Source organism: Halodesulfovibrio sp. (assembly GCF_015482765.1).
In the GTDB taxonomy this organism is placed as follows: domain Bacteria; phylum Desulfobacterota; class Desulfovibrionia; order Desulfovibrionales; family Desulfovibrionaceae; genus Halodesulfovibrio.
The window spans coordinates 1-55714 of record NZ_JADMLB010000011.1; the positions used below are offsets into that span (position 1 = coordinate 1).

A 55714-nucleotide genomic window follows, 5' to 3' on the forward strand; every position below is an offset into this window, starting at 1 on the left:
TGTTGCACTGGGTATACTCTCCTTTGCGAACCTTGCTCCCAGCGATGGTTTATTCACTGTAAATGACCTCTTTCAGGGTTCCAGCGCTCTTCTGGGATCACTTGTAGCAACAATACAGGCTCGTAAGAAATACCGATGGCGATAAAAAAGCACAAAAAAAGCCCCCGTAATGCTACGGGGGCTTTTTTTGTCTGCGATGTTTTACAACAATTTATCTGCCTGAGAAGGCGGAAGAGACTTTGGTTCAACCACGGTACCGCCTTCAATGGCGTTTTCCGGATTGATGTCGATTGGCCTTTTACCGTCACCACTTGAGTCGGCAATAAGCATACGACCATCTGCTGTAATTGCTGTCTTCTGGTCAATAATCGCGATGCCTGTACGTTCCAATACTTCGCGTCTGAAGGCATATTCTTCAGCTACTCGGCGGGTACGGTACATAAAGTACATTTTACAGACATAGCTCACGATCCATGCTGCTACCAGACCTACACTGATCCAGATGGCGAGTTCCGCCGCAGCTTGACCAAGCTTAAGAACAAAATCGATAATAATATCCATATTATACAAAATCATCCCTACAAACAGGAATCCTGCAAGCAGGATAGTTGTAGGCATACCATTGATAAGATGGATCCAGTTCCGCATTTTTTCAGGAATATGCTCATTATCAACTTCAGACATCACTGGGTCACCGTTTATGAAACGGTTAAAGCCCATACCGATAACCTGAATGATGAACATAACTGCAATTGGAGCGAGCAAGACAGCTACAAGGTACGCTTTCCATGGGAAAAGGTATTCCATGTTTCCATCAGCTGTCGGATGCAGGTTAGTAACACCGTGAAGAATAGCAACAACTGTCACTACACATTCAACAATAATGATACCGAGTGCAATGTATGTAAGAAGAGACTTTTTTTCTTTTTCGTTGAGCACGGCCCCCAAACTGCCGGCCGCAAACGAGTGAGTGCTCTTTTTCTGGGTATCGTTTTCGGTTTCGCTCATTATCCTATCTTCCTCCTGCAGCAACAGAGTGCTGATTTCTATACAGTCAAGGACTTGCTACAGGACTGAACTGTTTTTTTCAAGCATGTAAAAAAGAAAAAAACGCTTATTTACAGTTCAACATCCTGATTTTTATAGGTGAAACGCTGGTTTTGTCTGGTTATTGAAAGCTCTGTACAGGATGCATTGCCAAATATTCCTGCACTTCGTTCGGCAACTGATCTTTCTCTACCGGTGTAAACCGCTTCACACGTGTTCCGTCTGCCAACTCTTTTTCCCCATAAAATTCCGCCGCCGGCCGCGTGAACCATGCAAAATCACTTGCGTAGAGCGTTCGATAAATAACAACTACTTCCTCTGTTGTCGTATCAAGCGCTTCTGTGACAGTCTGATAGAACTTTCCTTTAAAATGCTTGTAGAACATGTAGCCTCACTCCATTCGATATCTTCAAAAGTTCTAACATCACAATTTTATTGTGCATTTAACTGCAATCTGTCACAATTTTGACAAGAAAAAAAGAACACGGTTGATGTTCAAGGCTTTTATTTTTTCCTTCTCACACCAAACCGTGCTCTTAGAATACCCTTGCAGTCTACTTCTTGTAAAGTCTGCAAGTGAAACTTAACTGACCTACCTTTTCCCGGCGCAACCCCAGAGTTCACGGGACTTCCTAAGGATTCATCAAGACAACAGCAGACCACTGCTACGAAAAAAGCCAAACCCGTTACACGCTAACTGCCTGTGCGGATTTGGCTTTTACAACCAGAGATAAATGTTTTTTATTCTGTGATAAATACGACCAGATCTGTTGGACCATGCACACCGAACTGGAGAATGAGTTCAATATCTGCTGTCTTGGATGGCCCCGAAATAAGGAGCGCATTTGTCGGCATAGAGGTGTTCCACTTCAACTTCTTAATAGCATCCTGAAATGATGTGTAAATTTTATCTGCTTCCACCACAACAACATGCAAAGGAGGAACAATAGACATGAGACGAGGCTCTTCTTCTGTCGGCCAGAGAATAACTGCTGCGGACTCTGCTATGCCTCCGATACATCCCGTTACTGCTCCGTCACAGGCAAAAAGATCGTCCTTGAACTCTTCAATGGAATCTTTCCATGTCACAAGTTTACACGGACTTTTCTTTTTCCATTTTTCTGCCAGCACCTTACCTGTCGGTGTCGAAGGGGCATGCAACAGAGTTTTCTGTCCTCGTTCCTCAACAAGCTTTTGCAGCTCTGCTACCCATTCGGTGCCTTTTGTACGATACACTTCGGTACGAACAGCACCCATGCGTTCCATAAACTCGGTAATATTTTTCTCTTTAGGGCGATTACGGATCGTCCAAACCTTTTTCTGCGGGACATATGCATCGCGCCCGTATTGCTGCGCATTGTACAGGCGGCTCAAAATACGTTCTCTGCTTTCTGCACTGCTACTCATGGCGCACTCCCTCTTTCTTTACCAAATCTTTAAGGCTGTTCTTTCCGAAGGTCGGTTTGCTGCGTACACTCATCCATGATTTCAATGGACCGACAACTGGAATCCATTTGCCAAACAGAGCCAGGCCCTTCAACATTACCTTATTCATAAACGGTGAAGTCTGTGACCATTTCCAGCCGCGCCACACCATGCTTTCTACACAATTCTTTTTGTATCCATATCCTGCCACACTGTTTGGATCACCGTGTCCATAACTTTCGTCACGCATACGGCGAATAATTTCCGGAATAGGAATGCGAACAGGACAGGCCTCTGAACAGGCATCACAAAGAGAAGACGCAGTTGCAATTGCTCCCTTCGGGTTCAACCCTTCAAGCTGCGGAACAAGAATTTCACCGATTGGCCCGGGATACGTAGAACCATAAGCATGACCGCCGATTCTCGTGAAGACTGGACAGTGATTCAAACACGTACCGCACCGGATACATTTCAAAACATCACCAAGCTGCGGGTCATTCATAATTCTTGAACGTCCGTTATCCAGAAGAACCAAATGCACTTCTTTCGGACCATCACGTTCGTCTTTTTTCCTTGGGCCGGAGATCATATTAAAGTACGTGGTGATGCGCTGCCCTGTGGCGGAGCCGCATAGCAACCGATAGATAGCAGGAATGTCTTCCACATTCTCAATCAACTTTTCAATGCCCATAAGCGCTATATGCAACGGCGGCACAGTGGTGCACATACGTCCGTTCCCTTCGTTCTCCACAAGGCAGAGAGAGCCCGTCTCCACTATGCCGAAGTTTACGCCGGAAATACCGGCATCTGCTGTTTTAAAGTGTTCACGAAGGGTATTACGAACGTTTTCAAGCATGATATCAACATCTTCTGTGTATTCCATGCCCTCAACATGTTCTGCCAGCACCTCAGCAATCTGCTTTCTATTTTTATGTACGGCCGGAACAATAATGTGCGAAGGCGGTTCATTACACAGTTGAATAATAAATTCGCCGAAATCAGTCTCTACAACTTCTTTGTCATGCTCTTCCAAATACGCATTCAGATGAATTTCTTCTGACGCCATGGACTTACCCTTAACCACTTTCTTTGCTGACTTTTCATTCAGGATAGAAAGGATGATCTCATTGGCGTCTTTAGCGGTTTCTGCCCAATGCACGACAATACCATTTTTAATGCACTTCGCTTCAAATCGTTCCAAAAGATCCGGTAGGTTTGCCAGTACGTCTTTCTTCATTGAGCTGCCAACATCTCGCAGAAAATTGGTTTCTTCCGGTGATGCGAACACAGTACCACGCCGCTGGATAAGGGTATCTGTTGCGAAACGGAAGTTCGCCCGTAGCTGACTGTCCGCCAGTGCCTCTGCCACGCTTTGTGCAAAATTAAACTTCTCGTTGCTAGCCATTGATGCGCTCCCAGATAAATTCCGCGATGTGCTGCCCTTTTACATCGGTAATATTTTCTTTCTCCATGTGCCCTGTAATATTCATAAGGCATCCACAGTCACCACTCAGAACAACGGATGCTCCTGTGGAGACAACGTCTGCCACTTTATCGGAAACCATTGCTCCGGAGATCTCAGGCTGTTTAATGGAGAACGTACCGCCAAACCCGCAACATTCGCGTTCTCGTTCTAGTTCAATCAATTCGACATTGCTTAACTGAGACAGAAGTGCCTTGGAATCGGCTATACAGTTTGCTTCACGCATAGCATGGCAGGAGGAGTGCCATGTTGCTTTTATGGGCGCTCCCTTATCTTCATACACGGCATGCGCATGCTGGTGTAAAAATGTGGTCAACTCCACCACTCTTTCACTGAAACGTTTAACTGTGAAAAGATCGGGCGAATCTTTGAAGAGTTTCGGGTAGTGCACTTTCATCATTCCTGCGCAGGAACCGGACGGTACGACAATCGGGTAATCATGTTTTGCAAAAATCTGCACCTGCTTCCATGCAACCGCCTTGGCTTCATCTGGAAAACCGGAGTTATATGCAGGCTGTCCACAGCAACTTTGCTCCATGGGATACACTACCTCGTATCCCTCGCGTTCTATCAGCCGAATAGCCGCCATCGCAGAATCTGCATACATCATATCCGCAAGACAGGTTCCAAAGAAATATACCGGTGTTTTTGCCGCGCTGACTTTCTTCATGTTCCACCCTTTGTTTCAAGCGTAATCAACTGTAAACGCTATCATTTTTCTAGGTTAAAAAACGCTTGATTAGTTGCGCAAACAGGCATACAAGCGTCCTCACACTTTTTACGTTATTAGCATTTTTTAGACTATCACCCAGCAACGTTATTGTCTTTTATAGCAGGTACACCATGCCAACACCTACAATGCTTACGACCTTTACCGAAACCTACATCAACTTTTTCTTCATTCTGACCCCGTTTTTCGTGATCAGTATGTTCTTGGCACTCACCGTTGATATGCCTAAGGAAAAACAACGCATAACAGCTGTTCGCACAACATTCGCTGTTATCGTTGCAGCGTTTACGCTGTTCTACTTCGGCAATACGCTGTTTGCCATCTTCGGCATTACATTGGATGCATTCAGAATCGGTTCTGGAGCACTGCTTTTTCTCTCTGCCGTACACCTTATTCAGGGAACCAAAAAGCCGATTAAAAATCCGGACGACATCGATGAAGACAGCGACATCAGCGTAGTGCCTTTGGCTATTCCTGTTGTTATCGGCCCTGCCACTATCGGTACGCTTCTTATTACCGGTGCGCAGATTACTGATACATCCACCCGCATTGCCAGCAGCTTCGGGCTTCTTGCTGCTATTCTTTCCGTAGGCTTTCTGCTTTTTATTGCACCGCAGATTCAGCGCCTTATCGGAACAATCGGGCTTTCAATCATGAGTAAAATCAGTGGACTTATCCTGTCTGCTCTTTCTGCTCAGATCATGTTCACAGGCATCAAAAATTTTCTTTTCTAGCCAATCCCATACCACAATCTAACAAAAAAAAGCCAGAACTCAGGTTCTGGCTTTTTTCTTTGAAATTCTATCAAGCTGTCTTTCAATAAACTGTTCCAAGAATAACAAAATGCTTGACCGTTACAGGAGAAACTCAATATTGTAGTATGATATGAGCATCTTATTACTTTTTGCACTTCTCTTCTTTTTGTCATGTCTCTTTATCGCCATTACTACGTACCTGTTATACTGGTACGAGCATGAACCGCGTATTGAAACATTGTTTCCTTCACGCAGGGACGCACAAAAGGCAGTACGTCGGGGTATTTTTTCCGCGCTCTGCTCACAACTCTTCTGTTTCACCATTTACCTCAGCGGTACGATTCTGCAATATTGGCGAAAGAAAACGCCAAAGGCTCCCGCATGTGCAGATGCTCCTGTCATTCTGGTTCACGGGCTCTTTCATAACAGCACTGCGTGGGTCTTGTTCCGTCACTGGTTCAAGAAAACAGGCATCACAAACTGCGCCACCTTCTTTTATTCCAGCAGAAACGATTTTAATACCATCAGCCGCGAACTCGATACGTATCTGACGATGGTGCTGGATAAGTACCCTGACTCCAAACCTGTACTCATCGGACACAGCCTTGGCGGTCTGCTGCTGCGCAATTGGCTTGCCAGCTCTGAAAGAGCTACAGAAGTTTCCGGCCTGATAACTCTTGGTACTCCTATGCTCGGCAGTAAATTGGCAACTTTTTCCGCAACTGCTCTCGGACAGCAGCTTGCCTACAACGGAACATTGATCCAACAAATTGAGGCACGGGAGCACGAGAAAAAAATACCACCTGTGCCGTGCTTTGCTTTGTACTCTCCGGTAGACAACATGGTTCTTCCACAAGAAAGCGTTGCAACACCGCCCAAAGGTTGGACTCTTATCAAAACAACCCCTGTAAGCCACCTTGCCATGTTGAACAACAAAGCCATCGCCATACTGGTTTCAGGCATCATTACAAAACTTTTTTCAAAATAATTTTTCCCAACCCCCTCCTCTCTTCATAACCCCCTTTGCTTATTGTTTTATATTCCAGTTTGACCTTGTCTCTTTTTTTACTATAGTACAGATCAATTCTTCCCCGCTAATGGCGGGGACTTTTTGGGCTTGTGTTGTTGACTGCGCAACATTGTATTTGCGCACAGTTTCGCGAGTCATAATTTTGACCATTCACTTTCCCCTTCTCTTACTTTTTCTCACATCCCCTAGAGCACCAAGATTATGAACTTTTCGGCACGGTATTTGCTGAACTACTACATACGCCACTTTTATCATTTTGATCGGCAATTCTTGCCGCACTTTTTTGGAGGATACCGTGAACGGCCAAACTAAGAAGCTCATGTGGGGACTGGGCATCAATGACGACGATGCAGAGGTCATCCGCCGCGCGGCAGGTGATCGCTTTGCACTTAGTTGCTTTCCTGCCGGTGTCACTCCTTCGGTAGACCAGCTGGAAGCAGACGAGCCGTGTCTCCTTTGGATTTCAAAACAGGGGTGGGATTTCTTTCAGACTCTTCCATCACATGCCACTGCGCATATTGATGTATCATCACGCATTTTGATCATGGGGGGAGAATACGACCTTGCAGAGCTGGAATCTCTGCTTGAGTGCGGCTTCACCGAGATCATAAAACCTCCTATTACAGAACAACGCGCCCGTGAGGTGCTGCTTTCTGCGGTTGAAACGCAGAACCTGTATCAGGACATTATGCACATGACGCGTGAAATTTGTCTGGAACGAGAGATGCTTGAGCGCAAAAACGACATGCTCAGCTTTCTTGTCTCTTTCCTTGAAAAAGTCACACAGCACCTTAATCCTGCTGAAATTTTACATGCTGCGCAGACCGAGCTTCAAACGCTTCTGCCTGTTTCAGCCATTAATGCTATATGTTGGTCTCCGCAGGTTTCTAAAAACGTTCATGCCACTATTTATGTTGCGGGCAGTGAAAAAAATGATGTTGCCCGCGCATGGACAGAGATGCTTAAAGCCCATGCTCAACGTTTGTTAGGAGACGGTGTTGTCAGTACCGATATGGAGTACATGGGCAACGTCACGACAGATGTTTTGCCTTCACCTGATACGTTGCTGGCGATTGATCTTGAGCATGGCGGTGCAACGTTCGGTGTTGTACTTGTTCAGTGCCACAGACAGCCGCAGCTGGGTAAAGACCAGATTCAGGTTCTTCGCTCCGCAATCTCGCACCTTACGCTGGGACTGAACAATGCTATGCTGTACACAGCTGCACAGCACAATGCAGACATCGACGGCCTGACCCAACTGTACAACCGCAGACATTTTGATGCACGGCTGATTGAAGAAGACACAAGACATAGACGCTATGGTCACTCTTTGTGCCTGTTGATTGCAGATATCGACAACTTCAAACAGATTAACGACACCCACGGGCATCTTGCCGGTGATGCAGTATTGAAAGATTTAAGCAGAATTCTTGAAACGTCGTTAAGGACTTCTGACTACATAGCCAGATTCGGCGGTGAAGAATTTGCCGTGTTATTACCATGCACATCTGCCAGTCATGCTGTCATGCTCGCAGAACGCATTCGCAATAAAATAGAAGAACACAATTTTGCCACGGATAAGGGTATACTTAACGCGACAGCCAGCATTGGCGTAGCATGTATAGATCTGACCCGTGAGGAACCGCCGGTGGAAATCATCCGCCGAGCAGACGCAGCGCTCTATCGTGCTAAAGATGAAGGAAAAAATCAGGTTCATATGTTGTATCCTGAAAACGGACTTCTGGTTTCCGGAGGCTACACAGCTTGACCTCATAACGAATAGAGCCTATTTACGAGGCCGACAAATCGGGCTGTTTTCCCGGTTTTAATCGCTTCAAGGAGTATTCGTCGTGAACGAAGTATTATGGATTAGCTTTGCAATTACAGACCTCTGTATTGCGCTGATGCTCTACAGGTTCTTTGGCAGGATCGGCCTGTTTGCCGTTATTGTCTTCAACCTCCTCATTTGTAACCTTCAGGTTCTTAAAACTGTAGAACTCTTCGGGCTTACAACCACACTTGGTAACATTCTCTACGCCGGTGTCTTTTTAGCCACGGACATGCTGAGCGAATTCTACGGAAAACGCGAAGCACAAAAAGGTGTTCTGCTCGGCTTTGTGACACTTGTTCTTATGACAGGCTACATGCAGATTGCTCTGCACTTTACGCCTGCAGTGGACGACTTTGCCCAGCCGCATCTGGAAGCCATTTTTGGATTCCTTCCACGTGTTGCGGTTGCTTCTATGATGGCATACCTCGCATCTCAAATGCATGACGTATGGGCATTCCATTTCTGGAAAAAGAAAACTGACGGCAAAATGCTGTGGCTTAGAAACAACGCATCGACTCTTGTTTCCCAGCTTATCGATTCATCAATATTCTGCCTTATCGCCTTCTATGGCGTATTTCCAACAGCAGTTCTTATTGAGATTCTGGCTACCACAGTACTGTTTAAAGCCATCGTTTCTGTGCTGGACACACCGTTTATCTACTTAGCCAAACGTGTGCACGCCACACTTCCGGAACACGCTCACTAAGTGCTATTTATTCGGTTAACAAAAAACGCCTCAACATATGTTGAGGCGTTTTTTTATTGCTTCTCTGCATCACATTTATTGTCACTTACGCACGATGCACCCGCAAAAGAATAGACACCGGCAGAGTGTCATCTTATTGTATTCCTTTATATGTTGTATAATAAAGGTGGATCACCATGGCAGACTTTTTTGACCGTGAAGAGTACGAAGATGAAGAATTTACCGGCATGGATTTTTCTGATGAATCTATCCGTGACGTTTCTTTTTTTAACTGCATATTCGAACGCTGTACTTTTCAATACGCAGACCTGAGCCACAGTTCTTTTGACAACTGCACCTTTACACATTGCAATGTGTCCCTCACCAAGCTTGAGGGGACTCACGTCTTTGATGTCCGTTTTAAAGGGTGCAAGCTTATGGGCACCAACTGGAGCAGTGTCCGTGGACTTTTCAAGGCTGACTTCAACGATTGCATTCTAGATAATGCTGTCTTCTCAGACATCAATCTGCAATATTTTTCTTTCGCAGGCTGCTCATTCAACGGGGCTTCTTTTGTTGATTCCAACCTCGCTCATGCTGTTTTTGATGACTGTGACTTAAACGGTGCACTCTTTGACGGCTCCAACCTCACACTGGCTGATTTTTCTACAGCATACGGATACCGCATTGATGTATCCAAAAACACATCAAACAAGCCAAGTTCTCACTCCCTGAAGCTGTATCTCTTCTTCACAACTTTGATATTGAACTTGTGTAACGTTTCCCCCTTCTGTATTTCCCGCCCTAAAAAAGTTTGAATCTATAATAATGTCAAACTTCTAGGAATACTTTTTTGCCATTTTTGTAAGATACCCCACCTACAAGCAAAGCTAACTTCTTGAAAAACAAAGATTTTAATAAGCAGTGAATATTCATTAACTTTTCCCCTAAGTAAAACGAAATATTTGCCGAAACCCCACTAAGACATGCACCCCGATTTTTTGCGAAATTGGGTGCTTTAGTGTTTTTATTTATTAAAAACATAGAGGGCGGGGCAGCTTTTGTGCATGTAATTTTTTCATTGCCGTACACTGACTCGGAACGGTGTTCTGCATATCTACTATAATTATCACGCTCTCAATACATCGCTAACTTTGTAACTACTGAGAGAGAGAACATGCAGTTTTTAAAAAACTTACGTGTTACAGTAAAAATTTGGGGTGGGTTCTCACTTGTACTTGTCGCAATGGCTTTTTTATCAGCCGAATCCATTATCAACCTGCAAAGCAATAAAGAAGGGTTCTCCTCCTACAGAGAACTCGCCAGAGATACAAACCTTGCAGGAAGGATTCAAGCAAACGTTCTGCTTATGAACATTACTGCGAATGAGTACATCCGTAAAAATTCTCAGGAAGCGCTGACTCGATACAAAAATCGTGAAGAAAAATTGTTGCAATTTCTTGAAGAAGCGCAGCATGAAATTCAAGATCCAGATCGGGCGGCTCTGGTAGACGAAATTTCTCGCGACGCACAAGCACTTATTACAAGCTTTGCTGCGTATCAGACAAAAAACGCAGAAATTCGCCAAACAATCACTGAAGGACAGGATATTACGATTCAACTGGATCGTGCTCTTAACGACACCATCACTTTTTCTGGAAGAACAAACCCGCAATTTGTTCAAGCACTGTCGAACTGCGCGATTGTTTTTACACAAGCACGGCTTAAGATTTTAAGTGCGTTGAACAATACTCAGGAAGCACTCAATAAAAAAGATATCGACAACCTTATGCTGCGCACCAAAGAAGAACTGGTAATTGCTGAGAACTTTGCCATGACTTCCAATGAAAAAAGCGCATATCGCGGCTGTGTAGCACTGCTCAACAAATACACAGCAGTCGTTCAAGAACTTTATCTGGAAACAGCTGAACTTCGTAAACTGAACAACAATATCTTTTTACGAGGCGAAGAAGCCGCGGCCGATGCAGAAAAAGTAAAACTCTCCGTCATGGCTGATCAAAGCGGTCTTGGAACAGAGATGCTTAAACAGAACGATGCATCCTTTAACATGGTGCTCACCATCTCCGGCATTACACTGCTCGTCACTCTGCTTCTGTCATTCTTCACTTCCCGCTCTATCACAACCCCGCTCTACCGTATTCAAAATTTTGCGAATGCTCTTAGTCGTGGTAACCTTTCTGCTCAGCTTACCATTACCGAGGATAACGAAATCGGAGACATTGCCACCGCCCTTACCAAAATGGGGGACGCTGTTTCCAGCATGGAACAAGAACTCGACAGACTGGTAGCTTCCATTGCATCCGGTGACATCACTACTCGCAGTACGAACTGCGAATTGTCCGGTGATTTCCAGCGCGTGCTTGATAACGCGAACAGCATGGCTGACATGTTCACGCACTTTACGGATTCCTTACCGATTCCTGTAATCATTATGGATAACTCTTTCACGATTCTCTACGCAAACAAACGCGTACTTGAACGGACAGGAACCACCCTACAAGGAACTATGGGCAAAAGCTCTTCTGCTATCCTGACTACAGATGACTTCAGAACTTCCTCCTGCGCATGCACCAAAGCTCTTAAAACTAACACGCTGCAACAGGCATCTAGCATGCTTACCACTGTGGATAATAAAGTATTCGACGTGGATTACATTGCTGTTCCAATTGAACAGGATGGCGAAGTAGTCGGCCTCATGCAGGTTATTCTCGACCAGACTGAAGTTCGCAGTGCCCAACGCCGTATTCAAACGGCTGCTAAAGAAATTGAGACTATCTCTGATCGCCTCAAAGCAAACAGTAACAGCCTTGCTGAGCACTTTACTGAAGTGAAAAACGGCGTTGAAATTCAAAACCAGCGCACCGCTGAAAGTTCCACTGCGATGGAGCAGATGAATGTGTCTGTTTCTGAAGTTGCCATGAACGCAGCCAAAGCACACACCAACGCTCAGGAAGCAAAGCAGGAATCTGAAAATTGCTCTGCTGTTGTTTTCAATGCTGTTCAGTCCATTACTGAAGTCAGCGCAACCACAAAAGAGTTGCAGCAAAACACAACAGAGCTTGGTGAACAGGTTGAAGCGATCGGCTCCATTATGAGTGTTATCTCCGATATTGCTGATCAGACAAACTTACTGGCTCTGAACGCAGCAATTGAAGCTGCCCGCGCAGGCGATGCCGGACGAGGTTTTGCAGTCGTAGCCGACGAAGTCCGCAACCTTGCAGAAAAAACCATGCAGGCCACTGAACAGGTGACCAGAAGCGTAAGCACTATTCAGTCTGCGGCGCAACGTAACTTTGAAACTGTCAGCAACTCTGCAAAAACAGTTGAAAAAGCCAATGCCCTTGCAACAGAATCTGAAGAATCCTTACGCACCATCATGGGACTGATTGATCAGAACTCTACTCAGGTTGGTGAAATCGCTACTGCTTCCGAAGAGCAGTCAGCAGTTTCTGAACAGATCGCACGCTCCGTTGAAGAAGTTGCTGCAACTGTTGAAAAATCTGCTGAGGGAATTAACGTTTCTGCGCAGTCCATTTCAGAAATTGCAACCATGTCTAATGAGCTCCACAACCTTGTGGGCGAAATGACTGCTTCTTAACCATTAACAAAACATAAAGCCCGCTCTTTTGTTTTTACAGCCGAAGAGCGGGCTTTTTTAATACAATTTTCTCGATTCTTCGGGACTGACAAGAACAAAAAAAATCCCCTGACAGAAACTCTATCAGGGGATTTTTATAGACTGTAATTACAATAAGAACATCGTTGCCAAACCGAGGAAGATAAGGAATCCAAACCCGTCGGTCAGCGTTGTTAAGAAGATACTTGAGGCTTGCGCGGGGTCACGTCCAAGCTCTTTAAGAATAAGCGGTATCGAAGCACCTGCCAGCGCACCGAGCAGCATGTCCAACGCCAGCGCATAGGCCATAACTTGCGCCAGAACCAGGTTTTGCGTGAAAAGGAAAACCCCGAGCATAACCAGCAGACTGACAATCAAACCGGTCATAGCACCGACTTTTGCTTCGCGCAGCACAGCTTTCCAGCTTTTACCTCTGTCAAACCGCTCCACGGCTAACTGACGAATCATAACCGCAAGCGCCTGTTGTCCGGTGTTTCCTGCCTGGTTAGCTACAATCGGCATGAGAACAGCAAGAATTGCCATTTGAGCAATGGAGCCTTCAAAAAGAAAGACAACATACGCTGAAATGCTTGAGTTCATCATATTAATAAACAACCACGGCAGGCGAACCTTTACAGATTCAAGCCACGGGGTGTCGACAGTTTCGTCCTGACCCGCACCAACCATACCGAGCATATCTTCTGTGGCTTCCTCGTGAATAATATCGATGACGTCATCATATGTTACGACGCCGAGCAGTCGACCTTCATAATCCACAACAGGCATTGCCATAAAGTTGTAGCGGGACAAAAGATGCGCTACGTTCTCTTTATCTTCATCAAAGACCACAGAAATAAGACTTTGATCAGAAAGTATTTCTTCCAAAACTGTACCGGGACGGCACAGCAGCAGGTTACGTAAGGAAAGCACACCCACAAGACGTTCAGCGTCGTCAACCATGTAGGCGTAGTATGGAATCTCTTTGTCTTCCATCTCGCGGCGGATGTGCATAATAGCCTGATCAGCTGTCAGGCTCTGATTAAGAATGATGATCTCGGTGTTCATGATACCGCCTGCGGTATCCGGATCAAAAGCGAGAAGACTACGGATCTCTTCCGCATCGTCATCTTCTAATCGCTCAAGCAGAACATCCCTGTGCTCTTCATCCAGCTCATCAAGAACGTCCGTCGCATCATCGGGAGACATTTCAGAAAGAATTCGAACAGCGACATCAACATCAAGGTTCTCAATAATATCTGTCTGAGCGCGCTCTTCCATTTCTGCAAGTGTTTCCGCAGCATCTTCACTGGAAAGATGCTCCATCATGCAAACCTGCTTTTCGATGGAAAGATTTTCTATATGGTCAGCGGCGTCTGCCGGGTGGGCAAACTCGCCAGAGTACATAGTATTAACTTCTTCACGGCAGTTATCTTCTACTCTAACTACCTTGTTTTCTTCAGAAGTTGATTCTACTTCATCTTGTTCGTTATGCTGCTTTTTTGTACCAGTCATGCTCTACCACCTGAGACCCACGAGCGTGTGAAATTTATCATTTGTCAAGACCGCTTGACGAAACTGTCGCAGCCACCTAAACACCGCCTAAGAGGGATGGAACGACCCCCACTCTCTTGGCTTTGTGCCTCTACCATTAAGAGGGTCAATAACACAATCCATGCATACAGAAAAATTTGATTCATTTTTTCAAGGTAACGCCCGCACCTATCTGGATAGCGCTATTGAACTTGCGCTGGACGAAGACGGTCCGGACTTGACCTCGGAAGGAATCTTCCCTCCGGGTCATACGTTATCTGCGCAGATTATTAGCAAAGAAGACACATTAGTTGTCGGTCTTCCGCTTATTCCGCTTATCATGGACGCTTGTGCTGATACGGAATGGTTCTGGGATGCCCGCGTAGACGAGGGTGAGTTTGTTCCAGACCGAACCGTAGTAGCAACTATTAAAGCAGATGCAAGTCATTTGCTAAAAGCTGAACGTATTATACTTAACTTTATAACACATCTTTCCGGCATTGCGAACCTGACCAAGCTGTATGTTGACCAGCTTGAAGGAAGCGGCACTGCCTTGCTGGATACGCGTAAGACCCTGCCTTGCCTGCGTTATCCGGAAAAATATGCTGTACTTATGGGTGGCGGGCAGAACCACCGTAAAGACTTGACTGAAATCCTCATGCTGAAGGACAACCATATTGACCTTGCGGGCAATATGACTGCCGCTGTAAAGAAACTGCGCGCTACATATTTCCCGTGTCCACCAGTTGAAGTAGAATGCCGTAACATGGACGAGGTAAACGAGGCCGTTGCCTGCCATGCAGACAGAATTATGCTGGACAATATGGATATCCCTGCGATTCAAGAAGCGCTTAAACATATTCCTGAATCAATTGAAACTGAAGTAAGCGGTGGAGTGACACTCGAAACAATTCGCAGTATTGCTCTTGCTTCTGACTTAGGACCGGATTACATCTCTGTCGGAAGATTGACGCACTCTGCTCCTATGGCAGATTTCAGCATGCTTGTGGGCGAATAAGTCCTCACTATACAGATTGCAGTAGAACAGAACAAGGCAGGATACAAAAGAATTATTATTATGAATAGATATCACACTATTCATAAGTCACTCCAAAGGCCGCCTTTTTTTATGCGGACTTTGGGTAATACGGGACATATCCCGCATGGTGCGCTGCCATGTCTGCTGTTTTCAGCAATCTGAATCTGGAGAATTAGATCATGAACCAGTATGAAAAAAGAATTACCGAGCTTCGTGAAAAGCATGGCGATGACCTTGTTATTATGGGTCATCACTACCAGAACGATGCTGTTATTCGCCACGTTGATTTAACTGGCGACTCTCTCGAACTCGCACGTAAAGTAACTACCATTGATGCCAAACACATTGTTTTTTGCGGTGTGTATTTCATGGGCGAATCAGCTGCACTGCTCGCCAATGAAGGGCAGAATGTGTACCTGCCGGAAGACGATGCAAACTGTGTTATGTCACAAATGGCGCCATACGTGCTTGCTGACAAAGTGCTTACCCGCATCAAAGAATCCGGTCGCAATATAGTTCCGCTTACATACGTAAACTCTTCCGTTGCTGTAAAAGCTGTATGCGGAAAGCATGGCGGTTCTGTATGTACTTCTGCTAACGCAGAAAAAATGGTGCGCTGGGCTATGGAACGCGGCGACAGCATTCTCTTTTTGCCGGACAAAAACCTTGCACGCAACACTGCAAAAATCATCGGCATTCCGGAAGAGAAGTGGCACATCCTGAACATCAGAGGTGAAGGCTCCCAGATTGATATGGAAGCTGTAAACAATTCTGAACTCATTATGTGGCCTGGCTGCTGTGCCATTCACGCTCGTTTCAACGAACGCCAGATCGACTCAGCTCGCACCCAATACCCAGATGTGAAGATTGTTATCCATCCGGAAGCTGCACCGAACGTTATCGAGAAAGCAGACGCTGCCGGTTCAACATCCTTTATTATTAAGTACGTTGAAGCTGCGCCGGAAGGTTCTAACATCGCCATCGGTACCGAGCTTAACCTCGTTGAGCGCCTTGCCGACCAGTACGAAGGGTCAAAGAACATCTTCCCATTACTGGAATCTACCTGTTCCCATATGGCACGAGTTACCGAGCCTAAGCTGCATAAGGTACTCGAAGACATTGAGAACGGTACAGCTAAGCCTGTTACGATTCCAGCGGGTCTTGTAGAGGACGCAAAAATCGCATTAGAACGTATGCTGATCGCCTGCGCTTAGTTATTTTTTCTTAAGCTAAACAGGATGTTGTAATGAGTGATACCCGTCATTACACAACAGTGCTCGTCATCGGCTCCGGAATTGCCGGATGTACCGCTGCCCTGCGCCTTGCTGACGAAGGTGTACATTGTACACTGATTACAAGCAGTTCTTCTCTGGATCACGGCAACTCTCCTCTTGCCCAAGGCGGAATCGTTTTTAAAGCAAATGATAACGACTGCCAGCGGCTGGAAAAAGACATTTTAACTGCCGGACACAACTATAACTCTTTAAAAGCAGTACACAACATTGCAGCCATGGGTCCGCATGCTGTGGAAGACATTCTGGTTAAACGCCTCGGTATTCCTTTTGCCAGACAAAAGGCACCTTCCGAGTGCGAATGGGACTTGACCAGAGAAGGCGGTCATGACGCGCCGCGTATTCTGCACTGTGCAGACTACACCGGTCGCGCCATCATGGACGGTTTGATTCGCGAAATTAATGCGAGTCCGAATGTAACTGTCATGAAAAACAGAACCGCTATCGACTTGCTCACAAGCCATCACCACGCAGACAATCCTCAGTACCAGTACGAACTGGAGAATGAATGCCTTGGTGCTTACGTCTACAATGAAGACGAAGAGCGCGTTGAAACCATGTTTGCAGATTACACTGTTGTTGCTACCGGCGGCATCGGTCAAATTTACCTGCATACTACCAACCCTCTGGGTTCTATCGGCTCAGGTGTAGCAATGGGCTTCCGTGCCGGTGCCACTGTGCACAACATGGAATTCGTCCAGTTCCACCCGACTGCGTTCCACCATCATTCCGGGCAAAAATTCCTTATTACGGAAGCAATGCGCGGTGAAGGTGCGAAGCTTATGAACTCCAAGGGTGAATACTTTATGCCGAAATACGACAAACGCGCTGACCTTGCACCACGTGACATTGTTGCGCGCTCTATCGTAGATGAAATGCTCAAAAACGACGATGAATGCGTCTACCTTGACACTTCAGAAATGAAGCATGACCTTGCAAACCGCTTCCCTACCATTTTCAAACGCTGTCTTGAGCTTGGTATCGATATCCGCAAAGAGCCTGTTCCGGTTGTTCCGGCTGCGCACTACAGTTGTGGCGGTATTCTGGTCAACAAACACGGCAGAACCACTATTGACCGCCTCTACGCTGTTGGTGAATGCAGCTGTACCGGCGTTCACGGTGCTAACCGTCTTGCTTCTACTTCACTGCTGGAAGCTCTTGTATGGGCTGATAATGCTGCACAGCACATTAAAGATCGTGCTGACAACCGTGTTGCTCAAGAACTGCGCGACGTCGTACCGGATTGGAACCCGCTGGGTGAAGACCATAACGACGACCCTGCTCTTATCGCTCAGGACTGGAGCCGCATCCGCAACACTATGTGGAACTATGTAGGTATTACACGCACCTCTCAGCGCCTTGCCCGTGCTCATGAAGATATGCGTGACCTTTCAAAACACTTACATAACTTCTACAAGAGCACCCCGCTTTCTAAACGCCTTATCGATTTATTCCACGGCTGCCTCACCGCGTATATCGTGACCATGGCTGCAAAACGGAATACAAAAAGCATAGGCTGCCACTACAGGGCGGACTAATTAGTACACGCGTTTTATTTCGACTGTGTTACATAAAAAAAGCAACATCTTCTGATGTTGCTTTTTTTGTTTTGGAAAAACGTGTTCTGCTGACAAGCAATAAATCTTGTCACCACACAAAGAGTGAAAAAACCTGCACGCCGGTAACCACCTGCACAAACACCAGAATACAGAGCATTGCCCCCAGCCCGCCGTGCACAAGGCACAGGTACTGCCGTTTCTTTTTAAAAAGATCCATCCAGTAACCGGTGAGAAATGTTATCAGAAGAAGCGGCAATATCGCGATGCCAATAGTATAATGTTCTCCTGTCACACTGAAGTAATTCCACTCTGCATGAGTAAAGTAGACACCTACGCCAAGCCCGAACAGCCATAGGTAGATTGAAATTTTTCCATAGAGCACATGCGATTTCCACGGAAACAGGAATTTCTTTTTGCGGTGAACCGCCAAAAATCGTTTAGCGCCCCAAAACAACGTAATATAGCCAAAAACAATGCCGAGCACTTGAATGGCAGGATGAATATACAGATGCAATTTTGCTTCCTGAAACATAACGCAATCCTTCGACGGCTAAAGTTGAACCAGAACAGCTCCAAGCAAAATACAAACAGAGGCTATGTCAAAAAGATAAAAAGACGTTAATCGGGTCAATGGAACCATGCTTCCAAGTAAGAAAACACAACCCAGAATTGTTCCCACTAATGATGGAACTCCCAGCCCCCATGTGCATACCAGAGCAAAAAGCATTACGCTGCACACATAGGCAAAGTACCAAATCCGCATCAGCATCTTTTGGTGGGTCAACACAAAATAGCTCACCGGAATGGGGCTGAAACGTGAAAGATATTCCTCTTTATGAATGTAGATACGCATCCATACGTGAGGAATCTGAACAAGGTACCAAATCATGCAATTCGTGAGGATAAGCGGTGCAAACACGCTGCCGCCCGCCGCAACCCAGCCTACAAGCGGAGGCATAGCACCGGCAATGCTGCCCACTAAAAGCGCAAAGGGTGTGCGACGCTTCATCGCAGTATATAGACCGTTGTAGACAATCAGCACTACAGCCGCGAGAAAAAGCGTTGCTGTAGATGCCGTTACCGCATACAGGCTTACTGCCAAAAGAATCCATAATACTGCTACCAGTATTGCCGTTCGGGAACGTATATATCCCTGCGGAAGCGGGCGTGTCATTGTGCGCGAAAAATATCCGTCCGTTCGTTTTTCCTGTACTTGATTCAACGCTGAACACCCTGCGCATAAGAAGAAGCTACCGAAGCCGGTTGCCCACAATGCCAAAGAAAATTCAGGTGAGTACAGTAGATAGCCGAGCATAGACACAACAGCCACGGCTATTGAAACAGGGACACGTGCAAGCACGGAAAGATGCGCGATAAATCTGCGTACATCAGCTTTAGCTTCTAAGCGATAAACATTCATGCTTCCTCCCCTGTTTTATTGGTTTTCACGGTTCTGCTCCTCTTCATCCACCGCCAATGTCTTAAGATATTCTGCCATGGCTTCGATCTCTTCAGGAGTAAAAGAGTCATACACCGGCATCATGACGTTCCAGTCGCCTTCCTTCACTATTTCAGGATGACGTAATATGTTTTCAAAAACTTTTGCATCAAACTTTTTGCTGACCTTGGTTTCACCCTGCGTCAAAACAACATCTCTTCCCCAAAGCCCTTTAAATGACGGCGCGACGATTATTGAACCATCCGTAGAATGACATGACAAACAACCATTGTTTTCCATCACTGCCTTGCCGTCGGGTTTTTCCTCAATCTCACCCGTCATCCAGCCGATCATAACTGCAAGTTCTTCTTCAGAGATCTGCCCTTTGTATGAAGGCATAACTGCGGGGTACCCTTTCGTTATCAACTTATTAGGATCGTAAATGGCTTCACGCAGGTATTGCTTATCCACAACGATGGTCTTTTCTGTACCATCCGGTGTTACCACAACATGTTTTGTACCATACAAATTTAACAAAGAAGGCCCTGAGCCACGGCTGCCGTCTAAAGAGTGACAAGAGGTACAGCCATAATTTTCAAACAAGGCAACCGCATTCTGCTGGGCTTTGGTACTGCTGTTCAACCATTCATCAAAGTCTGCCCTGCTAACCACTTCAACAGTGGAAAGCATATTTGCATGCTGGATTCCGCAATACTCCGAACAAAGGATGTCAAAGCTGCCTAATTCTGTAGGCTGGAACCATGCATAGGTATCCATGCCGGGAACCGCGTCCATTTTGATTCTGAAGGCCGGAATGTACAAACTATGTATGACGTCGTCTGAAGTAATATTAAGCCGTACAGGGGTGTCTACGGGCACATACAGCACATTACTGCGCTTGCCGTCCGGATATTCAAAGCTCCAGTCAAACATACGCCCTACCACATCCACCTGCATTGCTCCTTCGGGAACAGAGCGCAGCGCCTTGAACCCTATCCAGCCATAATAGAACATTGCCATTACCAGCAAGGACGGCAGGAGAATCCACACAACTTCCAACCAGACATTGTCTTTCAGCTTTTCCGGCTTCGGATGACGTTCGTGGTGATATCGATACACCATAAACAACGCTATCAACGTAATGCCGAACAAAAGCACAATGGAAATTCCAAAGATTACGTAGAAGGCAAAATCTACTTGTTGAACTGGATTGATCGGCTGATTCATACTGACCTCGCTAGTAGCGCCATCCTATATCAAAGAAAGTCATACCTATTGCCAGCCCCAAGATAAGAAAGCATAGCAACACGATACCGGCAAAATATGTTTTTTCGTATTTTAAATGCATAAAGTAATACACGATCAGAAATGCTTTTATGGAAGCCACAACGATGGTTACCAGTACATCAAATACGCCGAAATCAATTTGCGAAAGAAGCACTGTAAGAACAGTAAGCACAAGCAGTACAGCCAACACACAAGTGTTCAGTGTGAATGACCCGCTGTGAAGATTCGGTTTATCTGTCATGCTGCACCATTCCTACGCGATAAGATAAAAAAGCGGGAAAAGAAAAACCCATATCAAGTCTACAAGATGCCAATACAGCCCCACATTTTCCAACAATGCGTAATCCGTCCGATGTATTTTTCCTATCCGCAACCACCAGTAAGCAAACAGCAGCAGGCAACAGCCTATCAGCACATGAATACCGTGTAAGCCTGTCATCAGGTAGTATAGTCCAAAAAAAAGTACTTCTCCGTCCGGCTTTGTATTGAGCACAGGTGAATCTGGATAAATCCCTGCTGCAATCTTTCCGTGCCATTCAAATGCCTTGTTCACTAGAAACACCAGACCTAGCCCTATGGTCAGTAAAAGCATTTTTCGGCTCAGAGAATCTCGATTTCTATGCAATGCGCTTATGGACATAGCCACCGCCCATGAGCTTATCAGCAAGATCGCGGTGTTTACCGTTCCGTAAATCAGGCTGAGTTGTTTGCCTCCGACATGAAATTCATCCGGAAAACGATACAAATACGATGCATACAAAAGGAACAGGCCGCCAAAAAGCAGAATTTCCGTAAAAAGGAACAACCACATGCCCAGTTTTGCGGCTTCGGGGTCTTTAGCATGCATTGCCGCGCCCCCTGTCTGAGAACTCGTACGGCCCTGCTGTGACAGTCGGCTCTTCTTCAAAATTTTCATGCGGCAGCGGTGCTTGAATCTTCCATTCAAGAGTTTCCCCGCCCCACGGGTTATCTTCAACCGGTTTTCCTTTCCATGTGCCATAAAGGATATTCACGAACATTATCAGCAATCCTGCCAGCAGGACCCATGAGCCTAGAGTCGAAGCGTATTGAAGCGGTTCAAACTCCGGCAGATAGTCATAGTATCTGCGCGGCATACCCTGAAGTCCCAACAGGAGCATTGGGAAGTACAGCCAGTTGAATCCCACAAAAAGAATTACGCACGACCATTTTGCAATCTTACAATTATACATACGGCCTGAAATCTTCGGCAGCCAGTAATGCATAGCAGCAAAGAAGCCGAAGCCTAGCCCGCCGAAGATAACATAGTGGAAATGCCCCACCACAAAATAGGTATCGTGCACGTAGATATCTGTTCCGGCGGAACCGAGGATAAGCCCTGTAAGCCCGCCCACAGAGAATAGGAAGATAAACGCAAGAGCAAACCAGAATGGTGGATCTGTATAGATAGATCCTTTGTATAGTGTCGTTACCCAGTTAAAAACCTTGATCGCTGAAGGTATGGCAACAACAAAGGTCAAAAATGAGAACACGAGCACGGCAAAATCGCTCATGCCGCTTGTAAACATATGGTGTGCCCACACAAGGGAGCCGGCAAATGCAATCATGAGGCTTGAAAACGCCACCATTTTATATCCGAAGATATTTTTACGGGCGAACACCGGAATAATATCAGAGATAACGCCCATTGCAGGAAGAATCATTATGTACACAGCGGGATGAGAATAAATCCAGAACAGGTGCTGGTACAACAGCGGGTCTCCGCCCTTGGATGGGTCGAACATTCCAACGCCCATGAAACGTTCGACCATCACAAGGAGGACTGTTATCGCCAAAACTGGCGTCGCGAGGATCTGAATCCACCCTGTTGCATACAACGACCAGACAAACAGAGGCAGACGTGTCCACGTCATACCCTCGCACCTGAGTCTATGGATCGTTGTCACAAAATTCAGACCCGTAAATATTGATGAGAACCCGAGAATAAAAACTGCAAAGACTGCAAGGTTGACGTTCGTTGATGTCACCTCGCTGAAGGGAACATAGAATGTCCAGCCGGTATCCGGAGGGCCGCCGCCTGTAAAGAGTGAGCAGACAATGAGGATTGCGCCGAAGATATACATCCACCATGAAAGCAGGTTAATACGCGGAAAAGAAACGTCGTCTGCGCCAAGCTGGATAGGCAGAAAGATATTACCGAAGGTAGCGGGAATGCTTGGGATAACGACAAAGAAGATCATGATGACGCCATGCAGGGTAAACAGCACGTTGTAGGTTTGTGCATCCATCAAGTTCATACCCGGGCGGATAAGTTCAAACCGGATTACTCCCCCGAGAGTCATGCCGACCAGAAAAAAAGCCAGAATTGTATACAGGTACAGCACGCCGATCCGTTTATGGTCGTGCGTAAACAGCCATGATCGTATCCAGCCTTTTCCGTCCTCTTGCGGTTTATAAAACGCATCGTGCTTCGGCATGTCTATTCCCTTTGTCTATACGCCATTCTCGGTCGCGGTGTCGTTAGGTCATGCGGTCTAGCTGTCGTGTTACGAGTCTTCTATGTACAGAGACTTACGCCGTGCCTTCGGCGAGTCTGCGACGCTTGCCTCCGGCGGCTGGAGGAAACCCTTTGCAAAGGGTTCTCCCCCAGACCCCCTTCCTAAAATCTTTATTTGCGAGGCCATTCAGCGGAGGATGTTCTCTCGCGCCTTATCCACCACCAACTTGGACAATTTTTACGGGTAACAATCCGCGCCCTTGGATCTGTTACGTTAGGAGGATGTCTTTATAGACCCAAGGGGCGAATTGCTTGTAAATGTACGGTTGTTATTTCGGTGTCATTCTTGTTTGAAATCTAAGACACTCCTCGGATTTCATTATTTTTCGATACAGAAGATTCAAGTAATTTTGGTAAACTTCTCCAACATGTCGTGCTCTCCAAATACTCCTCTGAATACGGTACGCCTGTTGGTTTCGTTCTCTCACTCGTAATTCTCCAGTTGCTAGAGGTTCTGTATATTGAAATCCACCTTTATTGCGCGTGTATCAGCACCCCTGCTATACAGCATGCTCTGGAATAGTAAGCAAAGCATACACAGGGCACATCCGATCATTACCTACAAAGATTGTAAAAGAACGGTTATTTTTTCTTACGCTTCTTTTTACCGCCAAAAGACAGCACCAGCGCTAGAATTACTACGAAAGCAAGAACGCCGAATCCGGCAACCTTCATAGTATCAAGCACATACTTTTTACCCTTTGGATCATAAGAAAAGCACAGCTGGGCTATACGTTGCACTGAAAACAACGGGGCATCCGGATCGCCTTCCGTAAGTGCCATGGTCACATCAAAAGGAAGGACATTGGTGCCATAAAGATACCGTGTGATTACGCCCTCCGGCGAAACAGCAACAAGCGTTACAGGATGTACAAAGTCTTTCCCTATGCGCTTAAAGCGGAATCCCAGTTCCCCCATGAGTGTATCGATACTTTGCTTATCACCCGTTAAAAACTTCCATGCATCTGCGGGGAAAGAGGCATCTTCGCTTCGCACTGCATGCATAAAATTTTTCTTTCTTTGTGCGGCAACTTCCGGCGTATCCATCTCGTCAAAACTCACCATAATGATTTTGTAATCTTTATCCGGCGTAAGCTTTACTTTCGGCAGCACTCCTGCGACCGAACTCATAAGAATCTGACACACTCCAGGGCAGGAGAAGTACACAGGGGCGATTAACACCGGTGTTTGCATAAGTGAGCGGATATCAACTCTCTTACCTTCAGAGTCTGTGAAATAAATTGGGGACGTAATTGTTTCCCCAAGGTGTTCAGTCACGCCCGCTTCAACAGAATCCGGTTCTGCTATGGGGTGAACGTGTCCTGACATATCCGGAATGGAGCCGTCATTAGGTGGCAACACGCTATTTGCATCGTGATTCATATGTTGCGAATGATCTACAGGCTCTTTCGACATAGAATCCCCGCCATGCACATCAGGACTATGCTGCATGGCGCCTGCCCCTTCCTGCGATGGCTCTTTATGCATCATTTTTGGATCGCCTGAAGCACCATGCTCGTGCTTCTGAGAGTCATGCGCATTTTTCGATTCTACGTTATTCTCCCCCATAGCAGGAGAGCCTTCGGCATCAGTACCGCAAGAACAATCAGAGTGATCAGTAGGCGCAGCACCTTCCTTCGCTTTGGTTGAGGGATCCTTAGTTGCGGGAGGTGGTTTAATCTGATCGGAAGAGTTTTGAACTGTACTTTGCTCTTTTGCATTTAGTGTTGGATTCTGTGCAGCTTCTTCTGCCTTAGAGAAGCTGACAAGAATAAGGAGCAAAAAGGCAATTGCCACTGCAAAGCGTAATACCCGTATCACATTTCGCTGGTGAAATACTGACACAAAACTCTCCCGATCGTTTTTTATGAAACTAGAATGTACTCATGTATTCAGAAACCTTTACACGGTCTTCTTCACTCATACGTTTAGCAATCCCAACCATAACGCTTTTTTTAGAGCCGCCATATGAGCCGTCAGCATAGCCGTTAAGCTTTTCTAAAAGCTGATTGGCAGTTTGCCCTTTCAAAGGTTTTCCAACGCCAAGAGCCATGGTTTCACCATTCTGTCCATGGCATCCAGCACAGGATCGATACAATTTTTCACCACCGGTCTGCTCTGCAACACCAAGGGAAATACAGCCCAATACGAGAGCGAATACCGCTAAACAGACTGTCCATTTCTTCATTGTAAGCCTCCATAGAATTCGAAAAACTAGATATTGTCCCTAACATACCACCAACAATGAAAAAAGATCAATAGAACAACAGTTGATAACTCTTTTAGCCACGATTTATAACGCTACGCCCTGTTATTTCGGGGGCTCCAGCCTGATGTGATCTAAAAAAGACAACAAAAAAAGGCGCCCCTTTCGGGGCGCCTTTGGCTATTGGCGTAAACCTCATCTGACTGATTGAAATCAATCTGCCAGCTTGAGGGAAAAAGCCTGAGGAAAATTCATATGCACTTCACCTGCTGCTCTTTCATCATGCCGCGGCAATATGCGGCATTGTCAGCACACTTAAGCTTATACTGTACCGTCTGCGTGGTTATGAGATTCCACTTCAGGCTCTGGAATTTCGTCAGGGCTGAATGCGTAAAGCACTGGGCTTGCAACGAAAATGGAGGAATAGGTACCAATAGATACACCAACAAGCAAAGTCAGTGCGAAGTCATGGATAATTCCGCCGCCAAAGAAGAAGAGAGAAACAAGTACCAGCAATGTAGTACAAGATGTCAGCAACGTACGGCTCAAGGTCTGGTTAACAGCCTTGTTAATTACTTCGCCGTAAGTTGGTGCTGTGCGCTGGAAGATGTTTTCACGAATACGGTCAAATACGATGATGGTATCGTTCAAAGAGTAACCAACGATGGTCAGCAATGCTGCCACGATAGTCAAATCAAACTCTTTTCCGAGAATGGAAAGAATACCAACAGTAATAAACACGTCGTGAATAAGAGCGATAACTGCGCCGAGAGCATAGTTAAGCTTCAACTTCCAACAAATACCAAGTGTAAGCAGCATAGCAATAAGTACCTGCATTTGCTTAGGAGCACCTACTAAATCAAGAAGGTACATACCAGTTGCAAGACCTGCTGCCATAATGCCTGCTGTAAACCAGCGCTGTTCGAATCGACCGGAAATGTAGATAGCAATCAAAAGAACTGCAAAGTACAGCGCTTCCAATGCTGCGGTACGAAGGTCGGCACCGATTTTTGGACCAACCATATCGAGACGTTCAATGGTGAACGGGTTATCCGAAAGATTCTTGCTGAATTCAGCTTTCAGGATGTCAGGGAGACGCTGATCCACGTCACCTACAGATGAAATACGAAGAAGATATTCTGTATCGTCTTCACCAAAACGCTGAACTGAAAGTCCCTGAAGCTTTGCGCTTGAAAGACTGTCTTTAATCTGCTCTGGCGCAACTGCATGATCAAAACGAACCTGTGCAAGCACACCACCGGAGAAATCGATGCCGTACTTAGGACCGCCGTTCATTACAAGAGAGCCAAGACCGAGCAAAATGAGAACAAGGGAGAATATTGCACAATACTTGCGCAGTCCGATGAAGTCGATTTTGCTGTTTGGTTTAATAATGCTCAGACCCATGATCTATCCCCTTATATGCTGAGCTTTCTGCCCGGCTTACCATTGATCCAGAGACCGAAGATAATACGTGCGCAGAAGATAGCTGTGAACATGGAAGCCAAGATACCGAGGCTAAGCGTTACCGCAAAACCACGAATTGGGCCTGTGCCGAACTGGTAAAGAATGATTGCCGCAAGCAAGGTAGTTACGTTTGCGTCAAAAATTGTCAGTGTTGCACTGGAGAAGCCTTCGTCGACAGCTTTGAACGGAGTAAGTCCGCGGCGAAGTTCCTCGCGGATACGTTCAAAGATAATGACGTTCGCATCAACAGCCATACCGAGGGTAAGAATAATACCCGCAATACCAGGCAGTGTAAGAGTTGCACCGAATGCTGCAAGACCAGCAACGATAAATACCATGTTCATACAAAGAACAAGGTTAGCAACGAGACCACTGAAGCCGTAGTAAACAATCATAAAGACCATTACGAGTGCGCCACCGACGAGTGTCGCCGTAATGCCCTGATCAATAGATTCCTGACCAAGGGATGGTCCTACGGAACGTTCTTCCAGGATTTTTACCGGAGCCGGCAAGGAGCCTGCACGCAGAACGATAGCGAGGTCATGAGCTTCTTCAGTAGTAAAGCCACCGGAAATAGAAGCGTGACCGCCGCGGATTTTATCCTTAATAACCGGTGCGGAGTAAACTTTTCCGTCCAGAACAATAGCCATACGCTTTTTAAGGTTCTCACCTGTCACTTCTTCGAAACGACGAGCGCCGCTACTGTTAAAGGTAAGTGAAACGTACGGCCTGTTAAAGTTGTCATACGCAACACGAGCGTCAGTAATGGTATCGCCTGTAAGCGCTGCGTTTTTGTTCACAACAATAACAGATTCTGAATATGATCCGTCAGGATTGCGGTGCATCTGGCGCATGGCTTCTGTTCCGGCAGGAACAATGCCTTTTGCTGCTTTCGCAGGATCTACACCTTCGCGAGCTATTTTAAATTCAAGGTGAGCGGTTTTACCGATAATCTTGATTGCACGCTCGGTATCTGTAAGACCAGGAAGCTGTACCTGAATACGGAAATCCTGCTGCTTACGGATGTCCGGCTCGGCAACGCCGAACTGGTCAACACGGTTACGGATAGTTTTTACCGCCTGATCCAAAGTGAGGTCAGACATGTATTTTTTGTATTCCGGTGTGTAAGTCAGTGTGTATCGAACTTTTTTGTTATCAAGAACGGTCGATTCCGCATTTAAGCGGTTGAAGCTTTTTGCGAGCAAAGCATCAAGAGCTTCTTTCTGTGAAGACTTGAGAAGTACGAACTCAAGCTTTTCGCCCTGCATTACACGCGGCTGCAAGATAAAAATATTATCTTCACGCGCTAAGGAACGAATGTCCTGTCCCATAAGTGAAAGGTTATTTGACAGTGCCTTATCAACATCTACACCGAGAACAAGGTGGATACCACCCTGCAGGTCAAGGCCAAGGCTGACCTTTTCTTCAGGTAAGAACTTTTTGATTGGGGATGTTCCGATCGCCGGAATGCTAGGCAGTGCGTATACAATACCAACTGCGAGCACAAAAATCGCGACCAGTAATCTCCATCGCAACCCCTCTCTCATTATAACTCCTTGATACTATTCAAACAGCAAAACCCGATACGATACTCGCTCGGGACAACAACAGCGTTGTGCTGAACAAGCAGGGAACTGAGGGTCAGCTCCCTGCTCAATAAATTATTTCTTTTTGCCGTCTTTTGCTTTTTTCTCAGCAGCAGGAGATGGCTTGAGGCCGGAGATGTACTGACGACCAACCTGTACGGTGGTTTCGCCAAGATCTACAGAAATAATGTCGTCTTTAATTGCTGTAATAGTACCGATGAGACCACCGGCGGTAACAACAGACTGACCTTTCTGAAGGTTGTCCAGCAGAGCTTTGTGCTCTTTAGCTCTTTTCTGCTGAGGACGGATAAGAAGGAAGTAGAAGATAACAAACATCAAAGCAAGAGGAACGAAGGCCGCAATCGGGTTGCCTTCCTGACCTGCCTGACCGCCTGCTGCGCCCATAGCCCAAGCTACTTCTGGAAAGAACATAGAAACTCCTTAACGGTTATCAAAAAATCGTAACGCCGCAAAAAAAATATTCTCTGAGTTTTCCATTAAATCAAATGATTATCGAAACTCACTCAAAAAATAACGCGACAAGTAATAATTAAAGCCAAACTGGCCTTTGTTTTTACTCGTAATGAGAAAAAGCTTTAAACCTGAATCAAGTACCTTTTCGTTAGAAAACTTGCAACATTTTTAACTGGCAGACTTTCTAACAAAAATAACAGCAAAGCCTTTACTGACGCCAATCTTAGACAAATGTCTCAGTTTCCTACCCTGCTCGTGTTACAATCAGGTTTCAACCGACACAGACTCGTCGTTAATTTACAACAAGATACACAGATGTTCTACTTAATTTCTTTTCTTTATCCGCGTTCAAAGCTTGCACTTTCCTTCCTAAACACTTCCTTTCTATTTCTAGATGAGGATTATCCCGCCACAACAGCTGGAACGAAGCCAGACGCCTCCAAAACAACACCTGTATCAAGGGATACCAGCACCACAATATTTTACTATATTTATATATTTTTATTAAGTTTTATTAAAAAACATCGATGAGTAAACGAACACTAACATTCAAGGAGTGTTATTATGCTGTTATCCAGTGTTCTAGAAAAAACTCAAAAATCGATGCGTGAGCAAATAGAGGAAATGCTCAAAAAACAACAAGAAAATCTTGTTGCAAAACGACAGTCTTCTGTAGCCAAGCATGCGCCGCAAAAAATGTCGGTTTCAGAAAAACAGGCTGAAATCGAAAAAAATGAGTCCTCTGTTGTTTCAAACCTGTTTTCAAAAAAAGCAGTCACTATGTCTGAAGGTGTTACAGCCATGCTAAAACGCCACCAGAGCCAGAAACAACTTGAAGCAAACAAACTAGCTGGACTGGCAGGCATACTGGCTTCCACTATCGATAACTACGATCTTGGTAAACACATAGAAGAACGTAGAGAATGGATGAAAGATTTTTCTGCTGAATCTGGAGTAAAAAGTGTTACCCAGATGAAAAGTGAAGCAAAAAAACAACTCATCAGTGATCAGGATCGCATGACTGAAAAAGAGCGGAAACAGGCCATCGCGAGAGGTGAAACACTTCCTGCAGAAACACCTGTTGCAGCTGCTCCAGTTAGAACCGCTAAGGTTCAGGCTCCTAAGGTCACCTCTACTCCCGTCGCTAAGCCCGCCGCTCCTGCGATCGTCCCTAAAGGGACATACGTTCGTATCAGAGTCTAATTACTTACGCATGGATAACAGAAAAGCCCCCCATGCCAATCATGAGGGGCTTCCCGAATTTAGGTCGTCTATCTGTCAAGCTTAGGAGATTTTCCCTCATGATGGGAAAAATATCTGAGCCGTTTGACTGTAGGTATGTTCAGAAAACTTCTGACAGCCTAGTTTGTTCCCACGTACATGTTGCCGTATGGACGGTGGGAAAACGGCGTTACTTTTTTAAACTTGCCTTCCATCACTTCATCAACACTCTTACCGAATGCTTTTGCCCAGTCTGCGACGTGGGAACGGATGAAAGCTTCATCTTCTTCATTAATAGATTCGAGCTGTAAACCAGGTCCAAGCTGGTATTCAGGAACGTCACCGCGGATATAAATAATGCCGCCGTGCATACCTGTACCAAGGCTTCTGCCGGTGATAGGTGCTTTTTTATCCATTGTTGAATCCATGCCGAGGAGGATAATCGCTCCACCCGCCATGTATTCGCCAAGGAAGTCGCCAGCTTTACCGCCAGCTACGATTACAGGCTGCTTTTCCATGTACGATTTCATATGAATACCTACACGGTAGCCTACGTCCTGTTTTACAAGGATACGCCCGCCACGCATTGCGTAACCGAGAACATCGCCGGACATACCATTAATCTGGATTTCTCCGTCATCCATGGTGTTGCCAACGCCGTCCTGTGCGTTGCCTTCTACACGGATAGTTGCACCGCGCATGAACATTCCAAGGTCCTGACCCGGAACACCGTGAATGGTGAAATGAACAGGAGCCTCCACTGAGTTGCCGATGTAGCGCTGACCGCGAACATTATCCAACTCAATTTCAACAGCACCGTCACGCACAGCTTCACGAATTTGCTCGTTCAATTGGCGGTAGTACACGCCTTGAGCGTCAAGAGTACATTTTTTAGCCATGCCTAGTCCTCCAATTTCACAATAACCGGCTCACCGGCCTTTGGAGCCCATACTCTGTCGAGTTCACGACAGACTTCACGGATGGAACTCTCTTCACTGGACATGAATACCATATCGTCCTTTTCACCGATAACAAGCGGACGAAGTTTAACGCGGTCGTTAAGCCCCATCATACCGTTGCTGTCAGTTACGAGGATAGCAAACGGACCGTTGAGCATTGCAGGGCCGTAGACCATGCGCAGCGCTTCATACGCTTCACGCTCATCTTTAGGCATGCGCTCAATTTCATCCCAGAACGGCGGTGCAAAAACTTTACATGCCATTTCGTGAGAAAGACCGTGCTTACGGATAAGAAGGTCAAGCAGGTATGCCACAACCTCTGTATCCGTCATCATGTTACATTCATAATCGTGCTGACACAGGTAGCGTCTGTTAATACCGTAAGAGGAAATCTCTCCGTTATGAACAATCGCCCAGTCCAGCAGGGTAAACGGGTGAGCGCCGCCCCACCAGCCCGGAGTGTTTGTCGGGAAACGGTTATGACCGGTCCACATGTAGCCGCTGTACTCATCAAGTCTGAAGAAGTCAGCGATGTCTTCCGGAAAACCTACACCCTTGAACGCTCCCATGTTTTTACCACTGGAGAATACAAAAGCACCCGGCACTCTGTTGTTAATGTGCATGACGATGTTTACTACGTAATCATCTTCACCAACATCCTGCCACTTCGGACGGTCTTCCTTAGGAGAAAGGAAGAAGCGCCACATAAGCGGGGATTCTTTAATGGCTTGCACCTTGCGGGTAGGAATCGGCTCAGAAATCTTAATATCAAAGTACTGTTTGATGATCTCTTCAGCGCGGTCAAGGCCTGCCTGATCATCACACATCAGGTGGAAGGCGTACAAGTCTGCATGCTCAGGATAAATACCGTATGCAGCAAAACCACCACCAAGACCGTTACCGCGATCGTGCATTGTTGCCATTGCATCAATCGGCATAGTACCCGGTATCAGTTTTTTCTTTTTATCAATTACCCCAAAGACACCACAGCCAGAGATGTCTTTATCAAAATGCCAAAAATCATTGGGAGCTTTCATACTCTATCTCCAAAGCCCTCTACTCAGCAGCAGGGGTCCACTTTGTATCAAATTCTTCTTCCGGCCAGAGCAATGCAGATGGTTGACCTGCAATAAGCTCTTCCTTCACGTCCGGTGTGAGATCCAGACCGAAGCGAATGAAGCCGGTGTATAACCCTGCAAAATCGACCTCTCCCACAAGCACGTATCCGATCAGCTTTTCATTACGGAAAATCAGTTTACGATATGTTCCGTTCTCTTCGTCAAGCTCAGTGAAGACTTCACAGTCCTCATCCTCGTTAGGATTCACATGACCAAGAGATGCTGTCGGCAGCCCGTAGAAAGAAATAGCGTTCATCGGCAAACCGCCAGGATGCGGAGAAGCTTCCTCGCTCGCCATATTAAGACCAGCATGGTAGCCCTGACTGAATGCGTTAGGCCAAATTGGTGTAACTCTGGCTTCTTCAGCAATCATATCAGGTGCTTCTGCAACGTCACCTGCAGCGTAGACACCTTCGGCGCTTGTGCACATATTGTCATCAACTTTGATGCCTCTGTTCACAGCGATACCGGCGTCTTTAGCAAGATTGAGACTCGGCACAACACCAATGGCTACAACAACGGCTTCACAAGCCAGTTTTTGACCATTGGCAAGACGTACTCCGATAACCTCGCCCTGCTCTGTACGCAGAATTTCTTCTACAGTGGTACCACAACAGATTGTGATACCTTTTTCTTCAAGACGCTGTGCTACAAGGTTACCTGCCACATCATCAAATGCTGCGGAAAGCACGCGGCTTCCAAGTTCAACAATTGCAGTGGAAAGACCGTTGTAACGAAGTGCTTCTGCGGCTTTAAGACCGATAAGACCACCACCTACTACAACTACACGATGAATTCGTTTTGAAAGATCGAGCAGTTCGTGTGCATGGGCAAGTGTGGTGAAGTTATAAACTCCACTGCCATCAATGCCTTTAATAGGAGGCATAAACGGCACACCGCCGGTAGCCAGAAGAAGCTCTTTGTATTCAATCACTTCATCGGCTTCAGTAGTAATGGTCTTTGCTGCTTTATCAATGGCAGCAACACGGGTGTTAAGCTTAACTTCAACATTATTCTTTTCGTAGAATTCATCCGGTCTGAGACTTACTCTGTCCAGACCGATTTTTCCTGCAAGAAAATATGAAATAAGCGGACGTCCATACGTAGGAGTATCTTCTTCGCTCACTACAAGAATCGGAGTCTTTGTATCAACTTTACGGATACCCTCAATAGCTCCGACAGACGCAACACCGTTTCCAATTATGACATACGACATGGACGAGCTCCTGCTATCAGCGAGATTCGTAAACCAGTGCGTTGTTTGGACAGGCTTCCACACATGCTGGGATGTCGCGGCCTTCGCACAGGTCACATTTAATAATCTTACCCTTAGTCACATTGCGGCGAACCGCGCCGTAAGGGCATGCCATCAGACATGACCAGCAACCAACACACTGTTCTTCGTTGTAACAAGTGCGTCCTGTTTCCTGATCCTTGTATAACGCGCCGGAAATACAGGCGGATACACAAGATGGATTGTCACAATGGCGACAACTGAGAGCTACAGAGATCTGACCTTTATCGTAAACTGCCTTACAAGGCTGTAAACCTGAAGCCACTTCTTCTTTAGCGGCAATAACAACATCCTGACTTGCAGAATGAGCTGTTAAACAGGCAACCTCACAAATGTGGCAGCCAATACAGACATCTTTATTCGGATAAACCCTACGCATATCTACCGTCCTGCGTGTTTAACGCCGAGAATGTCCAGCTCAGTTTCGTTAAGACCAAGACCACGCAGCTTATCGCGGTTACCACGCAAGCTTTCAATGGAGTTGAGTCCCATACCGCCGAGCATTTCCTGAATCTCGTGTCCCCAAGCGCGGACAAGGTTAGCAAGACGCTTAGCAGCAACTTCTGGGTTCTGACGTTTTTTGAGACGTGCTTCGTTGGTAGCAATACCCCAAGGACATTTACCAGTGTAACAACGTCCGCAAAGAGTACAGCCCACAGAAACCAAGGCAGCTGTGCCGATGTAAACCGCATCCGCACCAAGTGCGATTGCTTTAATTGCATCTGCGGAGCAGCGCACACCGCCCGCTACAACCAGTGATGCGTGGTTACGAATACCTTCGTCACGTAAACGGTTGTCTACAGAAGCAAGAGCAAGTTCCATCGGGATACCTACGTTATCGCGGATCATGGTAGGAGCAGCACCTGTACCGCCTCTGAAGCCATCGATAACAACAATATCTGCACCTGCGCGTACAATACCGGAAGCAATCGCCGGAGCGTTATGTACTGCCGCAATTTTTACAGATACTGGAACCTTATATTCTGTGGATTCCTTAATTGCGTAGATAAGCTGAAGTAAATCTTCAATAGAATAAATATCGTGGTGAGGCGCAGGAGAAATCGCATCTGAGCCGACCGGACACATACGGGTTTTAGAAACCTCTTCGTCGATCTTTTCACCCGGCAGGTGGCCGCCGATACCCGGCTTAGCACCCTGACCGATTTTAATTTCTACTGCACTACCAGCGTTCAAGTAATCTTTATGAACACCAAATCGGCCTGATGCTACCTGTACAATGGTATTGTTACCATATTTGTACAGATCAGGGTGCAAACCACCCTCACCAGTGTTGTAAGCAATACCAAGCTCTGTTGCTGCCATTGCCATTGCCTTATGAAGGTTCAGGTTAATTGAACCAAAGGACATAGCGGAGAACATAAGCGGGTAGTTAAGCTTAAGCTGCGGTCCGATTTTAGTAGTAAGTTTCGGCCCTTCAGGAGTTTCCTCAAAGCTCACCTGATCCGGCTTGGAGCCGAGGTAGGTGGTCAGTTCCATTGGCTCGCGAAGCGGGTCAATAGACGGGTTGGTTACCTGACTGGCATCAAGCTGAAGGTTGTCCCAGTAGATTGGCTTGTTGGCAGGAGACCCCATGCCGGAAAGCAAAATACCACCAGTATCGCCCTGCTTGTACACGTGCTTCATGTAGGTTGGAGTCCACAACGCGTTGTCTCTGAAGTCTGCCGGATTTTTCTTAATAGTAAGACAACCGGTAGGACAGAATGCTTCACAACGGTGGCACCCTACACATTTAGTATGATCGTGGCTTACGCACTGACGAGCATCATCCCAGTAGTGGGCTTCATACGAGCACTGACGCACACAAACTTCGCAATTGATACAGCGATCGTTTTCACGATCAATAACAAAGTCGCTAAAATTCTGGCTTATAGGCTTAAACAGCAAAATAATCTCTCCTCGTGACACAAAGCGCCCGCGCGCGTCATTCGCATTTTTTCTGAGCTAAATCTTCAACATTGGTCAGTTACCACTAGCTGGCAACTGCCATGGATTATATTTAGCTAAAAACGCTCAAATTTGTCAAGATTGTAATATTTAGTTTTTAAGCACAGCACATTTTTTCATTTTTTCAGTGTTAAATCATATACTTATTATATGTTTTGACAATTTTGTTATTAATTTGAATATGCATTAGATTTACAATTTTGTAGAAACTTGCTCTTTCACGAACTTTCTAACCAACTCGCACACCTTTCCTGAGGTCTCAATATGCGTCGTAATCACGTGATGTCCTGTAACTTTTTCCTCAATACGCAATAATTTGACTGTAATCTCCTTTGAAGCAACTTTTTTTGCGATTAAAAAAACATTTCCTAAAGGGACACTCTTATCTGTTGGGGCTTGAATCACGGTAATTGGGGCAGTTATCGCACTTACCTCATTACGCACTTTCTTTACCCCCTTCATAAGCTCATGTAATTGTTGCATACTTACAAATTCGTCATATCCTACCCATGGAGCCGTTTGTGTGTGCTCATCATCACGCTTTCCAAGAGAAAAAATTGGCTTAAAATGCTTCACAATGGGGGTAAACGGAATCCGCCAGTCTTTCATCTGCCACGGAAAGTATGAATACAGGTACAAAGGGGCTGCCAGAGGAACCACACCTGCCACAGGATATTTTGATGCTAAGTGTAATGCCAAAGTGCCCCCCATGGAAAGCCCGATCACAAAAACTGCATCAACTTCTTTTGCCAGCGCTTCGTATTCTTTTTCCGCAGCCCACTCCCAGTCTGCCCAGCCCGTAGTTTGAAAATCTTCAAAGGTTGTTCCGTGACCGGGTAACATTATATTACGAACAACATACCCATCTGCTTCCAACGGAGCGACAAGCGGCTCCATCTCAAATGTACTTCCTGTCCAACCATGAATGAGCAAGCAACCTACTTTCATTTTCAACCTTCGTATTCCGTACAATTTATTGATTAATTAAAAAAAATTATGATGTTAAACACTGACAAGCGCCTTGTTTATGCTCCAACAATACACTACAGTGGCACACCCACAATGTAGGATGATAATGAGGAGTTTTCGAATGCAATCTTGTGACACTTTACTATTCGCAGAGATCATCGTCACACAGGACGAGTCACGTGCTATCATATATAACGGCGGCATCGCAGTTTCTGATGGAAAAATCGTGTGTATCGATTCCGCCGACACTATTCGCGCTCAATACACGGCAGACAAAACACTGGAGCTTGGCAACTCCCTGCTTATGCCGGGTCTTATTAACAGCCATACCCATGCTGCTATGACGCTGCTGCGAGGTGCCGCAGACGACCTGCCGCTTATGGACTGGCTCAATGACCATATTTTCCCTGTTGAGCAAGGACTGACCGCAGAAAAAGTAGAGCTTGGTGCCCTGCTCGCATGCGCTGAAATGACACGTTACGGCACCACATCTTTCTGCGACATGTATCTGATCGAAGATGCAACATATAAAGCCGTAGATCAATCCGGATTACGTGTTCTGGGCGGCGAGGCTATGTTTATGTTCCCGTCTCCGGCGTATCCTGATTTCGAAGCGGGCATCAAATTGGTTCGCGAACTGGAAGCCAAGTGGAAACATAATCCGAGAATCAGACAATCTGTTATGCCGCACGCTGTCTACACCTCCACTCCGGAAATCCTTACCACATGTCGCGAGGTGGCAGAAGAACTCGATCTACCGATTCATATTCATCTTGCTGAAACTCCGGCAGAGACCAAGGCGTGCATAGAAAGCTTCGGCAAACGCCCTGTAGAATATGCTCACAGTCTCGGTTTATTAAGCAGCCGCACAACTATTGCCCATGCTGTCGACGTGACTGACGATGAGATCGCCCTGCTTGCCGAAACAGGAACAAACGTTGCCCATAACCCTGAAAGCAACATGAAACTTGCTTCCGGTATGGCTCCAATTGAAAAAATGCTCCAACAAGGCGTCAATGTGACACTGGGGACGGACGGTGCTGCATCCAACAATGCGCTCAACATGTTTACAGAAATGACATCCTGCGCGTTTCTACACAAAGTGCAAACACTGGATCCAACCGCAGCCACAGCTCAATCCGTATTGGATATGGCTACCTGCAACGGTGCAAGGAGCATGGGACAGGCGGATCTTGGCTCTTTAGCAGTTGGAAAGCAGGCAGATATTATTGCTATAGACCTCACACAGCCTAACCTGCTGCCGATGCATACCCCTGTTTCTCAACTTGTATATGCAACAACAGGAGCAGAGGTTCACATGTCCATGGTGGCAGGTGAAATCCTCTATCAGGACGGCAAATATTTAAAAATTGACTACCCTGCCCTAATTGATGCTGCAAAAGATGTTGCTAAATGGGTACAAAAGAAGATACAGAAGCGCAGCTAACTGAATAAAACAGCGTTAGATATCGATACGCAGCACACTGCTGCACACAGTTTAGGTTATGATTTCAACGCCATGGCGGGCTGTTACAGTAAAGAAGACAAGCTCTATCGCAGGATGACTGCGTGCTGACTTTGTCCTTTTGTTGTGCCGTGCGATATATTTCCCTGTTCTCGGTTATGCAAAAATTTCTTGGTTAATGACCTGAAGAAACTGCCTGAAGGCTTTTTCTAAATACACTGACCATTTGTTTTTTAGTTGACTTTTTGTCAAAAAAATATAATTGGACATCGCTTCAAAGATAATATGCGCGCGTAGCCCGCGCGACCCCAGGAGGAAATTAATATGAGTGCTAAAGCTGTAAGCTTCGCCGATGCAAAAATGACTGAAGAAGGCATGCTCTTTAACGGGTTCGTATGCCAGCCAGTGGTCGAACAGTGTGAGGGCTGCGAGCGCACCGGTGAGTTCGAAGGCCAGACCTACTGTAAAAGCTACGCAACACCATCTACCAAATGGTCACTTGGTGCTTGCAACTTTGCTACACACGTTAAAGCTACTGTAGACAAAGAAGGTAAGGTTAAGATTAACCCACTTAAAGCTTCCAAACGTGCCGCTCGCGGTCGTTAATCAGCTATATTTTGGTTAGAGAGGGGGAAGGTTGGATTACAACCTTCCCTTTTTCTTTTTCAGGAAGAGAGAATTACACGCACTGTACCGGCTGATTCAAAAGCCACTTCTACTTTTCTTTATAAAAAGTAATGACAGCAAAGCTTGCTATCTTCAAAAAACAATGCTCGTAATTCTCACTTCCTGAACATATATTGTCAGGCAACATACTTTCTTAACCACCATTCCCTGACGGAGAATCCCCATGAGCGAACAGCTTCTTGCGTTTCTTGATGACCAGCGTGACCTTGTAATTGAATTGCAGAAAGAAATGACTGCACGACCTGCCTTATGCCCTACCAGCGGCGGACAGGGTGAAAAAGACAAGGCAGACTACCTTCTGAGCTGGCTTAAAGAAAACAACATTACTGATGTCGAAGAAATGCGCGCTCCGGACTCCCGCGTTAATTGCGGCTACCGCCCTACAATTATCGCTCGTATTCCGGGTAAATCTGAAAAAACTCTCTGGATCATTGGTCATACAGACGTTGTTCCAACAGGCGACCATGATCTGTGGGAAAGCGATCCTTGGACTTTGCGCGTTGACGGCGACTACATTTACGGTCGTGGCGTAGAAGACAACCAGCAGGCTATTGTTTCCGGTCTTCTCGTTGCCAAAGGTCTTGTGGATCACAACATCACACCGGAATACACTCTCGGTCTCATCCTCACTGCCGACGAAGAAACCGGCAGCAAGTACGGTCTTGAGTACGTTGTTGAAGAACGCCCTGACCTGTTCAAACAAGACGATCTCATTCTCGTTCCAGACATCGGCGACGCTGAAGGAACCATGATTGAAGTCGCAGAGAAATCCATTCTCTGGCAAAAAATTTCTGTAATCGGCAAGCAGTGCCACGGCTCTACCCCGTCTGAAGGCATTAACTCCCTTGAAGCTGCTTCCGCTTTCATTCTCAAAGTAAAAAAACTTCACGGTATTTTTGATCGTGTTGACAATCTCTTTGATCCACCTATTTCTACTTTCACACCGACCAAAAAAGAAGCAAACGTTCCAAACATCAACACAGTTCCAGGACTTGATGTTTTCTACGTAGATTGCCGCATTCTCCCTGGATACGACCTTGATGATATCCGCAAGGAAATGAAAAAACTCGGTGACGAAGTAATTGAAGAGTACGGTGTAACAATCAGTTACGAAGAAGATCAGGCTAACCAGTCCTCTGCACAGACTCCAGTGGATTGTGAAGTTGTGACCAAACTCGACCGTGCTATCAAGAAAGTTTACAATGTAACACCACAGCCGAAAGGCGTTGGTGGTGGTACTGTTGCAGCGCATCTGCGTGATGAAGGACTTAATGTAGCATGCTGGAGCAAGCTCATTCCTAACGCTCACGTACCAAACGAAAAAAGCCGTATCTCTTGCAACATTGGTGACGCTAAAGTTATCGCCACCATGCTGTTTGATACTACCAACTAAGTAAGAACGTTTATATTGCCTTCGGCAGGTCTTTTGTGCCTCCGGCGGCTGGGGAAAACCTTTCTGTAGAAAGGTTTTCCCCAGACCCCTTTCCAAAGACTTTTACCTGCGAGTCTACCTGCTTTTTTACGAAGCACTACGGCTTATGCACCACAACCTTGGTGATAGTAAGCTAGCTCCCACGATTGGTAGTTCTTATTAAGTTCTCCGACGTGTTAGCAAACAGGACTTTCTGGCTAATAAGAGTTTTTGGAGAGTCCAGAGAAACTTTTTTTCAAAAGCGATAGCCGTTCTCGAAGAATGAGAGATTACGGATAGCGACAGTGAAACAGATTTTCTGGCCGCCGGAGGCTCGTTGAAGACAAAGCACTGCAGGTTCGCCGAAGGCATATTTATATAACAAAGATAAAAATTATGATAAAAACACCCCCTCCAGCTATTTTTGATGTCATTGTAGTAGGCGCTGGTCACGCAGGTGCGGAAGCAGCAATGGCTGCAAGCAACCTTGGTATGACCACGTTATTGCTGACGATCAACTTGGATCACATTGGCGCTTTGTCTTGTAACCCAGCTATCGGCGGCTTAGCCAAAGGGCACATGGTTCGCGAGATAGACGCATTAGGCGGCATGATGGGGGTCTGGGCTGACCAGTCCGGTATTCAGTTCCGTACACTGAACACCAGTAAGGGGCCGGCTGTACACGCAACTCGTGCACAGATTGACCGTGACGAATACATGCGTGTTGTAAAACGCGATATCTTTGCACAGGAAAACCTGTGGGTATGGCAGGACACAGCACATGAGCTGTTGACTGAAAACGGACGCTGTACCGGCATACGCACACAGCTTGGTCAGGAATTTGCGGCAAAGACCGTCATCATTACTACCGGCACATTCATGCGCGGTCTCATCCATGTGGGACTCAATAACTTCTCCGGCGGTCGCCTCGGCGATCCCGCAAGCAGTGGCCTTTCTGAGTCCTTAAAAAGCGTGGGATTGGAACTTGGTCGACTGAAAACCGGCACAGTACCGCGCATCCTTAAAGACAGCATCGATTTCTCTGTAATGGAACCACAACCAGGCGACAACCCACCGCCTCCGTTCAGTTTCCGTACAAAAGAAATCCCTCTTCCGCAGTTGCCTTGTTACCAGACTTGGACAAACGAAGAGACTCACGAAATCATCAAAACAGGTTTCGACCGATCTCCGCTGTTTACGGGCGTCATTGACGGAACCGGAGCGCGTTACTGCCCTTCAATTGAAGATAAAATTGCACGCTTCCCTGATAAAATCCGCCACCAGATTTTTGTAGAACCTGAAGGACTCAACAGTCCTGAATGTTACCCGAACGGCATTTCTACAAGCCTTCCTTTAGACATCCAGAAGGCCATGCTCAAGACTATTCCGGGACTTGAGAATGCACAGATCATCCGTCCGGGATATGCTATTGAATACGATTACGCGAACCCTACCCAGCTGCGCCCTACCTTGGAAACCAAAGTACTTCCGGGCCTGTACCTTGCAGGTCAGGTAAACGGTACTTCCGGATATGAGGAAGCTGCTGCACAGGGGCTTTGGGCTGCGCTCAACGCGTACTGTTCTTTAACTGGACGCGATCCATTCATTCTTGGTCGCGATCAGGCATACATCGGCGTTCTCATTGATGATCTCGTCACCAAAGGAACCAAAGAACCGTATCGTATGTTCACCTCACGCGCGGAGCATCGCTTACTCCTGAGAGAAAGTAACGCTGATATGCGCCTGACTGAAATCGGACGCAATGTAGGACTTGTCAAAGATGATCAGTGGGCTATGTTTGACGCAAAGCGTGCAGCACTTTCAACACTGCTTGAAGAGCTTGAAGAGCGCCGCATTAAACCTGATGCATCTGTTCGAGCTATTTTTGACGAACTTAACGAGGCACACCCTTCCAAGAGTCTCACACTTGCTGAAGTATTGCGCCGTCCAGCGTTAAACATCAATGACCTGAAAGCATTCTGGCCTGAAATTGCAGACTTTGCAGAAGATGCCAAAAAAGAAGCTCAGGTTGTTGTAAAGTATGCCGGCTACCTGAAACGTCAGGACGAGCTGGTTCAGCGCTTCAGCCGCATGGAAAGTGTTCCTCTTCCAGCAGACCTTGACTACACAGAGGTTGCAGGTCTGACTCGTGAAGTAGAGGAAAAACTTGCAGCCGTGCAGCCTTTGAACCTTGGACAAGCATCACGTATTTCCGGTGTTACTCCGGCAGCAATTTCCTGCCTTGAAGTTCACTTGAAGAAGCTCGGCAAAATTTAGCTACAGACAAAGAAAAAACAGCCACCAATTGGTGGCTGTTTTTTTTGACCTTTTTATGATTCTACGTAATGGTAACTCACCTTTTTTAGCACTCCCAGCGGACACACAATAACTTGGTGCTTTTTTTGCATTTACCGTTTCATTTCCACTATATAATTTCTATTCATGAAAGAGTGTTTGCGTTATTTCCCGAGCAAAGAACAACTCTTTTCACTTTATTATATTTTAGGTATGTACTTTTGAGCTCTGTCTCAATGTAATTTTGTGTCAACCCAGTATAAAAGAAGAGTATTACGTGTCCTATCTCTCATTCAGCGCCTCCACAAGTACTAGCTTCTTTACCCAAATAGGGAAGAACTTCTCTGCGTCTTCTTTTCGTACAGAAACGGCTCTGTTCACCGTGTACGGTTTACTCTCTGTTGTTGTTCTTCTCATAGCAGTCATCATCTTTATGTGGTTCAAAAACCGCAAAAATACAAAGTATGTACCGCATGACTGGGTTCTGCACCCCGCACATATTTCCAACACACTCAAAATGGCTCGAGACGAGCATGAAAAATTTGAGGTTCAATTCCATTCCAAAGGTGAAAAGCGCCGCTCTACTTCTTGCCTGCTCACAAGCATTAACAAAGAAAATGTCACCATTGAGTGCAGTGGAATCAGCAACCTACAAAGTTCATGGGTGGGTAAAGACGTAGACTGCTACTTTCAGGTTCGTAAATCCAGCACCGGAAACAACTTCTTCATGTTCACCTCACCGATTATCGGCATTAGGGGCTGTACAGATGGCACAGCCATACTTAACTTAAAAGCTCCTAACAAACTGGAACAGCGGCAAAAACGAGCTTCTTTGCGAATTTCTCCGCCGAGCCAGTATATTATGGGACTGGCAGTATGGTCTGCACCTGACGAAATTTCAACGAAAGGTACATTAGATATCCGCCAGTGGGGACGCCCTGTGCTTACCTATTTACCGGAAAAAAGTTTCCAAATTACCTTGGAAAATATTTCCGCGGGCGGCATGAAAGTTCGTATCCCGAGATCTGAGGTAAAAAAATGCAATCTGGAATTCTCCATTGGTGACAAGCTGTTCACGCTTCTCGACTTATGGGATCCGGACACAGGACAGCGCGTACGCTACTGGCTACTGTGCAGAATTCAAAACCCGTTTGTTGACTTTGTAACCCATGATGCCGAGCTGGGTATGCAGTTCCTCTTTACAGCCCAGCCGGATGCAAAAAATCCTGCAGAATTACGATGGGTTGAAGAGCCTATCGGTTCCAGCCTTGAAAGTATCGGTAACTGGGTTATGCGCAGACATCTTGAGCTATACCGCGAAAAAGGAATTTAGCTGACAGTTGGCAAGCTGTGAAAACTTGCAAGAGCGCATCCAATGCTTGCACAACACTAAACTCATCGGTACAGTACAGAATATGTATAGTGCCCCATTTTATAGTAACTTTAAAAAGGAGACCCATCTTGGACGGAGGTTCTGAGAGTCGATTGTGGAACGTACTTGGAAATCTTTTCAGTAAAACAACTGAAGAGGACGTTGAAAAAGCCATTATCGATGCCCGTGAGGAAGGCGAGCTTGAAGCTGAAGAAGGTTCAATGCTCCTCAATGTACTCTCACTTGATGAAACTCAGGTTCATGAGATTATGGTTCCTCGAACAGACATTGTCTGTACTGAGACAACCACATCCATTGGTGACCTTGTTGAACTCATTGTTGAATCTGGACATTCACGAATCCCGCTGTATGAAGAAAACAGGGACAATATCGTAGGTCTTATTTACGCAAAAGACCTGCTCATTCATCTGTACGACCCTACATTGCGTGATACTCCGCTTGTAAGCTTTATGCGCAAGCCGTTTTTTGTACCGGAAACAAAAATTGTAACAGATCTGTTACAAGAGTTTCGAACACGAAAACAACATCTGGCGATTGCTGTTGATGAATATGGTGGAACTTCCGGTCTCATCACCATTGAAGACATTCTCGAAGAGATTGTCGGTGAAATTGAAGACGAATACGATACTCCTAAAATAGAAGACATTCGTGCTACTGAAGACGGGAACTACATTATAACAGGTCGTGCAGCTCTGGATGATGTAAGTGAAGAACTTACCATCACGCTGGAGTCTGAGCAGGTTGAAACGCTTGGTGGCTACCTTAGCGAACTTGCCGGTCATGTACCGCAATCAGGCGAAAGCTTTCTTTTGGCAGGATACCACTTCACAATTGAAGATGCTGATGCCAAACAAATTAGGCTTATTCGTACAGCCAAAGCTGATGAGGCTGCGGAAAGTCAATAGGTCTCTTACCGTAAACAATATACACCCTGCTTTGCAGGGTGTTTTCTTTTATCGCCGGTCAAAGTTTCAGAAGCAAGTGAGTATACACTGCAAATCTAGTACCTTGACCGCAACACAAAAAAACGTCAGGGTGCAGCAATGCTTCAATTTGCCCCATTACTTGCCATGGGTACGGTAGGTCTCGCCATTGGTTCTGCCAATACTATCTACCAGTTACCACCCCTTATCCTGCTCTTTCCCGCCTGTCTGTACCTTATAGGTATTCAGGCTGAATCGGGTTCAGTTGCATTTAGAAGAGGTTTACTTACAGGTCTGGCAGCATATACCGCCTGCCTATACTGGATTGCTGTTCCATTTGCAGAACAGACTGCCATGCCGTGGTATCTGGCTATTAGCGGCCCTGTCGCAGTATCTTTTGCAATGGGTCTTTATGCCGCTGCATTTTCACTGTTTTGCTATAAATTTTTGCGCAATGCCCGCCCCTGTTATGTCGGAGTCAGTACATTCTTCCTCTGGGGGACTCTGGAACTCGCTCGAGGTTTCGTCCTAAGCGGTTTTCCGTGGGCCTCCCTTGCTGCTGCCTTTTCCGATTGGCCAGCGTTTGTTCAACCGGTAAGCGTTATCGGTGCAGAAGGCTATTCTGCATTGCTTGCTGCCCTTGCCTGCTACATTACAGCTGCGATGATCGCCAGCTCAGTCAAGCATTCAGTCTCTGCCCTTGTGGCACTGGCTCTCCTTTTTACAAGCAGTTACTGCTCTTGGATACAGCCCGCTGACGCTACGGCGAACATTGAAATTGCTATGGTTCAGGGAAACATTGATCAAGGGGCAAAGTGGGATAAACGGTACATGCGCGGCACTGTGGAACGTTATGTCACGTTGAGTGAACAGGTTTTCAACCATCCGGTCGAGCTGGTGATATGGCCGGAAACCTCAATGCCGTTCTATCTCCAAAGTAACCGAGAATACTTACCACTGATTCGAAGACTTGCCATCACAAGCAAAGCACCGTATCTCATCGGCACTCCGGGATATGCAAAGGGAACTGATGGGCGAAAATACGATATTTTTAACCGGGCATATCTTATCGACTCCGAAGGATTGATGTTATCATGGTATGACAAAATGCATCTTGTTCCGTTCGGAGAATATATCCCATTCTATGTTCCATTTGCAGAAGAGCTTTTGCAAGGAACCGGAACGTTCCAACCCGGAACCGTGCATGAGCCTATTACTGTTGGAAATCTTGCATTGGGTGTACTGATTTGTTATGAGGCTACATTCACCGAACTTGCGCAAGATCGTGTAGAACAAGGTGCCAACCTGCTGGTTAACATCAGTAACGATGCATGGTTCGGAAAAACAGCCGCCCCTAAACAGCATCTGGATATGACTGTCCTGCGTGCTGTGGAACAGGGACGCTATGTTGCCCGTGCAACAAATACTGGCATTACAGCTATCATTGATCCAAAAGGGAATATCACAACGCAGGGTAAATCCTTCCGCGCTGACGTCATTTTCGGCACAGTGGGAACCCGAACAGGCTTTACGATTTATCACAGGCTGTTTTCTCTAATCCGTGCGTTGCTTATTGCCGGAGCTATAGCGGTATTAGCCTACTCCATTTATACAAATAAAAAGAAAGAAATATAGCATGCTTCAATTAGCAGATTTAAGAACAAAGAGTAACGCTTTAACAGAACAGTTCAACTCCTTATGGAGGAGGCTTTGACCTCAAAGGCAATAAAGATCGCCTTGATGAAATTGAAAAACAGCTTTCCAGCCCCGGTGCATGGGATAATCCAGACAAATTAACACCTGTTCTACAGGAAAAAAGTCAACTTGAATCTCAAATTGACCGTCTGGAAACCCTTATGCAGGCTAAAGATGATTTGGCTGAATGGCTTGCGTTGGCTGAAGAAGATCAAAGCCCTGAAGTTCTTGAAACGCTCAGTGCGCAGACAGCACTTCTTGAAGAACTGCTAGAGCAGACAGAACTTAACTTACTGCTAAGCGCACCGGAAGATCAGAATGACGCCATTCTGGAAATCCATCCCGGTGCTGGCGGCACCGAAGCTCAGGACTGGGCAAAAATGCTCCTTCGCATGTATGTGCGCTGGGCAGACAGACATAAATTTAAAGTCGAATATCTCGACCTGCTGGACGGCGACGAAGCGGGCATTAAAAGTGTTACGCTACGTATTAAGGGTGAAAACGCCTATGGCTTCCTGAAGGGTGAAAAGGGAATCCACAGACTCATCCGTATTTCTCCGTTCGATTCATCAGGCCGTAGACATACTTCTTTTGCCTCTATTGATATTATTCCGGATGCAGGTAAAGGCATTACTGTTGATATCAAAGAAGGTGACTTACGTATTGATGTGTTCCGCTCAAGTGGCCCCGGTGGACAGAGCGTTAACACAACAAGTTCCGCTGTGCGTATTACGCATATTCCAACAGGCGTAACAGCACAGTGCCAGAACGAAAAGTCACAGCACGCAAATAAAGACACTGCATTGCAGATTCTTAAATCCCGACTGTATGAAATTGAACTGCGTAAAGTGCAAGACGAACGTCAGGCCGAATACGCAGGAAAAATGGATATTAGTTTCGGTAGTCAGATACGTACTTATACGCTTCAGCCATACCGTCTTGTGAAAGATCACAGGACAAACTCGGAGATCGGGGATGTTGATTCGGTTTTAGATGGAAAACTGGACCAGTTCCTGCGTGATTTCCTGCTTTATCTACATGCAGAAAAGACTACATAACATACGCACAGAAGGCCTTGAAAACCTGACAGCCGAACTGGACCAGCTTCGACAACTTATTGTGTCGCATGCACAGTCCGCCCCGATTGATATGGCTGATCAGCAATTAGCGCTTACTCGACTTGTGCCCGGTCTCACTATGGAAAGTTGGAATAAACTTTCTGAACGGTTCGGTCTTTCAGACTGGCTCGCGCTTGATTTGGATAACTCCACGTATTTTAATCTTGCGAACCTTCAGAAGATTATTGAAGACCTTACGCACAAATCCGAGCGTGATCCACTTACTGGATTATACAATAAACAGGCCTTTGAACATAAGCTCTCCATGGAGCTGCAAAGGGTAGAACGCAGTAATGGGCAGCTGAGTCTTGCTATTATCGATCTTGATGACTTTAAAAACGTTAACGACACCTATGGGCATGCCTGCGGTGATGAGGTTATCAGAACATTAGCAGATATGCTTGATGCCTCAACACGTGGATATGACCATGCGGCGCGCGTGGGTGGCGAGGAATTTGCACTCCTACTACCGGGTGCCGGTCCACTCAGAGCAAAAGCACTGATGGACAGACTCTGTTCAATGTTTGCTGACACGTTGATTAAATGCTCTGAAGCCGCCATTCAGTGCACCTTTTCTGCCGGTGTTGCGTCTCTGAAAGGACGCAGCAAAGCGACAGGTAAGGAGCTTTTTGAGGTGGCTGACAAAGCTCTGTATCAGGCAAAAAATGCCGGAAAGAACAGAGTGCGTGTTACCCGACAGCTTGTTGAATTCGAGTATGACCGCTCCACTATGGTGCATTCGAACGAAAAACAATTCCTTTTTTCTGGATCTAAATAAGGCAGTTACCCCGTATGAAACCCAACAATACTCTCACAATTTCTATCCTGAGCGGCAAAGGCGGCGTGGGTAAAACCAATATCGCTCTTAACCTTGGCTACTGCATGTACAGGGGCGGTTTCCCCGTCATGCTTATGGACTGTGATTTGGGTCTTGCCAACCTTGACGTTCTTCTCGGTGTTACACCTGATACCAACATGCAGAGTCTACTGGACACCGACACACCGGCTGATGAAGTTGCCTTCCCTATTGAACCGGATGGCTTTGACTTCCTTCCGGCTGCTTCCGGTGTACCTGAACTGGTAGAAATGGACAGCGACCTGCGGAACCTATTGTTCCAACGTCTTGATCCACTCTTTAACAACTACGAGTATCTGTTAATGGACCTTGGTGCAGGCATTACGCCTACAGTACTTGCCTTTGCAGCTATGACTCGTATTCGTGTTGTTGTTGTAACTCCAGAGCCGACTTCTTTAACAGACAGTTATGCTCTTATGAAAGTTCTCTCTACACAACACAACGTTAAGGACTTTTACATCATAGTGAATCAGGCTGAAGATAAATCCGAAGAAACAAGCACTTACAACAGACTTGCAACAGCCTGTGAACGCTTCCTTGGATTTACTCCTGAGTTTCTTGGTGGAATCTGTCAGGACAAAATGGTGCCTGAATCTGTCCGAAAACAAACTCCTTTGATGAAGAACGCTCCTAACAGTCGCGCTGCAAAAGACATTTTCTCTATTGCAGTAAAGTTACAGAAAATCAAAAAGAGTATGTTAGAAGACATTTCTAAATCAATTTTTACAGAAAATACGAGTGATATCAGCAATTAACTCTTGAATATTTAAACAGTTTGCGTCATAATGAATTATATCACACAGCTAGAAAGCACATACTTACATAAACATAAATCCAGAACATCTACGCTGTATTGTACAGTGGGAGTTGAGAATGAACAAAAGCGAACTGATTAAAACTTTGTCTGAAGAGAATAACATTGCTATTGAAGAAGCAACCATGATGGTTAACGTCTTTGTTGATAGCATGAAGGATGCACTTGCTGAAGGTAACCGCGTAGAAATCCGTGGTTTCGGCAGCTTCAAAATGAAAGAGTACGAAGGCTACACCGGTCGTAACCCAAAAACTGGTGAAGTTGTAACCGTACATCCTAAGCATCTTCCGTTCTTCCGCGCAGGCAAAGAACTTAAAGAGTTTTTGAACAGCTAAGCCTGTTTTATATATCTCTACGAAAGCGCAGACTTCGGTCTGCGCTTTTCTTTTTATCTACTGAACGCAGTTCACCCCCCTCTACACAGCCTTCACTTCCCCCTTCTTGAGCTCTTAAAGGCATCCTCCTGACACAACCATCCGTAAAAAGATGTAAACCATTAAAACAAGCTGAAAACGACTGCAAAATCGATTTTTGGAAAAATTCTTATTTCGAAGAAGAGATACGCTGCTTCACCAACACCTCCTGCCGCAAACTTTTTACCCTTTCCCGTTAGAGAGTGTGATTAATCCACGCATCATTGAAAACATTTTTACTCTGATGACGGTAACGGGTTGACCTTATGTCTTTTGTGCAGCAGAATCATAGGAGTAGATACCTTAAGCCGCCTGATGCTGCACACCATCGGACGTGCTTACACACACTATATTGATTTGAGGATGAATCTTTTCATCCATTTCCTGAGCTGTATATTGCTTTACCGCATCGGGAAATACGACGTAATGCTTTTAGTTGGGTGTTGACGCAGAGACGGGCACTTTCTGCCGACACCAGGAGTTCTCATGAATCCTACCATGGAGCACGTAGCTATTTATAAAATGCAAGGCTGCGGCAATGACTTTGTATTCATTGACAATCGGGAATACAACGTGCCTGTTTCGCATATGAGTGAGTGGGCTCAAAAAATCTGCCGCCGCGCTTTCGGTGTTGGCGCAGACGGGTTAGTTTTTCTTGAAGAGTCTGATGACACCACTCTTGATTACCGCTGGCATTTCTACAATGCCGATGGTTCCCGAGCAGAAATGTGCGGCAACGCTTCGCGTTGTGCGGCAAAACTTGCAGTCCAAATCGGCCTTGCCGGTCCTGTTCACACATTCGGAACAGACGCAGGCCCTATTCGTGCTGAATTTTGCGACGACGGTGAGATTAAAGTTGAACTCACACCGCCTCAAGGACTTGAATTAAACAAACCAATCACGTTGAAAGACGGTGACGACGAAATTCATTTCGTTAACACCGGAGTTCCGCATGCTGTTTATGTGGCAGAAGATGCATCCGCGCTGAATGTTAAAGAACTCGGCGCCCTTGTACGCTATCATGATGTTTTTGCCCCTGCAGGAACCAATGCGAACTTTATGAGTGTGATAGACCGCGAAAACGTACATCTTCGCACGTACGAACGCGGCGTTGAAGATGAAACTTTTGCCTGCGGTACTGGTGCTGTGGCTGGCGTTGTTGTAGCAAACGCACTTGGGCTTACCGGCACTAATGTACGTGTTAAGTCTTCCGGCGGAGAAATTCTGAGCATATCCATCGAAGGTGACAGTGTTTTCCTTAAGGGTAAAGCACTTGTTATTTACTCCGGCAATGCTGTGCTTGAATCACTCGGACTTACGTTAGACTAACACGACAAACCCGCTGCGGGCAGCACTTTTGCCCACATGAGGAGGCTATATGAACTTTACCGGAGCCTACACTGCACTGGTTACTCCATTTCGCGATGGCAAAATTGACGAAGAAAGCTTTCGTCAGCATATTGAATGGCAGATTACTGAAGGTATCAACGGGTTAGTTCCCTGCGGCACCACTGGCGAATCTGCAACCCTTACGCACGACGAGCATAAGGAAGCTATCCGAATCTGTGTTGATCAGGCAAAAAAACGCGTGCCGGTTCTTGCCGGTGCCGGTTCCAACAACACAAAAGAAGCTGTTCACCTCACCCAGTTTGCTAAGGATGCAGGTGCAGACGGCGTTCTTCTCATAAGCCCATACTACAACAAACCGACTCAGGAAGGCATTTACCAGCACTTCAAACATATTGCAGATACCATCAGTATCCCAATGGTGCTTTACAATGTACCGGGTAGAACCGGCAGCAATATTCTGCCTTCCACTGTTGCACGTCTTCATGAGGACATCCCTCAGATTGTCGGCATTAAAGAAGCTACAGGCAACCTTATTCAGGCGTCTGACATTATCGAACAGTGCGGCACTTCCTTAAACGTGCTTTCAGGAGATGACTTCACCCTGCTTCCACTGCTTTCACTTGGCGGTGCGGGTGTTATCTCTGTTGTTTCCAACCTTGTTCCTAAAAAGATGGCTGATCTTTGCAGCTCATGGGAAAAAGGCGATATTGCAACTGCACGCAAGCTGCACTTTGAAATGCAGCCGCTTAACCGCGCAATGTTCATGGAATCTAACCCTATTCCTGTTAAAACTGCTCTTGCTCTGCAAGGCAAGATGGATACGGATTTCAGACTGCCTATGGTTCCTCTTGCAGAAGAAAATCTGACAAGACTCAAGCAGATTCTGGAAGAAGCCGGTTTGCTTTAGTTGACGTAACACCATAGAATCTTAGTAAAGCCCGCAATGCGGGCTTTACTTTTTTATGAGGCAACCCTTTCCGCTACAGGGGTTGCACTATCGTTGTTGACGGGGTACTACACTGTTACAAAATGACGACTGAACATCATATCAACCTTAGCAATAATAATACGATATGAACGAACAGGATTTACCACTCGAACGCCCGTGGCTGGACAACTACGATCCGGAAGTACCGGCGAACCTGAAGTACAAGAATGCTTCTATCCCGAGCATTCTTGACGAAGCGGCGAAAAACACGCCGAAACGAAACGCTACAGTTTTTAAAAACTACAAACTTTCTTACAAAAAGCTTCACACACTTGCGGAACAATTTGCCGCGAACCTCCGTGAACAGGGTGTTAAACCCGGTGACCGCGTATCTATCATGATGCCGAACTTACCACAGACCATGATTGCATTTTGGGGAGTGCTCAAGGCTGGCGGTATAGTTGTTATGACCAACCCTCTCTACATGGAGAAGGAACTGGTTCACCAAATTCATGATTGCGGCGCAAAACACATGATCACGCTGGATCTTGTGTGGCCTAAGCTTGCTAAATTGCGTAAAAAGTTACCTATTAAAAAGTACTTTGTTACCCGTATTTCCGATGCGCTCAGCTTTCCGCTGAATATCGCCTACACGTTGAAAAATAAGTGGGAAAAAACGCACATCAATGTCCCGTACGACAACAAATCTGTACTTCCTTGGAAAACACTTTTCGCATCAAAAGAACAATTAAGTGTTCCTATCAAGGACCCTAAAAACTCTATTGCTCTGTTGCAGTATACTGGCGGCACCACTGGCATATCCAAAGGTGTTATGCTTTCTCACGCCAATCTTACCGCCAACGTTGAGCAATGTTATGCAATGTTGAGCGGCCTGTCTGATGAACATCATACGTTCCTCGGACTGCTTCCGTATTTCCACGTTTTCGGGCTGACCGTAAGTATGCTCTTCCCATGCGCTATGGGTGCTACTGTTATTCCGTTCCCGAGATATGTGCCGAAAGACGTGCTTGATGGAATTCAAAAATACAAACCGACCATCTTCCCTGGTGCTCCGTCTGTATATATTTCTCTCATGCAGCAAAAAAGCCTGCCTAACTATGACTTAAGCTGCATCAAATACTGTATTTCCGGCTCTTCTCCGATGCCGGTTGAACAGATGCGCCAGTTCAAAAAAATTACCGGTGCAAAGCTTCTTGAAGGTTTCGGACTTACAGAGGCTTCTCCTGTAACACATCTGAACCCATTGCATGGTGTTTCTAAGAACGGCTCTATTGGTTTGCCGTTCCCAGATACAGAAGCCCGTATTGTTGATATGGAAGTCGGAAGTGTTCCGTTGCCTACCGGCAAAATTGGTGAACTGATTCTTAAGGGCCCACAGGTTATGATGGGCTATTGGAACAGGCCAGATGAAACAGCCTCTACACTGCGTAACGGTTGGCTCTACACTGGTGACATCGCGACGATGGACGAAGAGGGATACTTCTACATTGTTGACCGTAAAAAAGACATGATCATTGTTGCGGGATACAACGTATATCCTCGAGAAATCGATGAAGTTCTCTACGAACATCCAAAAGTTCAGGAAGCAGTTACCGTTGGTGTTCCACACAAAACTCGTGGTGAAATCATTAAGGTCTACATTGTCCCGAAGGTTGGTGAAGAATTAACCAAATCTGAAATTCTTTCCCACTGTCGCGAAAAGCTGGCAAACTACAAGGTTCCGAAACAGGTAGAATTCAGAGACGAGCTTCCTAAAACAATTGTCGGTAAGGTGCTTCGTCGTGCTTTACGCAATGAAGAAGAACAAAAACAGGACAACAAACGTAAAGCTGCTGAAGCTGAACGGGAGTGTTCTGAAGCTGCTATAAAACAGGCTGAACCTGAAGAAGCTCATACCGCAGTTGCTGAAGAAGTGGCCACTGAAACGACTCAACAGGAACAAGTAGTAAACAATACAACACCAGTTGATGAGACTGTTTCCGCCACAAACGATAATGCTGTGGAAGCAACTGCAGAAACCAAGACAGTACAGTAACAATGAAACTTTTATTACAACGAGTAAAAAAAGGCGCCGTACACGTTGACGGAAAATGTGTCGGCTCTATTGATGCAGGTCTTGTTGTCCTTGTGGGCTTTGGTGCGCAGGACACAGAAGACATGCCTTCTTCTGCTGTATGGAATACCATGCTGCAAAAGATGATCGGGCTGCGTATCTTCTCTGATGATCAGGGGAAAATGAATCTCAGCCTTAAGGATACAGGCAACAGCCTGCTGCTGGTTCCACAATTTACACTCTATGCCGACAGCAGACGAGGAAGACGCCCTTCTTTTACAACGGCGTGTCCACCAGCCATTGCTACTAAGCTTTTCGACACCTTTGTAGAACATTGCAAAAAAGAGCTGCCAGATTCTGTTGAATGTGGAGTTTTTGGAGCAGACATGGATGTGTCCCTTACCAACTGGGGACCTGTAACCATAATGCTCGCCTCGGAAGACTTTGCCTAGCAAGCAATACAAAACAAAAAAAGCCGGCGACTGTGTCTCCGGCTTTTTTTGTGTCTTACGCCTTTTTTCCCGTTCGAACTTTCACACCCGAAAAAGTCTTCTCACTTTTCTCAGCAACCCTCTGTTTTCGAGGGAATAATCTATTTTTCCGACCATGCATAAATTGCAGTTAGACACGTTTTGTATTAGGAATTTCTTTACACGCCTGTAAGGTTACGGCGAAACGAACCGATATAGTTCTCATCAGCAAAGCGTTAGTGCCCACGGTAAGTTACTCCACGGCACTTGATACTTAGAAACTGGCATCAACAATTCGGGAACCATATGAATCCAGCAAAGACGTTCAGATTAGGCTCTGCGTTAGTTCTTCTCTATGAAAATGATCTGACACATGAAACATGCCAGCCGGTTAGGGAACACTTCGAGACTCTTGTAGCCGTTCAAGACTATCAACATGTTGTCGTGGATTTATCCTCACTGGGAACCATTGACGAATCCGGACTGCATCTGCTTGTCTACTTAACCTCAAGAGTTCGTGGACATGGGAAAATTTTGCATATCCTCTCTCCACCACGGCACTTTCTCGAACTACTTCAAAAAAAACAACTACTCCGTTTTTTTAATCTTTTCCGGAATGAGGACGATATGCTTTCTAGTCTTCCTCTCTAGTGGGATGCTTTCGTATGACTTACTATTTACGTCACTGCTTCGACCCCTTCTTCAATCACACTAAGCTCTCACCAGCTGCGGTATCCCGTGGGCGTGTGGATCACCATTGCCTTGGATATGTGCAGAACGTTGTTTCCGGACAAATTCTTGCGGAATTCGTTCCGGCACCGGAAAACACAGAGCTTCTCGATCCGCAATTCATTTTTGAAACTCCAGAACTTCCGGCTGGACCGAATACAATAGTAAATCCTGAAAACAATCTGCAACTTCTTGCCACACAAAACGGATATGTTTTTTATCATGAAGACCTTATTTCAGTAAAAAAATTACTGAATATTCATGGTGATGTGAATTTCAGCACAGGCAACGTTATCTATGTAAACGACCTGTGCGTACACGGAACAGTCAAAACAGGGTTTGAGCTTCAGGCTCGCAACATCCTTGTTAAAGACATTGTCGAAGGTGCTACCATCCGTACTCTGGATGCATTCACCGCCGAACGTGGCATCAAAGGCGCCAAATCCTGCTCAATTGACGCCGGCACCAACATTCGAGCCGGATTCTGTGAAAATTGCGAGTTGCAAGCCGGTAACGACATTTACATTGAA

At 46.0% G+C, this 55714-nt stretch carries 50 protein-coding genes; 27 read left to right on the forward strand and 23 right to left on the reverse strand.

Features of this window, described 5'->3' with window-relative positions; genetic code table 11:
• Positions 1-201 precede the first annotated feature (201 nt).
• From QZY95_RS01385 to QZY95_RS01405, 5 genes are all read right to left on the reverse strand, one after another.
• Positions 202-1008 carry a hypothetical protein gene (locus tag QZY95_RS01385; RefSeq protein WP_290918344.1) on the reverse strand — a complete coding sequence of 269 codons (807 nt, stop codon included), beginning with the start codon at positions 1006-1008 and terminating at the stop codon, positions 202-204.
• Between the two features lie 160 nt (positions 1009-1168).
• Positions 1169-1432 (reverse strand): DUF1653 domain-containing protein, encoded by a 264-nt coding sequence (locus QZY95_RS01390; RefSeq protein WP_290918346.1) that lies wholly within the window; start codon positions 1430-1432, stop codon positions 1169-1171.
• Positions 1433-1788: 356 nt separating this feature from the next.
• Positions 1789-2454 (reverse strand): lactate utilization protein, encoded by a 666-nt coding sequence (locus QZY95_RS01395; RefSeq protein ID WP_290918349.1) that lies wholly within the window; start codon positions 2452-2454, stop codon positions 1789-1791.
• Complete coding sequence (locus QZY95_RS01400; RefSeq protein WP_290918352.1) at positions 2447-3877, reverse strand: LutB/LldF family L-lactate oxidation iron-sulfur protein; 1431 nt, start codon at positions 3875-3877, stop codon at positions 2447-2449. The genes QZY95_RS01395 and QZY95_RS01400 overlap by 8 nt, the downstream gene beginning before the upstream one ends.
• Positions 3870-4625 carry a (Fe-S)-binding protein gene (locus QZY95_RS01405; RefSeq protein ID WP_290918356.1) on the reverse strand — a complete coding sequence of 252 codons (756 nt, stop codon included), beginning with the start codon at positions 4623-4625 and terminating at the stop codon, positions 3870-3872. The genes QZY95_RS01400 and QZY95_RS01405 overlap by 8 nt, the downstream gene beginning before the upstream one ends.
• Before the next feature lie 173 nt (positions 4626-4798).
• On the opposite strand from QZY95_RS01405, the gene QZY95_RS01410 reads away from it, so the two are divergent.
• From QZY95_RS01410 to QZY95_RS01435, 6 genes are all read left to right on the forward strand, one after another.
• Positions 4799-5419, forward strand: coding sequence for a MarC family protein (locus tag QZY95_RS01410; protein WP_290918359.1), 621 nt, complete (start codon positions 4799-4801; stop codon positions 5417-5419).
• Positions 5420-5570: 151 nt separating this feature from the next.
• A complete protein-coding gene (locus QZY95_RS01415; RefSeq protein WP_290918362.1) occupies positions 5571-6428 on the forward strand; it encodes an alpha/beta fold hydrolase in 858 nt (285 codons plus the stop codon).
• A gap of 337 nt (positions 6429-6765) precedes the next feature.
• Positions 6766-8238, forward strand: a complete 1473-nt coding sequence (locus tag QZY95_RS01420; protein ID WP_290918365.1) for a GGDEF domain-containing protein — start codon at positions 6766-6768, stop codon at positions 8236-8238.
• Between the two features lie 82 nt (positions 8239-8320).
• On the forward strand, positions 8321-9007 hold the full coding sequence (locus QZY95_RS01425) for a queuosine precursor transporter (RefSeq protein WP_290918368.1): 687 nt from the start codon (positions 8321-8323) through the stop codon (positions 9005-9007).
• Positions 9008-9183: 176 nt separating this feature from the next.
• On the forward strand, positions 9184-9804 hold the full coding sequence (locus QZY95_RS01430; protein WP_290918372.1) for a pentapeptide repeat-containing protein: 621 nt from the start codon (positions 9184-9186) through the stop codon (positions 9802-9804).
• Between the two features lie 359 nt (positions 9805-10163).
• Positions 10164-12605, forward strand: a complete 2442-nt coding sequence (locus QZY95_RS01435) for a methyl-accepting chemotaxis protein (protein ID WP_290918374.1) — start codon at positions 10164-10166, stop codon at positions 12603-12605.
• A 147-nt stretch (positions 12606-12752) separates the two neighbouring features.
• Here QZY95_RS01435 and mgtE read toward each other — a convergent pair whose 3' ends face one another.
• Positions 12753-14135, reverse strand: a complete 1383-nt coding sequence (gene mgtE / locus QZY95_RS01440) for a magnesium transporter (protein WP_290918379.1) — start codon at positions 14133-14135, stop codon at positions 12753-12755.
• Positions 14136-14295: 160 nt separating this feature from the next.
• Here mgtE and nadC point away from each other — a divergent pair, with 160 nt between their 5' ends.
• The 3 genes from nadC to nadB all read left to right on the forward strand — a co-directional run bounded on the left by nadC (position 14296) and on the right by nadB (position 18022).
• Positions 14296-15171, forward strand: coding sequence for a carboxylating nicotinate-nucleotide diphosphorylase (gene nadC / locus QZY95_RS01445; RefSeq protein WP_290918382.1), 876 nt, complete (start codon positions 14296-14298; stop codon positions 15169-15171).
• Between the two features lie 200 nt (positions 15172-15371).
• Positions 15372-16406: a quinolinate synthase NadA gene (gene nadA / locus QZY95_RS01450; RefSeq protein ID WP_290918385.1), complete on the forward strand. Its 1035-nt coding sequence runs from the start codon at positions 15372-15374 to the stop codon at positions 16404-16406.
• 32 nt (positions 16407-16438) lie between these two features.
• Positions 16439-18022 carry an L-aspartate oxidase gene (nadB, locus tag QZY95_RS01455; protein ID WP_290918387.1) on the forward strand — a complete coding sequence of 528 codons (1584 nt, stop codon included), beginning with the start codon at positions 16439-16441 and terminating at the stop codon, positions 18020-18022.
• Positions 18023-18131: 109 nt separating this feature from the next.
• Here nadB and QZY95_RS01460 read toward each other — a convergent pair whose 3' ends face one another.
• From QZY95_RS01460 to yajC, 11 genes are all read right to left on the reverse strand, one after another.
• Positions 18132-18575, reverse strand: a complete 444-nt coding sequence (locus QZY95_RS01460; RefSeq protein ID WP_290918389.1) for a DUF4079 domain-containing protein — start codon at positions 18573-18575, stop codon at positions 18132-18134.
• 18 nt (positions 18576-18593) lie between these two features.
• Positions 18594-19463, reverse strand: a complete 870-nt coding sequence (locus tag QZY95_RS01465) for a UbiA family prenyltransferase (protein ID WP_290918392.1) — start codon at positions 19461-19463, stop codon at positions 18594-18596.
• Between the two features lie 15 nt (positions 19464-19478).
• Positions 19479-20708 (reverse strand): cytochrome c oxidase subunit II, encoded by a 1230-nt coding sequence (coxB, locus tag QZY95_RS01470; protein WP_290918395.1) that lies wholly within the window; start codon positions 20706-20708, stop codon positions 19479-19481.
• Positions 20709-20718: 10 nt separating this feature from the next.
• Positions 20719-21009 (reverse strand): cytochrome C oxidase subunit IV family protein, encoded by a 291-nt coding sequence (locus tag QZY95_RS01475; protein ID WP_290918398.1) that lies wholly within the window; start codon positions 21007-21009, stop codon positions 20719-20721.
• 12 nt (positions 21010-21021) lie between these two features.
• Positions 21022-21615 (reverse strand): cytochrome c oxidase subunit 3 family protein, encoded by a 594-nt coding sequence (locus QZY95_RS01480; RefSeq protein ID WP_290918400.1) that lies wholly within the window; start codon positions 21613-21615, stop codon positions 21022-21024.
• Positions 21605-23224 carry a cytochrome c oxidase subunit I gene (ctaD, locus tag QZY95_RS01485; RefSeq protein WP_290918403.1) on the reverse strand — a complete coding sequence of 540 codons (1620 nt, stop codon included), beginning with the start codon at positions 23222-23224 and terminating at the stop codon, positions 21605-21607. The genes QZY95_RS01480 and ctaD overlap by 11 nt, the downstream gene beginning before the upstream one ends.
• A 662-nt stretch (positions 23225-23886) precedes the next feature.
• On the reverse strand, positions 23887-25149 hold the full coding sequence (locus QZY95_RS01490) for an SCO family protein (protein ID WP_290918406.1): 1263 nt from the start codon (positions 25147-25149) through the stop codon (positions 23887-23889).
• 28 nt (positions 25150-25177) lie between these two features.
• Positions 25178-25492, reverse strand: a complete 315-nt coding sequence (locus QZY95_RS01495) for a c-type cytochrome (RefSeq protein WP_290918409.1) — start codon at positions 25490-25492, stop codon at positions 25178-25180.
• Between the two features lie 339 nt (positions 25493-25831).
• A complete protein-coding gene (gene secF / locus QZY95_RS01500) occupies positions 25832-26917 on the reverse strand; it encodes a protein translocase subunit SecF (protein ID WP_290918412.1) in 1086 nt (361 codons plus the stop codon).
• Positions 26918-26928: 11 nt separating this feature from the next.
• Positions 26929-28524 (reverse strand): protein translocase subunit SecD, encoded by a 1596-nt coding sequence (secD, locus tag QZY95_RS01505; RefSeq protein ID WP_290918415.1) that lies wholly within the window; start codon positions 28522-28524, stop codon positions 26929-26931.
• A 114-nt stretch (positions 28525-28638) separates the two neighbouring features.
• Positions 28639-28995 (reverse strand): preprotein translocase subunit YajC, encoded by a 357-nt coding sequence (gene yajC, locus QZY95_RS01510; protein ID WP_290918418.1) that lies wholly within the window; start codon positions 28993-28995, stop codon positions 28639-28641.
• A 606-nt stretch (positions 28996-29601) separates the two neighbouring features.
• On the opposite strand from yajC, the gene QZY95_RS01515 reads away from it, so the two are divergent.
• A complete protein-coding gene (locus QZY95_RS01515; protein ID WP_290918421.1) occupies positions 29602-30240 on the forward strand; it encodes a hypothetical protein in 639 nt (212 codons plus the stop codon).
• 158 nt (positions 30241-30398) lie between these two features.
• Here QZY95_RS01515 and QZY95_RS01520 read toward each other — a convergent pair whose 3' ends face one another.
• The 6 genes from QZY95_RS01520 to QZY95_RS01545 all read right to left on the reverse strand — a co-directional run bounded on the left by QZY95_RS01520 (position 30399) and on the right by QZY95_RS01545 (position 36542).
• Positions 30399-31157, reverse strand: coding sequence for a hypothetical protein (locus QZY95_RS01520; RefSeq protein WP_290918424.1), 759 nt, complete (start codon positions 31155-31157; stop codon positions 30399-30401).
• Between the two features lie 2 nt (positions 31158-31159).
• A complete protein-coding gene (locus QZY95_RS01525) occupies positions 31160-32254 on the reverse strand; it encodes a glutamine amidotransferase family protein (protein ID WP_290918428.1) in 1095 nt (364 codons plus the stop codon).
• Positions 32255-32273: 19 nt separating this feature from the next.
• Positions 32274-33551 (reverse strand): FAD-dependent oxidoreductase, encoded by a 1278-nt coding sequence (locus QZY95_RS01530; protein ID WP_290918432.1) that lies wholly within the window; start codon positions 33549-33551, stop codon positions 32274-32276.
• Positions 33552-33567: 16 nt separating this feature from the next.
• A complete protein-coding gene (locus tag QZY95_RS01535; RefSeq protein ID WP_290918435.1) occupies positions 33568-34008 on the reverse strand; it encodes a 4Fe-4S dicluster domain-containing protein in 441 nt (146 codons plus the stop codon).
• Positions 34009-34010: 2 nt separating this feature from the next.
• A complete protein-coding gene (locus QZY95_RS01540) occupies positions 34011-35534 on the reverse strand; it encodes a glutamate synthase-related protein (RefSeq protein WP_290918438.1) in 1524 nt (507 codons plus the stop codon).
• A gap of 252 nt (positions 35535-35786) precedes the next feature.
• On the reverse strand, positions 35787-36542 hold the full coding sequence (locus QZY95_RS01545; RefSeq protein WP_290918440.1) for an alpha/beta fold hydrolase: 756 nt from the start codon (positions 36540-36542) through the stop codon (positions 35787-35789).
• Positions 36543-36684: 142 nt separating this feature from the next.
• On the opposite strand from QZY95_RS01545, the gene QZY95_RS01550 reads away from it, so the two are divergent.
• The 17 genes from QZY95_RS01550 to QZY95_RS01630 form a co-directional block, all read left to right on the forward strand.
• Positions 36685-38010 (forward strand): amidohydrolase, encoded by a 1326-nt coding sequence (locus QZY95_RS01550; protein ID WP_290918443.1) that lies wholly within the window; start codon positions 36685-36687, stop codon positions 38008-38010.
• Positions 38011-38352: 342 nt separating this feature from the next.
• Entirely contained in the window at positions 38353-38634 is a 282-nt protein-coding gene (locus tag QZY95_RS01555; RefSeq protein ID WP_290918446.1) for a PxxKW family cysteine-rich protein, read from the forward strand.
• 244 nt (positions 38635-38878) lie between these two features.
• Positions 38879-40108 (forward strand): M20 family metallo-hydrolase, encoded by a 1230-nt coding sequence (locus QZY95_RS01560; RefSeq protein WP_290918449.1) that lies wholly within the window; start codon positions 38879-38881, stop codon positions 40106-40108.
• Positions 40109-40522: 414 nt separating this feature from the next.
• A complete protein-coding gene (gene mnmG, locus QZY95_RS01565) occupies positions 40523-42403 on the forward strand; it encodes a tRNA uridine-5-carboxymethylaminomethyl(34) synthesis enzyme MnmG (RefSeq protein ID WP_290918453.1) in 1881 nt (626 codons plus the stop codon).
• 295 nt (positions 42404-42698) lie between these two features.
• On the forward strand, positions 42699-43754 hold the full coding sequence (locus QZY95_RS01570; RefSeq protein WP_290918456.1) for a hypothetical protein: 1056 nt from the start codon (positions 42699-42701) through the stop codon (positions 43752-43754).
• A 128-nt stretch (positions 43755-43882) separates the two neighbouring features.
• Entirely contained in the window at positions 43883-44719 is an 837-nt protein-coding gene (locus tag QZY95_RS01575) for a hemolysin family protein (RefSeq protein ID WP_290918459.1), read from the forward strand.
• A 138-nt stretch (positions 44720-44857) separates the two neighbouring features.
• Positions 44858-46372 (forward strand): apolipoprotein N-acyltransferase, encoded by a 1515-nt coding sequence (gene lnt, locus QZY95_RS01580; protein ID WP_290918462.1) that lies wholly within the window; start codon positions 44858-44860, stop codon positions 46370-46372.
• Between the two features lies 1 nt (position 46373).
• Positions 46374-47490 (forward strand): peptide chain release factor 2 gene (prfB, locus tag QZY95_RS01585; RefSeq protein ID WP_290918464.1). Its coding sequence is split into 2 segments (ribosomal slippage): positions 46374-46448 and positions 46450-47490, totalling 1116 coding nucleotides; the frame shifts between segments, so codons are not numbered across the junction.
• On the forward strand, positions 47471-48328 hold the full coding sequence (locus QZY95_RS01590; protein WP_290918466.1) for a GGDEF domain-containing protein: 858 nt from the start codon (positions 47471-47473) through the stop codon (positions 48326-48328). The genes prfB and QZY95_RS01590 overlap by 20 nt, the downstream gene beginning before the upstream one ends.
• 14 nt (positions 48329-48342) lie before the next feature.
• Complete coding sequence (locus QZY95_RS01595) at positions 48343-49161, forward strand: MinD/ParA family protein (protein ID WP_290918468.1); 819 nt, start codon at positions 48343-48345, stop codon at positions 49159-49161.
• Positions 49162-49258: 97 nt separating this feature from the next.
• Positions 49259-49555, forward strand: coding sequence for an HU family DNA-binding protein (locus QZY95_RS01600; protein ID WP_269449366.1), 297 nt, complete (start codon positions 49259-49261; stop codon positions 49553-49555).
• 564 nt (positions 49556-50119) lie between these two features.
• A complete protein-coding gene (gene dapF / locus QZY95_RS01605; protein ID WP_290918472.1) occupies positions 50120-50962 on the forward strand; it encodes a diaminopimelate epimerase in 843 nt (280 codons plus the stop codon).
• Between the two features lie 49 nt (positions 50963-51011).
• Complete coding sequence (dapA, locus tag QZY95_RS01610) at positions 51012-51890, forward strand: 4-hydroxy-tetrahydrodipicolinate synthase (RefSeq protein ID WP_290918475.1); 879 nt, start codon at positions 51012-51014, stop codon at positions 51888-51890.
• A 166-nt stretch (positions 51891-52056) separates the two neighbouring features.
• Positions 52057-53967 carry an AMP-binding protein gene (locus QZY95_RS01615; RefSeq protein ID WP_290918478.1) on the forward strand — a complete coding sequence of 637 codons (1911 nt, stop codon included), beginning with the start codon at positions 52057-52059 and terminating at the stop codon, positions 53965-53967.
• 2 nt (positions 53968-53969) lie between these two features.
• Positions 53970-54437, forward strand: coding sequence for a D-aminoacyl-tRNA deacylase (gene dtd / locus QZY95_RS01620; RefSeq protein WP_290918481.1), 468 nt, complete (start codon positions 53970-53972; stop codon positions 54435-54437).
• 324 nt (positions 54438-54761) lie between these two features.
• On the forward strand, positions 54762-55106 hold the full coding sequence (locus QZY95_RS01625) for an STAS domain-containing protein (protein WP_290918484.1): 345 nt from the start codon (positions 54762-54764) through the stop codon (positions 55104-55106).
• A gap of 14 nt (positions 55107-55120) precedes the next feature.
• The coding region (locus QZY95_RS01630) for a FapA family protein (protein WP_290918486.1) at positions 55121-55714 on the forward strand (594 nt) is incomplete at its 3' end.

Coding starts and splice junctions, on each gene's coding strand:
- QZY95_RS01385 (WP_290918344.1), bottom strand. CDS start 1,008: ATGAGCGAAACCGAAAACGATACCCAGAAAAAGAGCACTCACTCGTTT.
- QZY95_RS01390 (WP_290918346.1), bottom strand. CDS start 1,432: ATGTTCTACAAGCATTTTAAAGGAAAGTTCTATCAGACTGTCACAGAA.
- QZY95_RS01395 (WP_290918349.1), bottom strand. CDS start 2,454: ATGAGTAGCAGTGCAGAAAGCAGAGAACGTATTTTGAGCCGCCTGTAC.
- QZY95_RS01400 (WP_290918352.1), bottom strand. CDS start 3,877: ATGGCTAGCAACGAGAAGTTTAATTTTGCACAAAGCGTGGCAGAGGCA.
- QZY95_RS01405 (WP_290918356.1), bottom strand. CDS start 4,625: ATGAAGAAAGTCAGCGCGGCAAAAACACCGGTATATTTCTTTGGAACC.
- QZY95_RS01410 (WP_290918359.1), top strand. CDS start 4,799: ATGCCAACACCTACAATGCTTACGACCTTTACCGAAACCTACATCAAC.
- QZY95_RS01415 (WP_290918362.1), top strand. CDS start 5,571: ATGAGCATCTTATTACTTTTTGCACTTCTCTTCTTTTTGTCATGTCTC.
- QZY95_RS01430 (WP_290918372.1), top strand. CDS start 9,184: ATGGCAGACTTTTTTGACCGTGAAGAGTACGAAGATGAAGAATTTACC.
- QZY95_RS01435 (WP_290918374.1), top strand. CDS start 10,164: ATGCAGTTTTTAAAAAACTTACGTGTTACAGTAAAAATTTGGGGTGGG.
- mgtE (WP_290918379.1), bottom strand. CDS start 14,135: ATGACTGGTACAAAAAAGCAGCATAACGAACAAGATGAAGTAGAATCA.
- nadC (WP_290918382.1), top strand. CDS start 14,296: ATGCATACAGAAAAATTTGATTCATTTTTTCAAGGTAACGCCCGCACC.
- nadA (WP_290918385.1), top strand. CDS start 15,372: ATGAACCAGTATGAAAAAAGAATTACCGAGCTTCGTGAAAAGCATGGC.
- nadB (WP_290918387.1), top strand. CDS start 16,439: ATGAGTGATACCCGTCATTACACAACAGTGCTCGTCATCGGCTCCGGA.
- QZY95_RS01460 (WP_290918389.1), bottom strand. CDS start 18,575: ATGTTTCAGGAAGCAAAATTGCATCTGTATATTCATCCTGCCATTCAA.
- QZY95_RS01465 (WP_290918392.1), bottom strand. CDS start 19,463: ATGAATGTTTATCGCTTAGAAGCTAAAGCTGATGTACGCAGATTTATC.
- coxB (WP_290918395.1), bottom strand. CDS start 20,708: ATGAATCAGCCGATCAATCCAGTTCAACAAGTAGATTTTGCCTTCTAC.
- QZY95_RS01475 (WP_290918398.1), bottom strand. CDS start 21,009: ATGACAGATAAACCGAATCTTCACAGCGGGTCATTCACACTGAACACT.
- QZY95_RS01480 (WP_290918400.1), bottom strand. CDS start 21,615: ATGCATGCTAAAGACCCCGAAGCCGCAAAACTGGGCATGTGGTTGTTC.
- ctaD (WP_290918403.1), bottom strand. CDS start 23,224: ATGCCGAAGCACGATGCGTTTTATAAACCGCAAGAGGACGGAAAAGGC.
- QZY95_RS01495 (WP_290918409.1), bottom strand. CDS start 25,492: ATGAAGAAATGGACAGTCTGTTTAGCGGTATTCGCTCTCGTATTGGGC.
- secF (WP_290918412.1), bottom strand. CDS start 26,917: ATGGGTCTGAGCATTATTAAACCAAACAGCAAAATCGACTTCATCGGA.
- secD (WP_290918415.1), bottom strand. CDS start 28,524: ATGAGAGAGGGGTTGCGATGGAGATTACTGGTCGCGATTTTTGTGCTC.
- yajC (WP_290918418.1), bottom strand. CDS start 28,995: ATGTTCTTTCCAGAAGTAGCTTGGGCTATGGGCGCAGCAGGCGGTCAG.
- QZY95_RS01515 (WP_290918421.1), top strand. CDS start 29,602: ATGCTGTTATCCAGTGTTCTAGAAAAAACTCAAAAATCGATGCGTGAG.
- QZY95_RS01520 (WP_290918424.1), bottom strand. CDS start 31,157: ATGGCTAAAAAATGTACTCTTGACGCTCAAGGCGTGTACTACCGCCAA.
- QZY95_RS01525 (WP_290918428.1), bottom strand. CDS start 32,254: ATGAAAGCTCCCAATGATTTTTGGCATTTTGATAAAGACATCTCTGGC.
- QZY95_RS01530 (WP_290918432.1), bottom strand. CDS start 33,551: ATGTCGTATGTCATAATTGGAAACGGTGTTGCGTCTGTCGGAGCTATT.
- QZY95_RS01535 (WP_290918435.1), bottom strand. CDS start 34,008: ATGCGTAGGGTTTATCCGAATAAAGATGTCTGTATTGGCTGCCACATT.
- QZY95_RS01545 (WP_290918440.1), bottom strand. CDS start 36,542: ATGAAAGTAGGTTGCTTGCTCATTCATGGTTGGACAGGAAGTACATTT.
- QZY95_RS01550 (WP_290918443.1), top strand. CDS start 36,685: ATGCAATCTTGTGACACTTTACTATTCGCAGAGATCATCGTCACACAG.
- QZY95_RS01555 (WP_290918446.1), top strand. CDS start 38,353: ATGAGTGCTAAAGCTGTAAGCTTCGCCGATGCAAAAATGACTGAAGAA.
- QZY95_RS01560 (WP_290918449.1), top strand. CDS start 38,879: ATGAGCGAACAGCTTCTTGCGTTTCTTGATGACCAGCGTGACCTTGTA.
- mnmG (WP_290918453.1), top strand. CDS start 40,523: ATGATAAAAACACCCCCTCCAGCTATTTTTGATGTCATTGTAGTAGGC.
- lnt (WP_290918462.1), top strand. CDS start 44,858: ATGCTTCAATTTGCCCCATTACTTGCCATGGGTACGGTAGGTCTCGCC.
- QZY95_RS01590 (WP_290918466.1), top strand. CDS start 47,471: ATGCAGAAAAGACTACATAACATACGCACAGAAGGCCTTGAAAACCTG.
- QZY95_RS01595 (WP_290918468.1), top strand. CDS start 48,343: ATGAAACCCAACAATACTCTCACAATTTCTATCCTGAGCGGCAAAGGC.
- dapF (WP_290918472.1), top strand. CDS start 50,120: ATGAATCCTACCATGGAGCACGTAGCTATTTATAAAATGCAAGGCTGC.
- dapA (WP_290918475.1), top strand. CDS start 51,012: ATGAACTTTACCGGAGCCTACACTGCACTGGTTACTCCATTTCGCGAT.
- QZY95_RS01615 (WP_290918478.1), top strand. CDS start 52,057: ATGAACGAACAGGATTTACCACTCGAACGCCCGTGGCTGGACAACTAC.
- dtd (WP_290918481.1), top strand. CDS start 53,970: ATGAAACTTTTATTACAACGAGTAAAAAAAGGCGCCGTACACGTTGAC.
- QZY95_RS01625 (WP_290918484.1), top strand. CDS start 54,762: ATGAATCCAGCAAAGACGTTCAGATTAGGCTCTGCGTTAGTTCTTCTC.